At 71.5% G+C, this 57,139-nt stretch carries 49 protein-coding genes (2 of these 49 running past the window's edge); 22 read left to right on the forward strand and 27 right to left on the reverse strand.

Features of this window, described 5'->3' with window-relative positions:
• Window positions 1–1,388 carry the 5' portion of a LamG domain-containing protein gene (locus ACWEOZ_RS16890; RefSeq protein ID WP_451911597.1) on the reverse strand. Its footprint begins 442 nt before the window's first position, so only the first 1,388 of its 1,830 coding nucleotides appear in the window; its start codon is at window positions 1,386–1,388; the stop codon falls past the left edge of the window.
• Between the two features lie 229 nt (window positions 1,389–1,617).
• Between ACWEOZ_RS16890 and ACWEOZ_RS16895 the strand changes: the two genes are divergently transcribed.
• Entirely contained in the window at window positions 1,618–2,625 is a 1,008-nt protein-coding gene (locus tag ACWEOZ_RS16895) for a LacI family DNA-binding transcriptional regulator (RefSeq protein WP_360543478.1), read from the forward strand.
• A 147-nt stretch (window positions 2,626–2,772) separates the two neighbouring features.
• Window positions 2,773–4,503, forward strand: coding sequence for a DUF1996 domain-containing protein (locus ACWEOZ_RS16900; RefSeq protein WP_451911598.1), 1,731 nt, complete (start codon window positions 2,773–2,775; stop codon window positions 4,501–4,503).
• 7 nt (window positions 4,504–4,510) lie between these two features.
• Here the strand turns inward: ACWEOZ_RS16900 and ACWEOZ_RS16905 are convergent, their stop codons facing one another.
• On the reverse strand, window positions 4,511–4,990 hold the full coding sequence (locus ACWEOZ_RS16905) for a MarR family winged helix-turn-helix transcriptional regulator (protein ID WP_451911599.1): 480 nt from the start codon (window positions 4,988–4,990) through the stop codon (window positions 4,511–4,513).
• A gap of 86 nt (window positions 4,991–5,076) precedes the next feature.
• Between ACWEOZ_RS16905 and ACWEOZ_RS16910 the strand changes: the two genes are divergently transcribed.
• The 9 genes from ACWEOZ_RS16910 to ACWEOZ_RS16950 all read left to right on the forward strand — a co-directional run bounded on the left by ACWEOZ_RS16910 (window position 5,077) and on the right by ACWEOZ_RS16950 (window position 16,107).
• Window positions 5,077–5,979 carry an alpha/beta fold hydrolase gene (locus ACWEOZ_RS16910; RefSeq protein WP_451911600.1) on the forward strand — a complete coding sequence of 301 codons (903 nt, stop codon included), beginning with the start codon at window positions 5,077–5,079 and terminating at the stop codon, window positions 5,977–5,979.
• A gap of 23 nt (window positions 5,980–6,002) precedes the next feature.
• Window positions 6,003–7,757 carry an acyl-CoA dehydrogenase gene (locus tag ACWEOZ_RS16915; protein ID WP_451911601.1) on the forward strand — a complete coding sequence of 585 codons (1,755 nt, stop codon included), beginning with the start codon at window positions 6,003–6,005 and terminating at the stop codon, window positions 7,755–7,757.
• Window positions 7,748–8,521 (forward strand): glycerophosphodiester phosphodiesterase, encoded by a 774-nt coding sequence (locus ACWEOZ_RS16920; RefSeq protein WP_451911602.1) that lies wholly within the window; start codon window positions 7,748–7,750, stop codon window positions 8,519–8,521. The genes ACWEOZ_RS16915 and ACWEOZ_RS16920 overlap by 10 nt, the downstream gene beginning before the upstream one ends.
• A gap of 89 nt (window positions 8,522–8,610) precedes the next feature.
• Window positions 8,611–11,154, forward strand: coding sequence for an alpha-L-arabinofuranosidase C-terminal domain-containing protein (locus ACWEOZ_RS16925; RefSeq protein ID WP_451911603.1), 2,544 nt, complete (start codon window positions 8,611–8,613; stop codon window positions 11,152–11,154).
• Complete coding sequence (locus ACWEOZ_RS16930; RefSeq protein ID WP_451911604.1) at window positions 11,151–12,536, forward strand: family 43 glycosylhydrolase; 1,386 nt, start codon at window positions 11,151–11,153, stop codon at window positions 12,534–12,536. The genes ACWEOZ_RS16925 and ACWEOZ_RS16930 overlap by 4 nt, the downstream gene beginning before the upstream one ends.
• A 26-nt stretch (window positions 12,537–12,562) precedes the next feature.
• Window positions 12,563–13,960, forward strand: coding sequence for a dihydrolipoyl dehydrogenase (gene lpdA / locus ACWEOZ_RS16935; RefSeq protein ID WP_451911605.1), 1,398 nt, complete (start codon window positions 12,563–12,565; stop codon window positions 13,958–13,960).
• A 91-nt stretch (window positions 13,961–14,051) separates the two neighbouring features.
• Window positions 14,052–14,708: a PH domain-containing protein gene (locus ACWEOZ_RS16940; protein ID WP_451911606.1), complete on the forward strand. Its 657-nt coding sequence runs from the start codon at window positions 14,052–14,054 to the stop codon at window positions 14,706–14,708.
• Window positions 14,692–15,261, forward strand: coding sequence for a TetR/AcrR family transcriptional regulator (locus tag ACWEOZ_RS16945; RefSeq protein ID WP_451911607.1), 570 nt, complete (start codon window positions 14,692–14,694; stop codon window positions 15,259–15,261). The genes ACWEOZ_RS16940 and ACWEOZ_RS16945 overlap by 17 nt, the downstream gene beginning before the upstream one ends.
• Window positions 15,262–15,276: 15 nt before the next feature.
• Complete coding sequence (locus tag ACWEOZ_RS16950; RefSeq protein ID WP_451911608.1) at window positions 15,277–16,107, forward strand: DUF6807 domain-containing protein; 831 nt, start codon at window positions 15,277–15,279, stop codon at window positions 16,105–16,107.
• Window positions 16,108–16,424: 317 nt separating this feature from the next.
• On the opposite strand, the gene ACWEOZ_RS16955 is transcribed toward ACWEOZ_RS16950, so the two are convergent.
• From ACWEOZ_RS16955 to ACWEOZ_RS16980, 6 genes are all read right to left on the reverse strand, one after another.
• On the reverse strand, window positions 16,425–16,766 hold the full coding sequence (locus ACWEOZ_RS16955; protein ID WP_451911609.1) for a DUF1330 domain-containing protein: 342 nt from the start codon (window positions 16,764–16,766) through the stop codon (window positions 16,425–16,427).
• A gap of 96 nt (window positions 16,767–16,862) precedes the next feature.
• The gene (locus tag ACWEOZ_RS16960) at window positions 16,863–18,014 is read right to left on the reverse strand and encodes a Gfo/Idh/MocA family protein (protein WP_451911610.1); all 1,152 of its coding nucleotides are present in this window, start codon (window positions 18,012–18,014) and stop codon (window positions 16,863–16,865) included.
• Complete coding sequence (locus ACWEOZ_RS16965; RefSeq protein WP_451911611.1) at window positions 18,011–19,501, reverse strand: mannitol dehydrogenase family protein; 1,491 nt, start codon at window positions 19,499–19,501, stop codon at window positions 18,011–18,013. Before ACWEOZ_RS16965 ends, ACWEOZ_RS16960 begins: the two co-directional genes overlap by 4 nt.
• On the reverse strand, window positions 19,492–20,793 hold the full coding sequence (locus tag ACWEOZ_RS16970; RefSeq protein WP_451911612.1) for an enolase C-terminal domain-like protein: 1,302 nt from the start codon (window positions 20,791–20,793) through the stop codon (window positions 19,492–19,494). The genes ACWEOZ_RS16965 and ACWEOZ_RS16970 overlap by 10 nt, the downstream gene beginning before the upstream one ends.
• Entirely contained in the window at window positions 20,790–22,193 is a 1,404-nt protein-coding gene (uxaC, locus tag ACWEOZ_RS16975; RefSeq protein WP_451911613.1) for a glucuronate isomerase, read from the reverse strand. Before uxaC ends, ACWEOZ_RS16970 begins: the two co-directional genes overlap by 4 nt.
• Before the next feature lie 25 nt (window positions 22,194–22,218).
• Complete coding sequence (locus tag ACWEOZ_RS16980; protein WP_451911614.1) at window positions 22,219–23,538, reverse strand: Gfo/Idh/MocA family protein; 1,320 nt, start codon at window positions 23,536–23,538, stop codon at window positions 22,219–22,221.
• Window positions 23,539–23,777: 239 nt separating this feature from the next.
• Here ACWEOZ_RS16980 and ACWEOZ_RS16985 point away from each other — a divergent pair, with 239 nt between their 5' ends.
• The 5 genes from ACWEOZ_RS16985 to ACWEOZ_RS17005 are packed head-to-tail and all read left to right on the forward strand — an operon-like array spanning window position 23,778 to window position 28,579.
• The gene (locus ACWEOZ_RS16985; RefSeq protein ID WP_451911615.1) at window positions 23,778–24,830 is read left to right on the forward strand and encodes a LacI family DNA-binding transcriptional regulator; all 1,053 of its coding nucleotides are present in this window, start codon (window positions 23,778–23,780) and stop codon (window positions 24,828–24,830) included.
• A gap of 5 nt (window positions 24,831–24,835) precedes the next feature.
• Window positions 24,836–26,173, forward strand: coding sequence for an ABC transporter substrate-binding protein (locus ACWEOZ_RS16990; RefSeq protein ID WP_451911616.1), 1,338 nt, complete (start codon window positions 24,836–24,838; stop codon window positions 26,171–26,173).
• A 17-nt stretch (window positions 26,174–26,190) separates the two neighbouring features.
• On the forward strand, window positions 26,191–27,168 hold the full coding sequence (locus tag ACWEOZ_RS16995) for a carbohydrate ABC transporter permease (protein ID WP_451911652.1): 978 nt from the start codon (window positions 26,191–26,193) through the stop codon (window positions 27,166–27,168).
• Window positions 27,168–27,998: a carbohydrate ABC transporter permease gene (locus ACWEOZ_RS17000; protein ID WP_451911617.1), complete on the forward strand. Its 831-nt coding sequence runs from the start codon at window positions 27,168–27,170 to the stop codon at window positions 27,996–27,998. Before ACWEOZ_RS16995 ends, ACWEOZ_RS17000 begins: the two co-directional genes overlap by 1 nt.
• The gene (locus ACWEOZ_RS17005; protein ID WP_451911618.1) at window positions 27,995–28,579 is read left to right on the forward strand and encodes a DUF624 domain-containing protein; all 585 of its coding nucleotides are present in this window, start codon (window positions 27,995–27,997) and stop codon (window positions 28,577–28,579) included. Before ACWEOZ_RS17000 ends, ACWEOZ_RS17005 begins: the two co-directional genes overlap by 4 nt.
• Before the next feature lie 57 nt (window positions 28,580–28,636).
• Here the strand turns inward: ACWEOZ_RS17005 and ACWEOZ_RS17010 are convergent, their stop codons facing one another.
• The 7 genes from ACWEOZ_RS17010 to ACWEOZ_RS17040 all read right to left on the reverse strand — a co-directional run bounded on the left by ACWEOZ_RS17010 (window position 28,637) and on the right by ACWEOZ_RS17040 (window position 37,101).
• Window positions 28,637–29,911, reverse strand: coding sequence for an alpha/beta fold hydrolase (locus ACWEOZ_RS17010; RefSeq protein WP_451911619.1), 1,275 nt, complete (start codon window positions 29,909–29,911; stop codon window positions 28,637–28,639).
• Between the two features lie 77 nt (window positions 29,912–29,988).
• Entirely contained in the window at window positions 29,989–30,639 is a 651-nt protein-coding gene (locus ACWEOZ_RS17015; protein ID WP_451911620.1) for a response regulator, read from the reverse strand.
• An 8-nt stretch (window positions 30,640–30,647) separates the two neighbouring features.
• Window positions 30,648–31,790: a sensor histidine kinase gene (locus ACWEOZ_RS17020; RefSeq protein ID WP_451911621.1), complete on the reverse strand. Its 1,143-nt coding sequence runs from the start codon at window positions 31,788–31,790 to the stop codon at window positions 30,648–30,650.
• Window positions 31,791–31,930: 140 nt separating this feature from the next.
• The gene (locus ACWEOZ_RS17025) at window positions 31,931–32,368 is read right to left on the reverse strand and encodes a CBS domain-containing protein (RefSeq protein ID WP_451911622.1); all 438 of its coding nucleotides are present in this window, start codon (window positions 32,366–32,368) and stop codon (window positions 31,931–31,933) included.
• A 73-nt stretch (window positions 32,369–32,441) separates the two neighbouring features.
• Entirely contained in the window at window positions 32,442–34,220 is a 1,779-nt protein-coding gene (locus tag ACWEOZ_RS17030; protein ID WP_451911623.1) for an FAD-dependent oxidoreductase, read from the reverse strand.
• The gene (locus ACWEOZ_RS17035; protein WP_451911624.1) at window positions 34,217–36,106 is read right to left on the reverse strand and encodes a maleylacetate reductase and hydroxyquinol 1,2-dioxygenase domain-containing protein; all 1,890 of its coding nucleotides are present in this window, start codon (window positions 36,104–36,106) and stop codon (window positions 34,217–34,219) included. The genes ACWEOZ_RS17030 and ACWEOZ_RS17035 overlap by 4 nt, the downstream gene beginning before the upstream one ends.
• Window positions 36,107–36,219: 113 nt before the next feature.
• Window positions 36,220–37,101 (reverse strand): helix-turn-helix domain-containing protein, encoded by an 882-nt coding sequence (locus tag ACWEOZ_RS17040; protein ID WP_451911625.1) that lies wholly within the window; start codon window positions 37,099–37,101, stop codon window positions 36,220–36,222.
• 60 nt (window positions 37,102–37,161) lie between these two features.
• On the opposite strand from ACWEOZ_RS17040, the gene ACWEOZ_RS17045 reads away from it, so the two are divergent.
• Entirely contained in the window at window positions 37,162–39,414 is a 2,253-nt protein-coding gene (locus tag ACWEOZ_RS17045) for a protein kinase domain-containing protein (protein WP_451911626.1), read from the forward strand.
• Between the two features lie 119 nt (window positions 39,415–39,533).
• Complete coding sequence (locus ACWEOZ_RS17050; protein WP_451911627.1) at window positions 39,534–41,183, forward strand: glycoside hydrolase family 27 protein; 1,650 nt, start codon at window positions 39,534–39,536, stop codon at window positions 41,181–41,183.
• Window positions 41,184–41,198: 15 nt separating this feature from the next.
• Here the strand turns inward: ACWEOZ_RS17050 and ACWEOZ_RS17055 are convergent, their stop codons facing one another.
• The 3 genes from ACWEOZ_RS17055 to ACWEOZ_RS17065 form a co-directional block, all read right to left on the reverse strand.
• Window positions 41,199–42,206, reverse strand: a complete 1,008-nt coding sequence (locus ACWEOZ_RS17055; protein WP_451911628.1) for an aldo/keto reductase — start codon at window positions 42,204–42,206, stop codon at window positions 41,199–41,201.
• Window positions 42,207–42,267: 61 nt separating this feature from the next.
• Window positions 42,268–43,326 carry a glycoside hydrolase family 3 N-terminal domain-containing protein gene (locus tag ACWEOZ_RS17060; RefSeq protein ID WP_451911629.1) on the reverse strand — a complete coding sequence of 353 codons (1,059 nt, stop codon included), beginning with the start codon at window positions 43,324–43,326 and terminating at the stop codon, window positions 42,268–42,270.
• A gap of 178 nt (window positions 43,327–43,504) precedes the next feature.
• Window positions 43,505–44,422: a lytic polysaccharide monooxygenase gene (locus tag ACWEOZ_RS17065; RefSeq protein WP_451911630.1), complete on the reverse strand. Its 918-nt coding sequence runs from the start codon at window positions 44,420–44,422 to the stop codon at window positions 43,505–43,507.
• 158 nt (window positions 44,423–44,580) lie between these two features.
• Between ACWEOZ_RS17065 and ACWEOZ_RS17070 the strand changes: the two genes are divergently transcribed.
• Entirely contained in the window at window positions 44,581–44,949 is a 369-nt protein-coding gene (locus ACWEOZ_RS17070; RefSeq protein WP_203771862.1) for an FKBP-type peptidyl-prolyl cis-trans isomerase, read from the forward strand.
• Window positions 44,950–45,069: 120 nt separating this feature from the next.
• Here ACWEOZ_RS17070 and ACWEOZ_RS17075 read toward each other — a convergent pair whose 3' ends face one another.
• The 5 genes from ACWEOZ_RS17075 to ACWEOZ_RS17095 form a co-directional block, all read right to left on the reverse strand.
• Complete coding sequence (locus ACWEOZ_RS17075) at window positions 45,070–45,966, reverse strand: hypothetical protein (RefSeq protein ID WP_451911631.1); 897 nt, start codon at window positions 45,964–45,966, stop codon at window positions 45,070–45,072.
• A gap of 136 nt (window positions 45,967–46,102) precedes the next feature.
• Window positions 46,103–46,972 carry a carbohydrate ABC transporter permease gene (locus ACWEOZ_RS17080; RefSeq protein ID WP_451911632.1) on the reverse strand — a complete coding sequence of 290 codons (870 nt, stop codon included), beginning with the start codon at window positions 46,970–46,972 and terminating at the stop codon, window positions 46,103–46,105.
• Window positions 46,969–47,931, reverse strand: a complete 963-nt coding sequence (locus ACWEOZ_RS17085) for a carbohydrate ABC transporter permease (RefSeq protein WP_451911633.1) — start codon at window positions 47,929–47,931, stop codon at window positions 46,969–46,971. Before ACWEOZ_RS17085 ends, ACWEOZ_RS17080 begins: the two co-directional genes overlap by 4 nt.
• A gap of 14 nt (window positions 47,932–47,945) precedes the next feature.
• Complete coding sequence (locus ACWEOZ_RS17090; protein WP_451911634.1) at window positions 47,946–49,319, reverse strand: ABC transporter substrate-binding protein; 1,374 nt, start codon at window positions 49,317–49,319, stop codon at window positions 47,946–47,948.
• Between the two features lie 143 nt (window positions 49,320–49,462).
• The gene (locus tag ACWEOZ_RS17095) at window positions 49,463–49,711 is read right to left on the reverse strand and encodes an RNA-binding S4 domain-containing protein (protein ID WP_451911635.1); all 249 of its coding nucleotides are present in this window, start codon (window positions 49,709–49,711) and stop codon (window positions 49,463–49,465) included.
• Between the two features lie 38 nt (window positions 49,712–49,749).
• Between ACWEOZ_RS17095 and ACWEOZ_RS17100 the strand changes: the two genes are divergently transcribed.
• Entirely contained in the window at window positions 49,750–50,574 is an 825-nt protein-coding gene (locus ACWEOZ_RS17100; RefSeq protein WP_451911636.1) for a DUF1775 domain-containing protein, read from the forward strand.
• A 298-nt stretch (window positions 50,575–50,872) separates the two neighbouring features.
• Here ACWEOZ_RS17100 and ACWEOZ_RS17105 read toward each other — a convergent pair whose 3' ends face one another.
• Window positions 50,873–51,811: an exopolyphosphatase gene (locus ACWEOZ_RS17105; protein ID WP_451911637.1), complete on the reverse strand. Its 939-nt coding sequence runs from the start codon at window positions 51,809–51,811 to the stop codon at window positions 50,873–50,875.
• 159 nt (window positions 51,812–51,970) lie between these two features.
• Between ACWEOZ_RS17105 and zwf the strand changes: the two genes are divergently transcribed.
• Window positions 51,971–53,467 (forward strand): glucose-6-phosphate dehydrogenase, encoded by a 1,497-nt coding sequence (zwf, locus tag ACWEOZ_RS17110; RefSeq protein WP_451911638.1) that lies wholly within the window; start codon window positions 51,971–51,973, stop codon window positions 53,465–53,467.
• A gap of 4 nt (window positions 53,468–53,471) precedes the next feature.
• Here zwf and ACWEOZ_RS17115 read toward each other — a convergent pair whose 3' ends face one another.
• A complete protein-coding gene (locus ACWEOZ_RS17115) occupies window positions 53,472–53,942 on the reverse strand; it encodes a peroxiredoxin (protein ID WP_451911639.1) in 471 nt (156 codons plus the stop codon).
• Window positions 53,943–54,080: 138 nt separating this feature from the next.
• Here ACWEOZ_RS17115 and ACWEOZ_RS17120 point away from each other — a divergent pair, with 138 nt between their 5' ends.
• Window positions 54,081–54,413: an STAS domain-containing protein gene (locus ACWEOZ_RS17120; RefSeq protein WP_212989343.1), complete on the forward strand. Its 333-nt coding sequence runs from the start codon at window positions 54,081–54,083 to the stop codon at window positions 54,411–54,413.
• A 56-nt stretch (window positions 54,414–54,469) separates the two neighbouring features.
• Here ACWEOZ_RS17120 and ACWEOZ_RS17125 read toward each other — a convergent pair whose 3' ends face one another.
• Window positions 54,470–56,428, reverse strand: coding sequence for a PPC domain-containing protein (locus ACWEOZ_RS17125; RefSeq protein ID WP_451911640.1), 1,959 nt, complete (start codon window positions 56,426–56,428; stop codon window positions 54,470–54,472).
• 178 nt (window positions 56,429–56,606) lie between these two features.
• Window positions 56,607–57,139 carry the 3' portion of an ROK family protein gene (locus ACWEOZ_RS17130; protein ID WP_451911641.1) on the reverse strand. 514 nt of this gene lie beyond the right edge of the window, so only the last 533 of its 1,047 coding nucleotides appear in the window; its start codon lies beyond the right edge, outside the window; the stop codon is at window positions 56,607–56,609.

Consider the following 57,139-nt stretch of genomic DNA (forward strand, 5'->3'; position numbering starts at 1 on the left):
TGCAGCACGACCCGGGGGCACGCGGTGCCCGCGCACTTGGCCGGGAAGGCGATGCCCTGTCCGGCGCCGTGCGGGACGGTCTTGACCTCGCCGCGGTTGACCGCCAGGGCCTTGAGCAGGTGACCGTTGCCGGAGCCGTCGTCGAAGGTGCCGTCGGTGACGGTGGAGTCGAAGTTGTACGACGCCACGTACGGCGACGCCGGCGCGACCGGCACCGCCTCGGGCGAGTTCGGGCCCCCGAAGGCGGCGTACCGCTTCTGCGCGGAGCCGGCCACCGTGGTGAAGTCACCACCGATGCTGAGCAGGCCCAGGGCCGGGTTCGCGGCCAGCGTCCGCACCCCCACCACCCCGTTGGCCTGCGGCGCCCACTCGGTCAGGTTGCCGGCGCCGTCCACGGCGGCGAGCTTGACCCGCGGCACGGAACCGTCGGTGCACACGCCCTTGACGCCGTTGTTGGTCGTCGTGCAGGCCTTGTCGAAGTGCCCGCCGACGTACGTGGTGCCGTCGAGGGTGGCGATCGCCTGCGCGTCGCCGTCGAAGACCCGGGTCCAGCGGGCGGCGCCGCCGAAGGTGTACGCGACCGCCCGGCCGCCCTGGCCCCCGAGCGCGGCGTACACGCCGTCGGCGTCGGCGGTCAGCGCGAAGACCTGCGAGACCGGCTTGGGCAGGAAGCTCTTGTCCAGCGCCGCGGTGGTGCCGTCGACCGCCGTGAGCCGCAGCGTGGAGCTGACACCGTTGGTCTTGTGGAAGCCGCCGCCGAGGTAGACCCGGTTGCCGTAGACGGCCAGGGCGTTCACGGTGCTGTCGGTGGTCGGCGCCCAGCCGTCGAGCGCGCCGGTGGCCAGCGAGAACGCCGCCAGGTTGGTCCGCGGGGAGCCGTCGACGGCGGTGAGCCGGCCGGCCACGTAGAGCCGGCCGTTACCGACCGCGAGGGCGTTGGGCTGGCCCAGCACGGTGTGCTTGAGCGGGGTCGGCTTGCCGGTGCTCGCGTCGACCCCGGCGACGGCGTCGCGGGCCATGCCGGCGACCTTGTCGAAGTCGCCGGCGGCGTAGACGGTGGTGCCGTCGACGGCCAGGGCCCGCACGGTCGCGTCGGCGCCCGGGTTCCAGGCCAGCAGGGCACCGGTCCGCGCGTCGTAGGCGGCGAGCCGTTGCCGCGCCACGGTCTTGCCGGCGACCAGGGCGCCGGTGAAGTTGCCGCCGACGTAGACCACGTCACCGCGGTGGGCCAGCGCGTACACCGGGCCGTTGAACGACGGCGACGGCGTCGGTTTGCCCGATACGACCTCGGCGAAGGCGGCGCCGCCCACGGCGACGACGACGGTGGAGACGCCGACGAGGGCCAGCCGGCGTACTAGGGATTTTCGGCCATTTCGGTTATTACGCACAACGCAAGCTAACGGCGCCCGCGCCCAAAGGACGCGAGCGCCGACCCGGCGAACGACTCAGAAAATCGTCTGAAAGGCCATAAAAGGTACGGAGATCATCCGTTGGGGTGACGACCGGAGGGAGACCGAGGGCGATCGATATCGGCGGAGGTTAATTCGTTTCATGTTTTCCGCCGGGGACTGTGGAATACTTCCGAAAACTGCATCCGAAACTTACGAGGAGACGCCAGTGGCCCGCGTGACCATCGCCGCGATCGCCCGCGAAGCCGGGGTCTCGGTACCCACGGTCTCCCGGGTGCTCAACGGCCGCGCCGACGTGTCGCCGCAGACCCGCGAGACCGTGGAGAACCTGCTCAAGCAGCACGGATACCGGCGGCGGGCCTCCCGCCAGCAGGCCGGCAAGGCGGCTCTGGTCGACCTGGTCTTCAACGACCTGGACAGCCCGTGGGCGGTCGAGCTCATCCGGGGCGTCGAGGACGTCATGCACACCTCCGGGGTCGGCACGGTCGTCTCGGCGGTGCACCGCCGCAGCACCGCGACCCGGCAATGGCTGCAGAACCTCTACGCCCGGGCCTCCGACGGCGTGATTTTCGTTACTTCTGACGTGAGCACGCCGGTCTACGCGGAGCTCCAGCGGCTCAACATCCCGGTCGTGGTGATCGACCCGGCGGGCGGCGCCATGGTCGACGTGCCGACGATCGGCGCGACCAACTGGGCCGGCGGCCTGTCGGCGACCCAGCACCTCGTGCAGCTGGGTCACCGCCGGGTCGGTTTCGTCGCCGGCCCGAAGAACCTGCTGTGCAGCCGGGCCCGGCTGGACGGCTACCGCGCGGGCCTGGAGGCCGCCGGCCTGACCCCGGACGAGGGTCTGATCCGCCAGGGCGACTTCCTCTACGACTCGGGCTTCGCCGGCGGCGCGTCCCTGCTGGCCATGGCCGACCCGCCGACCGCGATCTTCGCCTCCAGCGACACGATGGCGCTGGGCGTGCACGAGGCCGCCCGCCAGCGCGGCCTCCGGGTGCCGGATGACCTGAGCGTGGTGGGCTTCGACGACCTGCCCGAGGCGCGCTGGGCGTCGCCGCCGCTCACCACGGTGCGGCAGCCGCTCGCCGAGATGGGCGGGCTCGCCGCCCGCAGCATCCTGCGGCTGGCCCGCGGCGAGGAGATCCAGGCGCCCCGGATCGAGCTGGCCACCGAGCTCATAGTCCGCGACAGCACCCGCCCGCCCCGCGACTGACACACAGCGCCACCGCCTCGAGACACACGGCGACTGGATCTTACCGACCGGTGACGCCACCTCCGTGAACCGATCGGCGTCGATCCTCCGGGCGTATCCACCGGCGCAGCGGGCCACCCGGCCCGCCGCGTCCGGAGGGAAATCACCATGAGGGTCAGCAGCAGGACCGGTCCGGCACGGCTGGTCGCCGTCGCCGCCACACTGATCGTGACCGCGGGAGCCACGGGCTACTTCGTGACCAGCGGCGGCAAGGGCGAGGCCTCGGCGGAGACCAGCCTCGCCGACTACGTGCCGATCGCCCGGGTGGCGCCGAACGTCGTGACGCCCGAGCCACGGCGGGGGGCCGCCACCGGCACCTTCACCGTGGACTGCGGCACCAACGGCAACGGCAAGTTCAGCCCGGACAACCCGGTGGCCCAGCCGGGCATCAAGAACGGCGCCGAGCACGTGCACGACTTCGTGGGCAACCAGGCGATCACCGCCGACACCCCGGACGAGGCCCTGGCCGCCGCCGGTACGACGTGCCGCAACGGTGACAGGTCCTCGTACTTCTGGCCGGTCGTCCGCATCGACAAGGCGGTCCGGGCCGATACCGCGGCGGCGCTGCCCACCACCGTGCCGACGGTCTCGTGCCCCCAGGTCCGCGACAAGCTTCCCGCCGTCCCGGCCCGCTCCCGGGCGGCGGTCGACCGGCAGCTCGCCAAGCTGGACCGGAGCCTGGCCGCGGCCAACGACCGGATCGCCGCGAGCCGCGGGCAGATCGACGCCGGCTTCAACAACTCGGTCATCGAGCTGCTGCGGGCGGAACGGGCTCGGACGCTCAAGAAGCTCAGCGCTCTGCTGAACGGCCGGTCGGGGCGCCTGGTGTCGCTGGTGGAGTGCGAGGTGAGCTACGACGGCCTGCACGCCGGGCACAGCACCGCGGCCACGCGCAGCGTCGCCAACCCGAACGTGCGGTGCCCGTCGGTGCGCGACAAGCTCCCGGCCGTACCCGATCAGGCTCTCGCGGAGGTCGACCGTAACCTGGCCGAGCTGGACCGGCAGATCGCCCAGGCGAACGAGCGCCTGGTCCAGGCCCCCGGCGACGGTGGCGTGCTGAGCGCTCTGCAGGCCAAGCGCACCGCGACGATCGACCGGATCGTCATCGCCATCAGCCGCCGCGCCGCCCGGCCGGCAGGATTGGACAAGCTCGCCGCCTGCACCGCCGGCAAGGGACAGGACGCCGCGCCCCCGGCCGCGGGCGGCGACAAGCAGCCCCCGGCCGCGGGTGGCGGCAAGCAGCCCCCGGCCGCGGGTGGCGGCAAGGAACTTGCGGCGCCGAGCGGCCCGAACCTGGAACTGCCCGGCAACACCGGCGCCATCGTCCGCCCCGCCGCCGTGCTGATCGAGTATCGCGGCAACGCCACCGGCAAGGTCACCGCGATGCCGCGCTTCCTGCGGGCGCTGACCGGGGACGCCAAGCCCACCAGCCGTGGCCCGGCCAACGCCCGCGCCACCTGGACCTGCTCGGGCGTCACCGACCGGCTGTCGGACAAGTACCCGATCTGCCCGGCCGGCAGCAAGGTGATGCGCGTGCAGGACTTCCCCGGGTGCTGGAACGGCAAGGACATCGACAGCGACAACCACCGCGCCCACCTGGCCTTCGCCGACCGGGCCGGCACCTGCCCGCAGGGCTTCCGGGCGATCCCGCAGCTGCGGATCAGCATCTCCTACGACATCCCGCGCGCCGTGCAGGAGAAGGGCCAGTACGCGCTCGACTCGTTCCCCGAGGAGAACCACAACCCCTTCTCGGACCACAACGACTTCGTCAACGTCAACACCGACCGGCAGATGAGCAAGATCGCCGCCTGCGTCAACAGCGGCAGGCGCTGCGGCTGACCGCGGATCAGCTTTCGCCGGACAGATCCCGCATCAGCCAGCCGGGCGTGTCCAGCCGGACGGTGTTGTCGGCGAGCAAGCGGCCCAAGGTCTCCTCGAGCGCCTTGACGGAGTCCGCCCCCACCTGCCGTTCCCACTGCTCGCGCATCTCGTCGAAGATCGCCTCTCCCTCGCGCAGCATCGCGAGCCCGTGCTCGGTGACCGACAGGCGCATCCGCCGCCGGTCGGCCGGGTCGGGCTCGCGCCGCACGAACTCCCGCTCCTCCAGCCCGGCGATCGTCTTCGCGGCGGACTGCTTGGCGACCGACATCCGCCGGCCGAGTTCGGAGGCGCTGTCCGCGCCGGCCAGGATCGCCCGCAACGCGAAGTCGTGCACCGGCCGGACGTCCCGGTAGCCCCGCGCGGCGAGCTCGGCCGTCGCGCGGTCGGCCAGGTCACGGAATCCGCCGAGCAGGAGCAGGGCGAGGTCGGCTCCGGAGCGGGACATGCGGGCAGCCTATAAGAGCCTTTGACAAAGACAGCCTGGGTGTCTATCTTAATCGACACCCAGGCTGTCTATCTGAGGAGCCACCCGTGCCCGTCGTCACGCCTGCCGGAGCCACCGTCCCCGGCGTCACCCACCATGTCGTAGACGTCAACGGCACCCGGCTGCACTATGTCTCGGCCGGGACCACCGGCTCACCGATCCTGCTCGTGCACGGCTGGCCGGAGACGTGGTGGGCTTTCCACAAGCTGATCCCGCTGCTGGCCACCAGCCACCGGGTCTTCGCGGTCGACCTGCGCGGGTTCGGTGACTCGGGCACCGCCGACGGCGACTACGACGACGCCACCTCGGCCGACGACCTGCACCACCTGACCGGGCAGCTCGGCGTGGGGCCGGTCCACGTCCTGGGCCAGGACATCAGCGGCGGCATCGCGTTCCGCTTCGCCGCCACGCATCCCGGCGAGGTCCTGAGCCTCACCGCGGTCGAGTCCACCCTGGCCGGCTACGGGCTGGAGAGTCTCGCCGACGTCAACCACGGCGGCTCCTGGCACGTCGGCTTCCTCGCCGCCCCGGGCGTCCCGGAGATGCTCCTGCCCGGCCACGAACGGCAGCTGCTGGCCGACTGGGCCTACCCCCTGATGACCGCGGTCGAGGGCGCCGTCACCGAGGCCGACATCGACGAGTTCACCCGCTCGTACGCGCGCCCCGGCGGCTGGCGCGGCACGGCCGGTCTCTACCAGGCCGTCTTCGCCGACGCGGGCCGCACCCGGGCCCTGGCCGAGGCCCACCCGCTGACCGTGCCGGTCCTCACCGTCGACGCGGCCGGCGCACCGGTCACCGAGCAGACCTTCCGCCAGGTGAGCGCGGGCGAGCTCACCGCCGTACGCCTCGAGGGCGTCGGTCATTTCGTGGCGCAGGAAGCCCCCGAAGCGCTCGCCGCCGCCGTGCTGGACTTCGTGGCGCACGTCGACAACGGCCGCCGGGCCGGCTGAACGCCGGACGCTAGGGTGGGCTGATGGCGTCCAGTATCCTCTCGCAGCGCGACCTCGAGTTCCTGCTCTACGAGTGGCTCGACGTGGCCGGGCTGACCTCCCGGCCACGTTTCGCCGAGCACTCCCGCGAGACGTTCGACGCCTTCCTGGAGGTCTCCGCGCAGATCGCCGAGCGTGAGTTCGCCCCCCACAACCGGCGCAACGACGCCGAGGAGCCGCGCTTCGACGGCGAGCGGGTGCACATCATCCCGGAGGTCAAGGCCGCGCTGGCCGCGTTCAACGACTCGGGGCTGCTGGCCGGGTCGATGGACGAGGCGGTCGGCGGCCTGCAGCTGCCGCACGTGGTGGCCCGGGCCTGCTTCGCCTGGTTCCAGGCGGCCAACATCGCCACGTCGGCGTACCCGCTGCTCACCATGGCGAACGCCAACCTGCTGCTCACCCACGCCGCGCCCGAGCACGTCGCCCGGTTCGTGGAGCCCATGCTGGAAGGCCGCTTCACCGGCACGATGTGCCTGTCCGAGCCCCAGGCCGGCTCCACGCTGAGCGACGTCACCACCCGCGCGGTGCCGGCCGGTGACGGGAGCTACCGGGTCACCGGCAGCAAGATGTGGATCTCCGGCGGCGATCACGAGCTGAGCGAGACGATCGTGCACCTGGTGCTGGCCCGGGTCGCCGGGGCGCCGGCCGGAGTGAAGGGCCTGTCGCTGTTCATCGTGGGAAAGCACCTGGTCGGCGACGACGGCCGGGTGGGCGCGCGCAACGGCGTGGAGCTGGCCGGGCTCAACCACAAGATGGGCTTCCGGGGCACGACCAACGCGGTGCTGTCGTTCACCGACAGCGAGGCGTACCTGGTCGGCGAGGAGGGCCGCGGACTGGCCTACATGTTCCAGATGATGAACGAGGCGCGGATCGGCGTGGGCGCCGGCGCGGTGGCGCTGGGCTACACGGGCTATCTGCACGCGCTGGCGTACGCCCGCGAGCGCCTGCAGGGCCGCCCGGTGGCCGGCAAGGATCCTGTCGCCCCGCCGGTGCCGATCATCCGGCACCCGGACGTGCGCCGGATGCTGCTGGCGTCCAAGACCTACGTCGAGGGCGGCCTGGCCCTGGTCCTGTACGCGGCCAAGCTCGTCGACGAGCAGGAGACCGGTGACCCGGCGGCGGCGGCCGAGGCGCAGCTGCTGCTGGACGTGCTGACGCCGATCGTCAAGGCGTGGCCGTCGCAGTGGTGCCTGCTGGCCAACGACCACGCCATCCAGGTGCACGGCGGCTACGGCTACACCCGGGAGTATCCGGTCGAGCAGTTCTACCGCGACAACCGGCTCAACCCGATCCACGAGGGCACCGACGGCATCCAGGGCCTGGACCTGCTGGGCCGCAAGGTGGTCATGCGCGACGGGGCCGGCCTCAAGCTGCTGGCGCGCACGATCCGCGAGGCCGCCGGGCGGGCGCCGGCCGAGCTCGCCGACTATGCCCGCCTGCTGGAGGCCGGGTGTGAGCGGCTGGTCGAGGTCACCGGCAAGCTCTGGTCGGACGGCGACGCGGAACGCGCCCTGGCCAACTCCACCGCCTACCTGAACGCCGCCGGTCATCTCGTCATCGCGTGGATGTGGCTGGAGCAGGCGAGCGCCGCGACCGGCCGGGAGGGCGCGTTCTACGACGGCAAGCGCCTCGCCGCCCGCTACTTCTTCACTCACGAGCTGCCCCGCACCACGGCCTGGTTCGAGCTGCTGGAGAGCGGCGACACACTGCTGGCCGAGCTGGACGACGCGTGTCTGTAGGGGCCCGCCTGCCCTTCCTGGACTCCCCCGCCCCGCTGGCGTTCGCCCATCGCGGCGGGGCCGCCGCCGGCGACGAGAACACGGCGGAGGCGTTCGCCCGCGCGGTCGCCCTGGGCTTCCGGTACGTCGAGACCGACGTGCACGCCACGGCGGACGGCGTGCCGGTGGTCTTCCACGACGCTTCGCTGGACCGGCTCACCGGCACCGCGGGCCGGGTGGCCGACCTGCGCTGGGCCGACCTGGCGACGCTGCGGGTCGGCGGGGCGGGTGTGGTGCCCCGCCTCGACGAGGTGCTGGCCGCCTGGCCGGGGATCCGGTTCAACATCGACGTCAAGGCCGATACCGCGACCGCGCCGACGGTCGACGTGATCCGGCGCGGCGACGCCACCGACCAGGTGCTGCTCGCCTCGTTCAGCGACGCGCGGCTGGCCCGGGTGCGGGCGCTGGCCGGCCCGCGGGTGGCGACCTCGCTGGGCCGGGGCGAGGTGGCGCGGCTGCGGCTCTCGTCCTGGGTGGGCACGCCGCTGCGGCTGCCGGCCTCGGCGGTCGCGGCCCAGGTCCCCACCCGCCACGGCCGGGTGCCCATCGTGGACCGGCGGTTCATCGCCCGGGCCCACCGGCTGGGCCTGCAGGTGCACGTCTGGACGATCGACGATCCGGCCGAGATGGGCCGGCTGCTCGACCTGGGCGTGGACGGCATCATGACCGACCGCCCCGAGGTGCTGCGCGAGGTCTGGACGACTCGCGGACTCCCGCTCTCATAACACCAAGTTCGGTTACAAGGGCATTGACGATGTGTTATGCGTCGATGATAATCGGCCTGCGTTGTTAACGTTCACATAGGAGGACGCAGATGTCCCCGTACCGTGCGCTCCTCGGTCTCGCGACCGTGACGGTGCTGCTCACCACCGTCGGCGGCGCGGCGCCGGGCCTGGCCCAGGCCCCGGCGGTCCCGCCCGACTACACGATCACCGTCGACCGGACCGCCACCGGACCGGAGATCGCCGACTCCATGTACGGCGTCTTCTTCGAGGACATCAACTTCGCGGCGGACGGCGGCCTCTACGCCGAGTTGGTCCGCAACCGCTCCTTCGAGTTCCTCCCGGCCGACAACGCCGCCTACACCGGGCTGACCGCCTGGACGCCCGGCGCGGAGGCCGGCGGCGCGGGCACGGCGACCACCGCCGACGACGCGGCCCGGCTCAACGAACGCAACCGCACCTACCTCAAGCTGGCGCTGACCAACCCGGCCGGCGGGCGCTACGGCGTCACCAACTCCGGCTACAACACCGGTTTCGCGGTGACCCGCGGGGCCACGTACGACTTCTCGGTGTGGGCCCGCAGCGACTCCCCCGCCGGCACGCCGCTGACGGTGACCCTGCGCGACACCGCCGGCCGGCCACTGGCCGCGCCGGTCTCGCTCACCGTCCGCGGCGACGCGTGGACGCGCTACCCGGCCACCGTCCGGGCGACCCGCACCACCGACGCCGGCCGGTTGGCCGTGCTGGCCGGCGGCACCGGCACCCTGCGCCTGGACATGGTCTCGCTGTTCCCCCGCGACACCTACAAGGCCCGCCCCAACGGCCTGCGCAAGGACCTCGCCGACAAGATCGCCGCGCTGCGTCCCGGCTTCGTGCGCTTCCCCGGCGGCTGCCTGGTCAACACCGGCAGCATGGCCGGCTACGACGCGGCGGCGAACTACCCGCGGGCGCGCTCGTACCAGTGGAAGGACACCGTCGGGCCGGTGGAGACGCGGGCCACCAACGCCAACTTCTGGGGTTACAACCAGTCCTACGGGCTGGGCTACTACGAGTACTTCCAGTTCTCCGAGGACATCGGGGCGATGCCGCTGCCGGTGCTGCCGGCGCTGGTCACCGGCTGCGGGCAGAACCGGGCGACCGACGACCCGGCGCTGCTGCAACGCCACATCCAGGACGCCCTGGACCTGATCGAGTTCGCCAACGGCCCGGCCAGCTCGAAATGGGGCGCGCTACGCGCGCGGATGGGCCACCCGAAGCCGTTCGGCCTGACCCACGTGGCCGTGGGCAACGAGGAGAACCTGCCGGACGAGTACTTCGCCAATTTCCTGAAGTTCCGCGAAGCCATCGCCGCGAAGTACCCGCAGATCGTCGTGGTGAGCAACTCCGGGCCGGACGACCAGGGCGCGACCTTCGACAACCTGTGGGCCAAGAACAAGGCCGCCGGGACAGCCATGGTCGACGAGCACTACTACAACAGCCCGGCCTGGTTCCTGGGCAACAACAAGCGCTACGACTCGTACGACCGCAACGGCCCGAAGGTCTTCCTCGGCGAGTACGCGTCGCTGGACAACAAGCTGTTCAACTCGCTGGCCGAGGCGTCGTACATGACCGGACTGGAACGCAACGCCGACGTGGTCAAGCTGGCCTCGTACGCGCCGCTGCTGGCCAACATCGACCACGTGCAGTGGAAGCCGGACATGATCTGGTTCGACAACGACGAGTCCTGGGGCTCGACCAGCTACCAGATGCAGAAACTGTTCATGAACAACGTGGGTGACCGCGTGGTGCCCAGCCGGTCGACGGGCAAGGTGGTGCAGCCCAGGCCCATCACCGGGGCCGTCGGCCTCTCCACCTGGGCCACCGCCGCCACCTACGACGACGTCAAGGTGACCGCCCCGGACGGCGCGGCGCTGTTCAGCGACGACTTCTCCGGCGGCGCCGGGCAGTGGACGCCGGTGGAGCCGCGCGGCTCCTGGTCGGTCGTCGACGGCGCCTACCGCCAGACCGACACAGCCGCGCAGGACACCCTGGTCAAGGCGGGCAACATCACCGCCACCGACTACGACCTGACGCTGAAGGCCACCAAGCAGGCCGGCGCCGAGGGCTTCCTGGTCGCGTTCGGAGTGCAGCCCTCCGGCGAGCTCTACTGGTGGAACCTGGGCGGCTGGAACAACACCCAGGGCGCGGTCCAGAAGGGCGCCGGCGGGTCCAAGGAGATCGTGCTGGCCAAGCCCAACTCGATCACCACCGGGACCACGTACGACATCCGCATCGAGGTCCGCGGCACCCACGTCACGCTCTTTCTCGACGGGACAGAGTGGGGCAGCTTCACCGACGACCAGGTGACCGAGCCGTTCGCCCAGGTGGTCACCCGCGACGACGCCACCGGCGAGCTCATCGTCAAGGTCGTCAACGCGCAGGACACCCCGGCGGTCACCACGGTGGACCTGGGCGGACGCAAGGTCGCCGGGAAGGCCCGGATGACCGTGATCAGCGGCGACCCGCAGGAGCAGAACACCCGCTCGGCCGAGCCGATCCTGCCGGTCACCACGACCGTCGGCGGCATCTCGTCGACGTTCACCCGTACCTTCGCCCCGAACTCCGTGACCTTCCTGCGCATCCGGGAGTCCTCGTGAACACCGTCAGCCGCCGTACCGTCCTGCTCGGCAGCGTGGGACTCGCCGCCTTCCCGGCGCAGGCCCGCAAGGCCCGCACCGACGCCCAGATCTACGGGGTGACCACCACCGACCCGCTCATCGAGCAGCGCGCCGACCCGTTCATCACCCCGCGCCACCGCGGCCGGTACTACTTCACCGGCTCGGTGCCGGAGTACGACCGGGTCGTGGTGCGTGGCGCGACCACCATCGCCGGGCTGGCCACCGCCACCGAGACGGTGGTCTGGCGGCGCCCGGCGACCGGGAAGATGGGCGGCCACATCTGGGCACCGGAGCTGCACCGCATCGACGGCAAGTGGTACATCTACTTCGCCGCCGGCGACTCCGACGACGTCTTCCGGATCCGGATGTACGTGCTCGAGTCGGCACTGGCCGACCCGACCGACCCGGCCGGCTGGCAGCTGCGCGGCCAGATCGCCACCGAGTGGGACAGCTTCTCGCTGGACGCCACCACGTTCGCCCACCGCGGCCGCCGCTACCTGGTGTGGGCGCAGAGCGAGCCGGAGATCGCGGTCAACACCAGCCTCTACATCGCCGAGATGAGCTCGCCCTGGGCGCTGAGGACCAAGCCGACCCGGATCGCCACCCCGACGAAGAGCTGGGAGATCCAGGGCTTCAAGGTCAACGAGGGCCCGGCGGTGCTGATCCGCAACGGCCGGGTCTTCATGACCTTCTCGGCCAGCGCCACCGACGCCCGCTACTGCATGGGCCTGCTCACCGCGGACGCCCGCGCCGACCTGCTGGCCCGATCGTCGTGGACCAAGAGCCCGGACCCGGTCTTCGTGACCCGGCCCGAGACCGACCGGTACGGCCCCGGGCACAACAGCTTCACGGTGGCCGAGGACGGCGTCACGGACGTGCTGGTCTACCACGCCCGCGACTACCGGGACATCACCGGCGACCCGCTCTACGACCCCAACCGGCACACCCGGGTCCAGCGCCTGTACTGGCACCCGGACGGCACGCCGCTGTTCGGCGTACCGGTCGGTGCCGGCGGCCCGATCGTGCGGCTCTCCCCCGCCGACGCCCCGAAGCGCTTCGTCCAGCACGCCGACACCGCGCTGCTGGTCCGCCCGCCGGACCACGTCCTGGCCGACACGCAGTTCCGCTTCGTGCCCGCGGCCGGCGGCGCCGAGGTGATCCAGTCGGTCGACTTCCCCGACCGGCACGTGCGCGTCGCCGGCAGCGAGGTCCGGCTCGAGGCGGGCGCGCCGACCGCGTTCCGCCGGATCCGGCAGGGCAGCGGCGTACGGCTCCAGCTCGCCGACGACCCCACCCGCTACCTGCGGCACCGCAACGGCGTGGTGGTGACGGGCGACGCGTCCGTCTTCCTGCTCAGCTGAGCCCGCCCTGCGGGATACTTGGACCCATGAGTGAGCACTACGACCTGATCGTCCTCGGCGCGGGTCCCGGCGGCTACGTCGCCGCGATCCGCGCCGCCCAGCTCGGCCTGCGGACCGCGGTGGTGGAGGAGAAGTACTGGGGCGGCGTCTGCCTCAACGTCGGCTGCATCCCGTCGAAGGCGCTGCTGCGCAACGCCGAGCTGGCGCACATCTTCCACACCCAGGCCAAGACCTTCGGCATGAGCGGGGACGTGAGCTTCGACTTCGGCGCGGCCTTCGACCGCAGCCGCACGGTCGCCGACGGCCGGGTCAAGGGCGTGCACTACCTGATGAAGAAGAACAAGATCACGGAGTACGACGGCCGGGGCGTGTTCCGCGACGCCAACTCCGTCGACGTGACGCTGAGCTCCGGCGGCACCGAGACGCTGACCTTCGACAACGCGATCATCGCCACCGGCTCCACGGTGCGCCTGCTGCCCGGCGTCGAGCTGAGCGACAACGTGGTGACGTACGAGACCCAGATCATGGACCGCGACCTGCCGTCCTCGATCGTCATCGTCGGGGCCGGCGCGATCGGCATGGAGTTCGGCTACGTCCTGAAGAACTACGGCGTGGACGTCACCATCATCGAGTACCTCGACCGGGCCCTGCCCAACGAGGACGCCGACGTCTCCAAGGAGATCGCCAAGCAGTACCGCAAGCTCGGCATCCCGATCCTGACCTCGGCCAAGGTCGAGACGGTCACCGACAAGGGCTCCTCGGTCGTGGTCACCTACACCGCCAAGGGCAAGCAGGAGACCGTCGAGGCCGACCGGGTGATGATGTCGGTCGGCTTCGCCCCCCGCGTCGAGGGCTACGGCCTGGAGAACACCGGGGTCAAGCTCACCGACCGCGGCGCGATCGAGATCGACGACCACATGCGGACCAACATTCCCCACCTGTACGCGATCGGCGACGTCACCGCGAAGCTCCAGCTCGCCCACGTCGCCGAGGCCCAGGGCGTGGTGGCCGCCGAGACGATCGCCGGGGCGGAGACGATGACGCTGGGCGACTACCGGATGATGCCGCGGGCCACGTTCTGCCAGCCGCAGGTGGCCAGCTTCGGCCTGACCGAGCAGCAGGCCCGCGACGAGGGCTACGACGTGAAGGTGTCGACGTTCCCGTTCACCGCGAACGGCAAGGCGCACGGCCTGGCCGAGCCGACCGGCTTCGTCAAGCTGATCGCCGACGCCAAGTACAACGAGCTGCTGGGCGGGCACCTGATCGGCCCGGACGTCTCGGAGCTGCTGCCGGAGCTGACGCTGGCCCAGAAGTGGGACCTGACGGCGAACGAGCTGGCCCGCAACGTGCACACCCACCCGACGCTGAGCGAGGCCCTGCAGGAGGCGTTCCACGGCCTGACCGGCCACATGATCAACCTCTGATCCGCGACGAGGCCGGTCCCTGCCCTGGGGCCGGCCTCTTCCCGGATCTTTTTATATTGCAGTTGTATTGTCAAACCGGTAACCTGGCGCCATGCAGGTTCCCCCGCTCCTCCGCCGGGCCGCCACCACCGAGGCGGCGATGTGGCGCAGCATGTATCTCTGGGCCCGCCGCAAGCCGGTGACCCCGGCCCCGGGCGATCAGGCGTTCAGCTACCTGGGCGTGGTCACCCCGATCCTCGGCGTCTTCATCGGCCTCTCGGTGGTCGAGATCCCGATCCTCGACCTGATCATCCGCAAGGTGGTGCCCTGGGAGCCGGCCCGCTGGATCATGCTGGCGCTCAGCCTCTGGGGTCTGCTGTGGATGATCGGCCTGTTCGCCAGTCTGAAGATCAATCCGCACGTCGTGGGCCCCGCCGGGATCCGGGTGCGGATGGGCGCCGCCCACGAGGTCACCGTGCCGTGGGCCGACGTCGACACGGTCAGCAAGGCCTACCGCACGTTGCCGTCGAGCAAGTCGGTGCAGGTCGAGACGCACGGCGACCGCACGGTGCTCAACCTGCCGACCGGCAGCCAGACCGCCGTCGACATCAGGCTGCGCCACCCGGTGAGCTACTCCCTGCCCAAGGGCCCGTCCGCGCCCGCCGACGAGCTCCGGATCTACGTCGACGACCCCGACGGCTTCGTACGGGCCTGCCGGCCGGCGACCGGCGCCGGGCATGCGACCATGCGCCATGCCCAAGAAGGTTGATCCGGAGGAACGGCGCCGGCTGATCGCCGACGCCCTGATGCGCGTGGCCGCGGAGCAGGGCCTCGAATCGGTGAGCCTGCGCCACGTGGCCGCCCGGGCCGGCGTCTCGGCCGGGATGGTGCAGCACTACTTCAGCAGCCGCGACGAGATGATGACGTTCGCTCTGTCGGTCGTCCGCGAGCGCAGCCAGCGCAAGGTCACCGAGGCGCTGGCCGGGCTGGGCGCCGACCCGCCACCACGGCTGCTGCTGCGCACGATGATCGAGGCACTGCTGCCGCTGGACGACGAGAGCCGCGACAACGGGCGGGTGGCGCTGGCCTTCCTGGCGTACACGGCGGTCCGACCGGCCGCGGCGGCCGAGCTGCACGACGACACCGCCCGGATGGTCGACTTCGTGGCGAGCATGCTGAAGGTCCCGGACCCGGTCGGCGCCGCGGCGAGCCTGCTGGCCCTGATGGAGGGGCTGGGCATCTACCTGCTCGGCGGCCAGTACACGGCCCAGCGGGCGCTGCAGGCCCTCGACGCCCACCTGGACCTGCTGTTCCCGGCCTGAGGTAACGTCCGGGGCATGCGCCTGGCAGTGGGAGACGTCGATGTCGCCGAGTACGTGACGGAGCCGGCGGTCGACCCGCTGAACGGCCCGCGGCCGTACCTGCACCCGGTGCGCACGCTGGCCGGCGTGCCGGTGACAGATGTCCTGCCGGAGGACCACCAGTGGCACCTGGGCGTCTCGGTCGCGATGCAGGACGTCAACGGCGTCAACCTGTGGGGCGGCCGCACCTACGTGCGCGACCAGGGCTACACCTGGCTCGACGACCACGGCCGGATCATCCACGCCCAGTGGCTGGCGCAGTCGGCCGGCGGCTTCAACGAACGGCTGCTCTGGCTCGGCACCCAGGACGAGACCCTGCTGACCGAAACCCGCACGGTGGCGGCCCGGGCGGTCCCGCTGGGCTGGGAGCTCTCCTTCGCGTACGAGCTGAGCGCGACCCAGCAGGTCACCCTGGGCAGCCCGGCCACCAACGGCCGCCCCGGAGGAGCCGGCTACGGCGGCTTCTTCTGGCGGGCCGCCCCCGGTCCGACCACCGCCTTCACGGCGTCCCGCGACGGCGAGGAGTCGGTCAACGGCAGCGACGAGCCGTGGGTGGCGATCACCGGCCCGGGGCCGTACACGCTGGTCTTGCGCGGCCTCCGCGGCGACGACCGCTGGTTCGTCCGCACCGGAGCCGGCGGCTACAACGGCGTCTGCGCCGCCCTGGCCTTCGACAAGACGGTCACCGTGACGCCCGGCGCTCCGGTGGAACGGGACCTGACCGTGCTGGTGGCCGACGGTGCCCTGACCCGAGAGCAGATCGTGGAGGCGTTCAACTCCGTGGGGCCGGCCCCTGAGATCGCCTGAGCCGAGGCGGCGGTGACCGGACCGGTCCGGCGGGTGCTGGTCGTCGGTGGCCCGGGCAGCGGGAAGACCACCCTCGGCCGTGAGCTCGCGGCCGTGCTGGGGGTGCCGCACCAGGACTGGACCGGCTGGCCCACGACCCTCCGGCCTCCGCCCCCGGGCACCCTTCAGGCTCTGGCGGCGCGCGGTGGCCTTCCTGGCTCCGGTGGCCGGCAAGGTGATCCGCGGGGCGGCGGTCAGCGCCGGCGACGTGCTGACCCGCGCTCAGTCGTCGGACGGGTCCCGGCGACAGCCGTAGCGCGCCGGGACCGTGGCACAGCTCAGGGCGCGGTCGCGCGCAGCCTCGCCGCGGTGGTGCGGGCGTCGTAGTCCGGGCCCACACCGTCCACGAGGATCACGTCGCCCGGGATGGTGCCGGTCCGCAGCGGCAGAATGCGCCGGTACGCCGGCGAGTCGTACCAGGCGCGCGCCTCCGCCCGGTCGGGGAACTCGAGGAGCACGACCGTGCCCGGCCACTGTCCCTCCACGACCTCCACCTCCGCGCCGTGCACGAGGAAGCGGCCGCCGTACGGGTCCATGGTCTCCTGAATGGTCTCGATGTACTGCAGGATCTCCTCGTTGACGTCGGCCGGGCGCAGGTGCGCGATTGCGTAGGCGGTCATCGCCGGTCCTTCCCGCTGGGATGGTTGCCGGTCCAGCGTGCCGGGTACGCCGCCGCCCGGCGATTACCTCGCGGGTAACGGCGGCCATGACCCGGCTCAGCCCACCGGCACATCCACCGCGTACGCCGGCACCGCCCAGGCCACCCCCGACTCCGACGGCAGCTTCACCGTCTCCGCCGCCTCCCGCAGCACCGCGTTGATCCCCCGGATCACCTGCACCCGTTCCGGCCCGGCGCCCACTGCCTCCACGAACGGGTCGCCGATCAACGCCGGCGCGGCCGCCCCCGGCCCGGTCAAAGCCTGCACCACCGCGGTGAACGCCGCCGTCCGTTCCAGCGGTGCGACCAGCGCGACTCCGGTCCGGTCCCGCCGGTGCGCCACCAGGTTCTCCAGCAGGTCGATCCGGCCGGCCGGCGCGGTGATGCCCGGCAGGTCCAGGCGGTCGGTCGGGTACTCGAGGGTGGAGCGGCCCGCCGATCCCGTCACGATCACGTCGCCGGCGATGAAGTCCTCCCCCGCCAGCGTCACCGCCGCCATCAGGCGCAGCCCGCCGTCGAAGGTGATCCGGGCGAACGCCGTGTCGTCGACCTCGATGTCGCGGGTGCGGTAGCGCTCGGCCTCCAGCAGCACCGGCTCCCCCGCGCCGGCCGCGGCCGCCACCGCGAGGCTCTGCATGACCGCGTGGGCCAGCGGGTTGACCAGCGCGCCGTCGAGCACCGGCCGGCCGTCGACGACCCGGCGGCCGGACCACGGCGCGCGGGCGTAGTAGGCGTCGTCGCGCCGCCATGACGCGACCGTGGCCACGCTCTCGACGGCGCCGAGCCGGCCCGCGTGCACCGCGTCGAACAGGGTCTGGGCGGCCAGCGAGCCGAGCGCCTGGAAGCCGATCTGACACGAGCGGCCCGAGGACAGCACCGCCGCCTGCAGGGTCGCGTGCGCCTCGACCGTCGGCACCGGCGGTTTCTCCAGCAGCAGGTCGCAGCCCGCGGCCAGGGCGTCGAGCGCGATCGGCAGGTGGGTGTGCGGCGGCGTGCAGATCACCACCAGGTCGGGGGTCGCGGCCGCGAGCAGCTCGCGGTGGTCGGTGAAGACGGCCACGCCGGCCGGGACCGGCGGGTCCGGGTCTATCGGCTGTACGTCGGCCAGCGCCACCAACCGCACCGACCCCGTCCGCTCCAGTTCGGCGATCCGCCGCCGGTGCGACCGCCCGTGCCCGTTCGCACCGATCAACGCCACTGTCGCCGTCATGCCGCACCTGCCAAAGTCGCCTCGACACCGTATCTGTCCAGCGCGGTCAGCCACTCGACGACCAGCGCCCGTACCGTCGCGTCGGTGGCCAACTCGGCCGGGAACACCGTGTCCAGCCCGAACAGCGCCTCCGCCACGCCCGCGGGGGTGGATCGCGCGGCGGCCAGCCGTTCGCGGATCCGGTCGGCCAGCGGGTCGTCGAGCGGGAGCGCCTGCCCGTCGTCCGCGGTCCCCTGCACGTAGCGCATCCACGCCGCGACGACCAGGGCCGCCCAGCGGGGTGTTGCGCCGGCCGCGCGCCGGTCGGCGATCGTGTGCAGCACGCGCTGCGGCAGCTTCTGCGTGCCGTCCATCGCCACCTGCCGGGTGCGGTGCGCGATGGCCGGGTCGGCGAACCGGTCCAGCACCGAGTCGCCGTACCCGACGACCGAGACGCCGGGCGGCGGCTCGAGGCTGCCGGCCACGTCGTCGGCGACGAAGCGGGTCATCGCCGCCCGCATCCCGGGGATCTCCAGCGCGGCCGCGATGGTCTCGCGCCCGGCCAGCGCCCCGAGGTACGCGACAGCCGAGTGCACCCCGTTGAGCGTACGCAGCTTGAGCCGTTCCCACGGTCCGGCATCGTCGGTCAGCACCGCACCGGCGAGCTCCCAGGCGGGCCGCCCACCGGGGAAACAGTCCTCGATCACCCACTGCCGGTACGGCTCCCCGTGCACCGCCGCCAGGTCCCGCGCACCGAGCGCGGTCGCCGCCAGCTCCAGCGTCGCCGGCGTACTGGCGGGCACGATCCGGTCCACCATGGACCCGGGGAACGTCACGCTCGCGCCCAGCCACTCATCGAAGCCGGTCGGGTCCCCCGCCACGAGCGCCCGGGCCTGGTCCACCAGGCTCCGCACCCGGCGCCCGTTCGCGGGCAGGTTGTCGCAGCTGAGCACCGCGATCGGACCGGCGTCGGCGCGGCAGCGGGCCAGCAGGCCGCGCAGCAGCAGCCCGGGGATCGTCACCGGCGCCCGGCCGGTGCTCAGGTCGGCCCGCAGGTCCGCGTCGATCGTGAGCCGGCCGGTCGACGGGTCGAGCCGGTAGCCCTTCTCGGTGATGGTCAGCGTCACCACCCGTACCGCCGGATCGGCCAGCAGGGCGACCACCGCGCCGGGATCCGCCGCGGCGTGCCGGACCCCGGCCAGGGAACCGACCACGCGGGTGCCGGCGCTCGCACCGGACATCGTGGTCACGCTGAAGAGCCGGTCCTGGGCCCAGAGGTCGGCGACGACCTGGGCGGAGCGCGGCGCCACGCCGATGATGCCCCAGTCCCCGCCGGCCGCGGCGATCGCCTCCTCGGTGTAGACCGCCTGGTGGGCCCGGTGGAAGGCGCCGAGGCCGAGGTGCACGAGGCCGGCCGGGACGTCACCGGGGCGCACCAGCGGACGGCACTGCGCCGGCAGCCGGCTCAGGGCGGCCAGGCTGAGCAGCGGCGTGGTGGTCACCGCCATGCCGGTCCGTCGGGGAAGGAGAATTCCGCGATCGAGGCGGGACGCATGGTGGCGCTGTAACCGGGCTGGTCCGGCAGCAGGTAGCGGCCTTCGCGGGTGCGTACCGGATCCTCGAAGTGCTCGTGCAGGTGGTCCACGTACTCGATCATGCGGCCTTCCAGGGCCGTGCCCACCCGCAGGTAGTCGAAGATCGCCACGTGCTGGACCAGCTCGCACAGCCCGACCCCGCCCGCGTGCGGGCAGACCGGGACGCCGAACTTGGCCGCCAGCAGCAGTTCGGCCAGCACCTCGTTGACGCCGGCGACCCGGCACGCGTCGACCTGCATGACGCCGATCGCCTGGGCCTGCAGCAGCTGCTTGAAGATCACCCGGTTGGCGGCGACCTCGCCGGTCGCCACCCGGCAGGCGCCGCCGGTGAGCTCGTCGACGGCGTGCCGGATCCGGGCGTGGCCGAGGACGTCGTCGGCGTGCGTCGGCTCCTCGATCCAGTACGGGCCGAACGCGGCGAGCCGGGTCATCGCGGCGATCGCCTCGTCCACGTCCCACACCTGGTTGGCGTCCATCATCAGCAGCGCGTCCGGGCCGATCTCCGCGCGGATGATGCCCGCCCGCCGCACGTCGTCGTCGAGGTCACCGCCGACCTTCATCTTCATGGCCCGCCAGCCCTGGTCGTACGCCGTCCGGGCCAGCGCCCGCACCTTGTCGTCCGGATAACCCAGCCAGCCCACCGACGTCGTGTACGACGGGAAGCCGTCGCGGGCCACGTCGGCGAGGCGCTCGGCCAGGCCGACCCGGCCCTTGTCGAGGATCGCCGCCGCCTCGGCCGGGGTCAGCGCGTCGCTGATGTGGTGGAAGTCGACGCAGGCGACCAGCTCCTCGGTGGACATCTCGGCGAGCAGCTGCCACAGCGGCGCCCCGGCGGACTTGGCCCGCAGGTCCCACACCGCGTTGACCAGCGCCCCGGTGGCCAGCTGGATGACGCCCTTCTCCGGGCCGAGCCAGCGCAGCTGCGGGTCCGCGGTCAGTGTCCGGACGAACGCGGCCGGCCCGGCGGCCAGCTCGCTCAGCGTCCGCCCGACCACGTGGTGGCTGAGCGCCCGGACCGCCGCGCAGGTGAGTTCGTTGCCGCGGCCGTTGGTGAAGGTGAAGCCGGCGCCGACGTGCGGCCCGTCGGTGCGCAGCTCCACGTACGTGGCCGAGTAGTCGCCGCGGTTGATGGCGTCGGAGCCGTCGCCGGTCCGCGACGTCGGGAACCGGACGTCGTGCACCTCGACCTCGACGACCCGGGTCACAGCCGGAACACCTTCTTGGGCAGGTGGTAGGCGAGGTCGGCGATGGTCTCGGCGGCCTCGTCCAGCGGCAGCCGCTCCTCGGCGACCAGCCGGGCCAGGTACGCCGCGTCGGCCCGCCGGGCGACCTCGTGCCGGACCGGGATCGAGCAGAAGGCCCGGGTGTCGTCGGTGAAGCCGGCGGTGTTGTAGAAGCCGGCGGTCTCGGTGACCGCGTCCCGGAACCGGCGCAGCCCGTCCGGCGAGTCGAGGAACCACCAGGGTGCGCCCAGGTAGAGCGCGGCGTACCCACCGGCGAGCGGGGCCAGCTCCCGGGTGAAGGTGTCCTCGTCCAGGGTGAAGAGCACCACCCGCAGCCGCGGGTCGTTGCCGTACGCGTCGAGCAGCGGCGTCAGGGCGTGCACGAAGTCCGTGGCCTGGGGGATGTCGCCGCCGACGTCGCGGCCGTGCCCGGTGTGCAGGCTCTTGTTGTGGTTGCGGACGGCCCCGGGGTGCAGCTGCATGACCAGCCCGTCCTCGATCGACATCCGGGCGAACTCGACCAGCATGTGCGCGCGGAACTCCTCGGCGTCGGCCGCCGAGGCGCGCCCGCGCAGACCACGTTCGTACAGGCGGGCGGCTTCGGCGGCGGGCAGGTGCACCGTACGGGCGGTGGGGTGCCCGTGGTCGGAGGAGGTCGCTCCGGCAGCCTTGAACGCCTGCCGCCGGGACCACAGCGCGGCCAGGTAGCCGCGGTAGGTCGCGGTGTCCTCGCCGGTCAGCTCGCCCAGCCGGGCGATCCGTCCGGCCCAGCCCTCGAACTCCATGTCCACCACGTCGTCGGGGCGGAACGTGGTGATCACGCGGCCGCCGGGGCCGCCCCAGCCGTCGGCTTCGAGCTTGGCGTGCCGGGTCAGCTCGTCCAGCGGCGACTCCGTGGTGGCCAGCACCTCGATGCCGAACTTCTCGAACAGCGCACGGGGCCGGAAGGCGGGCTCGGCGAGCTTGGCGGCGATCTCGTCGTAGATCGCGTCGCCGGTGGCCGGGCCGAACCGGGTCGTCACCTCGAAGACCGAGGCGAACGTGCGTTCCAGCCAGAGCCGCGACGGCGTGCCGCGGAACAGGTGCCAGTTGTCCGCGAGCAGCCGCCAGATCGCGCGGGGGTCGGTCTCGACCGGGTCACCGGTACGGCTGGGCACGCCGAGTCGCGCGAGCGGGATGCCCTGGCTGAGCAGCATCCGGGTGATGTAGTGGTCCGGGACGATGATCAGCCGGGCCGGGTCGGGGAACGGTTCGTCCTCGGCGAGCAGGCCGGGATCGACGTGGCCGTGCGGCGAGATCAGCGGGAGGTCGGCCACGAGCGTGTAGAGCTCGCGGGCGATGTCGCGCTCGCGGGGTTCGGCCGCGAACATCAGGTCTGACATGGACACCTCGTCGAGAAGGAACGGGTCAGGGCAGGTCGAGCAGGTCGGCCACGCGGACCGGGGCCCCGGTCTCGATGGAGCGGTTGGCGGCCAGACCGGTGAGCAGGGCGAGCGCGCCGTCGCGGGCGGTGGCGGAACGCTCGAGCGGGTCCTTGGCCGCGCCGAAGAGCACGTCGGTCATCCGCGAGTCGGCGCCGCCGTGCCCGGACCGTGAGTACCCCGCCGGCAACGGCAGCTCACGCGGCGGCGCCCAGAACGGCCGCAGGGTCAGCGTGGCCCGGCCCTGTTCCTCGGCCTCGGTCACGCCGTGGATCGCGGCCCCCTTGACCTCGCCCGCGCCGGCTGCGCTGACGTGGTCGCTCTCCACCACCTCCAGCTCCAGACGGCCCCGGCTGCCGTTGACCATCACCCGGTAGCCCTCCCAGGGCGCGTACGCGGTCAGGTGGTAGGTCATCGTGGCGCCGGTGCCGTAGCGCACCAGCACCGCCATGTCGTCCTCGATCGTCACGCCGGGCGCGAAGACGTTCTGGTCGCGCCGGTAGCCGTCGTCGGCCTCGGCGTCGAGGTAGAGCTCGCGCAGCCGCGGGTTGTCCCGCAGGCGCAGGGCGAACGGATCACCCTCGGCCGCGGGGGCGTCGTGGGCGCGCTCGTAGTCACGGGCGTAGCCGTGGCGCTGCCCGGCCTCGCCGTAGAAGAAGAGCCGGCCATCGGCGTACACCTGCGCCGGCTCGGCGCCGAGCCACCAGTTGACCAGGTCGAAGTGGTGGCCGGATTTGTGCACGAGCAGGCCGCCGGAGTTGGCTTTGTCGCGGTGCCAGCGGCGGAAGTAGTCGGCGCCGTGCCGCACGTCGAGCAGCCATTCGAAGTGCACGGACCCGATCTCGCCGATCTCGCCGGCGGCCAGGACCTCGCGGACGGCCTCGTGCAGCGGGTTGAAGCGGTAGTTGAACGCGACCTGGACCCGCTTGCCGGTGCGCTCGACCGCGTCCAGGATGCGCCGGCAGCCCTCGGCGTCGACCGTCATCGGCTTCTCGGTGATGACGTCGCAGCCGGCCTCCAGCGCAGCCACCACGTAGTCGGCGTGCGTCCGGTCCACGCTGGTGACCAGCACCTCGTCGACCCGTTCGGCGGCCAGCATGGTGGTGAACTCCGCCGCCGGGTACGTGGGCACCGCCGGCCCGCCCAGCCCGGTCAGCCAGCGGTTGTGCGCCGCCATCCGGCTCGGGTTGACGTCGGCCAGGGCGACCAGTTCGGCCGTGCCGGCGTGGTCGACGGCCAGGGCCCGCAGGAACATCTCGGCCCGGGCCCCGGTACCGACCAGTGCGTAGCGCCGTCGTGCGTCCACCGCGTCTCCTCACTGCAAACGTTTGCAGCAGAACTAAACACGTCGATCGCTCCCCGTCAAGAATTCAGGGTGGCTACGTCCGCTTTTATGGTAATTAGCGGCCATGACGTGCGCGGGTAATGCGGACAGCCGTCATGAACCTGCAACAAAAGGCCGTTGACACAGCTACAACCGTTTGCATTAATTGGCCCCCAGAGTGACCCCGACCACAGGGCACCTCCATCGAAGGAAGGGCCGGCGTGCCAGCCACGATTCGCGACGTCGCACGGGAGTCCGGAGTCCACATCTCCACGGTCTCCCGCACGTTCTCGGCGCCGCACCTGGTCAACCCGGACACCCGTACCCGCGTGCTGGCCTGTGCCGAGCAGCTCGGCTACCGGCCCAACCGCGCCGCCCGGGCCCTGATCACGGGGCGCACCTACAACGTCGGCCTGATCGTGGCCGACATCGCCAACCCGTTCTTCCCGCCGCTCATCAAGGCGGCCGAGAGCCAGGCCCGGCAGCGCGACTACCACATCTTCGTGGCCGACTCCAACGAGGACGCCGCGGTCGAGGAGGACCTGGTCCGCGCCCTGGCCAAGCAGGTCGACGGCATCCTGCTGTGCAGCCCGCGGATGAGCAACAGCCTGATCGAGCTGCTCAGCCGCGAGGTGCCGCTGGTCGTGATCAACCGGCAGATCACCGGCCTGCCCACCGTCGTGATGGACGTGGCCCAGGGCGCCGGGCTCGCCGTCGACCACCTGGCCGGCCTCGGCCACCGCCGGATCGGCCTGATCGCCGGGCCCCGCGGCTCCTGGACCAGCAAGGAGATCCGGCGCTCGGCCGCGCTGGCCGCCCGCACCGGGGACGCCGAGCTGACCGTCATCGGCCCCAACCCACCCACCGAGCACGGCGGCGCCGCCGTCGCCGAGCAGGTCCTGCGCAGCGGGGTCAGCGCCGTGCTCGCCTACAACGACCTCATGGCCATCGGCCTCATCGAGGGCCTGCACGCCCAGGGCGCGCGGGTCCCGGCGGACATCAGCGTCGTCGGCATCGACGACATCGCGCTGAGCCGCCTCATCCATCCCAAGCTGACCACGGTGGCCACACCTGCCGCCGCCGCGGGAAGAGCGGCCGTCGACATGCTCCTCGCGCACGGAGACGACCGTCGTACCACTGCCCATGCGAGCCTTCAGACCGAGTTGGTCATCCGCGACTCGACGGGACCGGGCCCGGATCCGCACAGCCATGCGGATCCGGGCAACGCGGCTGCCGCCGCCCCCGAAGCTGTCGCCTCCTACGCCAAGGAGTGAGCACCATGTACCCGGACAAAGCCCCGCCGACGGACGTGCGAACCACGCGCCGCCACGGTACCGCGACCCGACGGCGGCTTCTCGCCGCGGCCCTGGTCATACCCCTGGCTCTCGGTGCCGCCGCCTGCGGCGGCGACGACGAGTCCAGCGACCCCAACAAGCCCGTCGAGCTGTCCTTCTTCTGGTGGGGCGCGGAGAACCGCGCCACGCTGACCGAGAAGGCGCTCAACCTCTACACCCAGAAACACCCGAACGTGACCTTCAAGAAGACCTGGCAGGCCAACCAGGGCTACTTCGACAAGCTGGCCACGCTCACCGCCGGCGGCAACGCCCCCGACGTGTTCCAGATCGACGACAACTACATCGCCGAGTACGCCGGCCGCAACGTCACCCTCGACCTGACGCCGTACTCGGGCGACGGGCGCCTCGACCTGTCGAAGTTCCCGCCCGGCCTGAAGGACTACGGCGTCGTCGACGGCAAGCTCGCCGGCGTCGCCTTCGGCGAGAACACCCAGGGCCTGGTCTTCAACAAGACCCTGCTGGACAAGTTCAAGCTCCCCGCCCCCACCACGGGGATGAGCTGGGAGGACCACATCGCCTGGGCGGAGAACGTCTCCAAGGTCGCCAAGGTGCCCGGGACCCAGGACGCCAGCGCCGTCTACCAGGCATTCTGGGTCTGGCTCCGGCAGCAGGGCAAGGACCTGTACAAGGGCAAGGAGCTGGGCTTCACCGAGCAGGACGTCACCGCCTGGTTCGACCTCTGGAAGGGTGCCCGGGACCGCGGCGCCACCCCCACCCCGGACGTCATCCACGAGGGCAACGCCACCGACATCAGCAAGCAGCTGGTGGTCACCGGCAAGGCCGCGACCTCGTGGGTCTGGGCCAACCAGATGCCCGAGCTGAAGAAGAACACCAAGGACGAGCTCGGCGTGGTGGCGTACCCCGGCGACCAGAAGGCCCAGTGGGCGCGCGCGTCGATGTACTTCTCGGTGTTCCGCGGCAGCCCGCACAAGGAGCAGGCCGTGGACGTGCTGAACTTCCTGGCCAACGACCCGGAGGCCGGCAAGATCCTGGGCACCGACCGGGGCCTGCCGTCCAACCTCGAGGTGCGTCAGGTGGTGGCCGACAGCGTCACCGACCCGAGCATGAAGCAGACCATCGCGGTGCAGACCGAGCTGGGCAAGACCTTCAGCTCGGCGCCGTCCGTACCGCTCAAGGGGCACAGCAAGGTGCGCAGTGAGCTGATCCGGATCGCCGAGGAGGTCCAGTACGGCCGCCAGACCCCGGCCCAGGGTGGCACCGCGTTCATCGCCGCTGCCAAGGCCGCGATCGGTCAGGGCTGACGATCGTCGTGACTACGGTGCGAACGGCCCAGAGCCGGATCGACCCCGCCGGCCCGGACCCTGCTGGTCAGCAGGGCCCGGGCCACCGGCGCGGGAAGCGGCACTCCGAGAACCTGCCCGGATACCTGTTCCTGTCCCCGTGGCTGATCGGGCTGCTCGCGATCACGGCTGTCCCGATGCTGCTCTCGCTCTACCTCAGCTTCACCGACTACGACGTGCTCACGCCGCTGTCGGAGGCGAACTGGGTGGGCTGGGACAACTACCGGCAGATGTTCACGTCGGACCCGACCTACTGGCACGCGGTCCAGGTGACCCTGACGTTCGCGCTGGTCGCGGTGCCGCTCAAGCTGGCGGCCGCGCTCGGCGTGGCCCTGCTGCTGAACAGGGCCATGCGCGGCATCGGCGTGTTCCGCGGCCTGTTCTACCTGCCGTCGCTGCTGGGCGGCAGTGTGGCGCTGGCCATCGTGTGGGTCAGCATGTTCAACCGCGACGGCGCGTTCAACTCGTTCCTCGGCCTGTTCGGCATCGAGGGCGCGCCCTGGGTCAACGACCCGCGGTGGGCCCTGCAGACCCTGATGCTGCTGGCCATCTGGCAGTTCGGCGCGCCGATGGTGATCTTCCTGGCCGGGCTCAAGCAGGTGCCGACGGAGCTGTACGAGGCCGCCTCGGTCGACGGTGCGGGGCGGTGGCGGCAGTTCCGCAACGTCACGCTGCCGATGCTGTCCCCGGTGATCTTCTTCAACCTGGTGCTGGAGACGATCAACGGCTTCCAGGGCTTCACGTCCGCCTTCGTGCTCAGCAACGGCACCGGCGGGCCGGTCGACTCCACCCTGATGTACACGCTGAACCTCTACATCAAGGGCTTCGTCGAGCTGGACATGGGCTACGCCTCGGCGATGGCCTGGGTCTTCCTGCTCGCGATCGGCCTGATCACGGTGGTGCTGTTCCGCACCGGCCGGTTCTGGGTCCACTACTCCGACGCCGAGGAGCACTGATGCGCGGCCGGCTGCGCCTGCTCGTCCTGATCCTGATCCTGCTGGTCGTGCTCTACCCGCTGATCTGGATGGTGGGGACGTCCTTCAAGTCGCCCGAGGAGATCGCCAGCAACATCGGGCTGCTGCCGGAGAGCTTCACGCCGGGCAACTTCAGCTCCGGCTGGCAGAAGTTCGACGTCAACTTCGGCCGGTTCTTCCTCAACAGCGCGATGGTCTCCGGGCTGACCGTGCTGGGCAACACCGTGTCCTGCCTGTTGGCCGCGTACGCCTTCGGCCGGCTGCGGTTCCGGCTGCGCAAGTTCTGGTTCTCGATCATGATCGCGACCCTGCTGCTGCCCGGGCACGTGCTGATCATCCCGCAGTACATCCTGTTCCGGAACCTCGGCTGGGTCGGCGGCGAGTGGCCGTACCTGCCGCTGCTGGTACCGCAGTTCCTGGCCACCGAGGCGTTCTTCGTGTTCCTGATGGTGCAGTTCATGCGGGGCATCCCGCGCGAGCTGGACGAGGCCGCGAAGATCGACGGGGCGTCGCCGTACTCGATCTTCCAGCACGTCATCCTGCCGCTGAGCCGGCCGGCCCTGGTGACCACGGCGATCTTCTCGTTCATCTGGACCTGGAACGACTTCTTCCGGCAGCTCGTGTTCCTGTCGGAACTGCAGGACTACACGGCGCCGGTGGCGCTGACGCTGTTCATCGACTCGACGAGCGAGAGCTCGGTGGGTCCGATGTTCGCGATGTCCCTGCTGTCGCTGGTCCCGGTGTTCCTGTTCTTCGTGGCGTTCCAGCGCATGCTCGTCGAGGGCATCAACACCAGCGGGCTCAAGGGATGAGACGCGACTGGCGCGAGACCGTCCGGATCGCCACCGACCTGGCCCTGCTGGGCTTCCTGGTCACCCTCGCGGCGCTGCCGCTGGTCACGGCGGGCGCCGCGCTGGCGGCCGGCAGCGCGGCGGTGCACCACCACCTGGAGCAGGACCGGTGGCCGACCGTCCGCGCGAGCTGGGCGACGTTCCGGCGCGCGCTGGCGCCCGGCCTGGTCGCCGGCCTGGCCACCGCGACGGCCGCGCTGCTGGTGGTCATCGACGTGCTGGCCGTACGCAACGGCACCGTCCCGGGCGGCGCACCGCTGGTGGCGGTCACGGTCGCTCTCGCCGCGGCGGGTGCCGGCTACGGCGCGCTGGTGATCGTGGCCGTGGGCGCCGACCCGGAGCACAGCTGGCGGGCGGCCCTGGCCTCACTGCCCGGTCACGGCCGGGCGGCCGCGGCGGCGGGCGGAGTCGTCGTGCTGGCCGCGGTGCTCGCGGTCCTGGTGCACCCGGCGCTGGTGCCGGTGCTGACGGGGTACGCGCTCTTCGCGCTCCACGTCGTGACCCGGCGGATCTCCCCCGCGCGGCCATTGAACGCAGTGTGAGCCGTTCCGGCCCGGGGGCGTCCGTGTCCCCGGGCCGCCCGGTCAGATGTCCCGGCCTCATCTCCAGGGCGTGTCGCTGCCGGTGTACGGCTCGGCCGGCAAGGCTCCTCCGGTCAGGAAGGCGACCGCGGCTGTGCCGGTCTCGGCCGGCCGGTCGGCGAGAACGGAATGTCCGGCGCCGTCGACGGTCAGCATCGTCGCTCGGGGGAACGTGTCACGGTATTCGCGGGTCACCTCCCAGCGGAGGTAGTCGCACTGAGCCCGCAGCACCAGCACGGGGGTGACGTTGTGGCGTAAAGCCGGCCGGGGGTCGGCGGCCTGCGACGCTGAGGCCGAAGTGGCGATGTTGACCCAGAGGGCGTACCCGGCGGTGGCGTCGACCGGCCGTTCCACCGCGGCGACAGCAGGGCAGCCGGAGCTCATGTTCAGGCTGCGGACGAACTGCTGATAGAGCCCGTCGGCCGTGTGGTCGGACATCAGGGTCCGGGCCGCCGTCAATCCGCCCACCTGGCCCAGGAAGTACGTCGCCCCGAAACGGGTGTGCGCGGTCAGTTGACGGCTCTGGTCGGTCCAGCCGTCCGGAGTCAGGCTGCTGTCGCTGAACGAGTCACTCGACATGGCCGCGGGACTCGCCACGACCACCTTCTCGACAGTGTCCGGGTGCGCGGCGAGGTAGTGCGCGACGAGCTGCCCACCCCACGATGAGCCGATCAACACCACCTTCGGGGCGCCCAGCTGCTGCCGGATGGCGTCGAGGTCGGCGACATGCCGGGCCACGGTGTAGTCCCTCGGATCGAGCCGGCTGGATCGACCGGCACCGGCCTGCTGGTAGTTGTAGACGGCGAATCCGGCACCGGCGAGGCGCTCGGCGAACTCGTCACCGTTGCCGGCCGGGGCGCCCGGGCCACCGTGGACGAGCAGCACCGGCTCGGGGTGCGTCACGGTGTGGGCGGTACGGACGTAGGCGATCCGGGAACCGGTCGGCAGGTCCCAGTACCGTACGGCGGGCGAGCCGGGCGACGGCGTGTAGGTGACCGGCGCCCCGAACCAGGCCCAGGACACTCCGGCCGCCAGCAGGAGCGAAGTCGCGAGGCAGACACCTGCGGTCAGCCCGCTCCGGCTGCCTCGGAGCCGTACCGACAACCGGGCCAGGACGGTCGCGCCCATGATCGCGACGAGGGTGGCAACGGCGTAGGACAACAGCGCGTTCCCGGTCGTCTGGGCGGTGACGAGCAGGGCGACGAAGAAGAGCAGGACGGCGGTGACCACCGCGGTGATCGCGACGAACCAGCCGAAGGCGGTACGGAACCGGATTCTCGTTACTCGGATCATGGTTCGACGCTATGGACCAGGAAGGGTCCTCCCATCCACCCTCGGTGCCCTCCGGCCGTGGTACCGCGGTACCCCTCTCAGACCAGGCCGTGGCGGTGGGCCCAGATGACGGCGTGTACCCGGTCGCGGGCGCCGAGCTTGGCCAGGACCCGGCCGACGTGGGTCTTCACCGTCGACTCGGAGAGAAACAGCTCCCCGGCGATCTCGGTGTTCGACAGGCCGCGGGCGATGGCCACGAGGACCTCGCGTTCCCGGGTGGTCAGCTCCTCCAGGAGGCGTTCCCGTTCCGGCGGGGCGGCCGGACCGGCCCGGTAGTGGTCCAGCAGCGTGCGGGTGATGCGGGGCGAGACGACCGCCTCGCCGGCCGCCACCGTGCGGACCGCCGCGACCAGGTCGGCCGAACGCGCGTCCTTGAGCAGGAACCCGCTCGCGCCGGCGCGCAAGCCGTTGAAGGCGTACTCGTCGAGGTCGAACGTCGTCAGGATGAGCACCCGGGTCTGCGGGCAGTGCGCCACGATCTCCCGGGTCGCCTCGATGCCGTCGAGCACCGGCATCCGCACGTCCATCAGCACCACGTCCGGCCGGTGCAGGCGGGCGAGCTGGATGCCCGCGCGACCGTCGTCGGCCTCCCCCACGATCCGCAGGCCGGGTTGCCGGCCCAGCACCATGGCCATGCCCTCGCGCACCAGCGCCTGGTCGTCCACGAGCAGCACGGTCGTCTCCGCCATCGGTTCCCTCACTCCATGAGTGGCAGGGTCACACGGACGGCCCAGCCGTGTCCCGGCCGCGGACCGGCTTCGACCGTACCGCCGTAGAGCGCGAGCCTCTCCTTCAGCGCGACCAGTCCCTGCCGGGTGCCCACCGACGGTGCGGGTCCGGCGCCGCGCCCGTCGTCGACGACCTCGACGACGATGGGGTCGGCCCGGTAGTCCACCTCGACCAGGACCTGTCGCGCGTCCACGGCGTAGCGCAGCGCATTGGTCAGGGACTCCTGGACGGTACGGAACACGGCGATGCGCAAGCTCCGGGACGTCGGTTCCGCGCCTCGCCGGCGAAGCTGGACCGGCAGCCCGGCAGCACGGAAGGTGCCGACCAGGGTGTCCAGGTCCTGAGTGGCCGGCTCGTCCTCGCCGCCGTCGCGAAGCACGCCGAGCAGCCGGCGCATGTCGGTCATGGCCTCCCGGCCGATGCCGCCGATCCGCTCCGCGGCCGCACGGGCGCGGTCCGGCTCGGTGTCCCCCACGGCGGCGGCACCATCGGCCAGACGCACCATCACGGTCAGGCTGTGGGCCACGATGTCGTGCAGATCATGGGCGATCCTCGTGCGTTCGCGCACCGCCGCCAACTGCCCCTCCTGTTCCCGCTCCCGCGCGAGCTGGACCGTGCGGTCGAGCAACGCCCGCAGGTACCGGCGCCGGATCCGGACGTTGGCGCCGGAGAACACGGCGATCACCGCGATCACCGCGTAGAGGATGCCCTTCGTTCGCCAGTCGGCCGGGCCGGCCGGCGCCGTCAGCGCGACCACGGCCAGCGCCGAGCCGAGGGCCGCCTGGCCCGTGGAGCGGTGGGCGGCGAGTGCGTACAGCGCGCAGGCGAGCGCCACACCGATGAAATGCTCGGTCATCAGAGCGCCACCGGCGGCGACCGCCGCCACCGGCCACCACGGCCGCGTACGGCGGACCAGCATCGTGCCCGCCACGATCAGGCTGACGGCTCCCCACGCCGGGCCGACCGGTTGCGGTATCCGGAGCCCCGTGCCGTTGTCGAAACTCCACAGCAGGCAGAGCAGGGCGACCAGCGAGTCCACCACCCGCGGATGGCGGACCAGGAATGCGCGCACCGCACCTGCCGGGTTCGGCAGGCGCGGCGGCTCAGCCACGGCACCCACGGTCATGCATCGTCGTGCGCCCGGGCCGCCATGGCTTCGACGGTACGGAGGCAGGCCGATCCCGGCATCCACCCACGGTGCCATCGCGCCGTGGCACCGGGGTACCACGGCGATCGGTGCCCCGTCACGATCTAGGAGCGTTCCCCGGTGATGTAGCCGGCCAGGGAGGAGCGCTCGGTCTCGAGCTCGCCGATCCGCTCCTTGACCACGTCGCCGATGCTCACGATGCCGTGCAGCACCCCGTCGACGACGACCGGCACGTGCCGGAACCGCCGCTCGGTCATCAACCGCTCCACGTCCTCGAGCGGCGCATCCGGCTCGACCGTGTGCACCTCGGCGGTGTGGATGGCGGTGACCGGCTCGCTCAGCACCGCGGCACCGCGCGCGGCCAGGGCCCGCACGATGTCACGCTCACTGACGATCCCGTCGACCCTGGTTCCGTCGGCGGACACCACGATGGCGCCGATCCGGTGCTCGGCCAGCACCTTCAGCAGAGCGTCGACGCGCGTCTCCGGAGACACCGTGACGACCTGCCCGCCCTTGACACGAAGAACGTCATTGATCCGCATGTTCCCTCCCCAGGCCTGGTCCTTCCACCCTAGGGGTCGCGGGGCTCTTCCGGCCGTTGCGAGGGTGTCCGATTTATGGCGCTGATGGGCCGGGAACAGCCTGGTCGCGGGCCAGCACCCGGCGCAGCGCCGCTTCGAGCACCTCGGCCGGATCGCCGGGCAGGCCGGGGCTGCGGAACGCGACGTAGTTGTCCGGGCGCAAGAGCACACAGCCGGTGTCGCCGACCTCGCGCAGGCGGGCCCAGTCGCCGTACAGGTCCTCGTAGTCGGCCCCCGGGCCGATCGTCGCCGCGGTCAGCGGGAGGCCCAGCGTGGTGGCGAGTGACGCCGCCGCCGCCACCCACGGCTCGCCGCCGATCCCGGTCAGCAGCGTGAACCGGCCGTGGCCGCCCACGTCGAGGGTGGAGATCCGCTCGGCGCCGTGGCCCAGCCAGGCGTGCGGCACCTTGGCGCCGGGCCAGGTCGTCGGGTGGTGGAACAGTTCCTCGTCGCGGGGGTTGGCCGGCGCCTGCGTACCGTCGGGCACGACCGCCGCCGAGCGGTAGCGCTGGTCCAGCTCGACGCCGTGGGTGTTGAACTCGTAGTCCTTGAAGGCGATGGCCTCGCGCAGCAGCTGGCGCTGTTTCTCCGAGGCGTCGCCGGGCAGCTTGCGGGCGTCCATGTTCGCCCGCATCTGGTCCGGGTCCTCGGTCGAGAGCAGGCCCAGCGCCTGGAAGATGCGGCCGGTCTCACCGATGCTGCGGTTGGCCCGTTCCACGATCTGCGCGCCGACCGGCGCCCGCTCGGCGCTGTAGGACTCCAGCAGCCCCGGCCCGGCCGCCCCGGACAGCACCAGCTTCAGCTTCCAGGCCAGGTTGTACGAGTCCTGGATCGAGGTGTTGGAGCCCAGCCCGTTCGACGGCGGGTGCCGGTGCACCGCGTCGCCGGCGCAGAACACGCGGCCCTGCTGGTAGCGCTCGGCGTACAGGTGGTTGACCGTCCAGGCCGACGACGACTTGATGGTGACCGGCACGGTGTCGTCGCCGATGAGCTGGTGGGCGATCTGCCGGGCGTAGGCGTCGGTGAGGTCCGGCGGCTCACCGTCGATGTCGTAGCCCCAGACGATCAGCCACTCGTGCCACGGCCGGACGCAGCGCACCAGTCCCATGCCGATGCCGCCGACGTCGGCGCCGGTCTGCAGCACCCAGTAGAGGGTGCTGGGCCGGTGCGCGACGAAGCGGGTCAGGTCGGCCTCGAAGACGATGTTGATGCTGCCGGCGACGCCCATCCGGCCGACCATCGGCAGGCCGATGTCCTCGGCGACCCTGCTGCGCCCGCCGTCGGCGCCGATCAGGTACTTCGCGCGGATCCGGTACTCGTCGCCGCGCAGCCGGTCGCGCACGGTCGCGGTGACGCCGTCGTCGTCCTGGGTCAGCGACAGGTATTCGGTGTCGTAGCGCAGGTGGGTGCCGCGGGCGGTGGCGGCGCCGGCCAGCACCGGCTCCATCAGGTGCTGCGGCATGTCGCACATCGCCGTGGGCGAGGCCAGGTCGTGGTCGGCCTGCCGGGACGGATGGGTGTACCAGGTGTGCAGCCGGCCCAGCTCCTCGCCGTTGAGCGCGGACACGAACGGCGTCTGGCCCATCAGGTGCTGCGGCGTGGCCAGGGCGACCACCTGCTCCTCGAGGCCGGCGTCGCGCAGCACCTCCATCGTGCGCTGGTTGGTGATGTGCGCCCGGGGCGTGTCGGCCAGCCGGCTGTACTTGGTGACCATGATGTTCGGCACGCCGTACGTGCTGAGCAGCATCGCCGCCGCACTGCCGGCCGGTCCGCTGCCGACGATGAGCACGTCGGTCTCGACCACGTCTGTCACGGCTTCTCCTCGGCGATCCGGAAGGTGTACGACACCTGGTGCCATTCCTCGACCGCGCGACCGTCCGGCGGAGGGCCGGCGCCGGGCGTGAAGTCGACGATCAGCTCGTCCTTGACCCCGAACACGGTGTCGGAGTCCAGGTAGGCGCCGCCGGCCACGAACAGCTGGGTGACCAGGCGGCGGTAGCCCGGCGCGCTGATCATGAAGTGCAGGTGCGGCGCGCGGTACTGGTGGCGGCCGGTCGCCGCCAGCATCTGCCCGACCGGGCCGTCGTCCGGGATCGGGTACTCCGACGGCAGGATCGACCAGAAGCGCACCCGGCCGTCGTCGTCGCTGGTGAACCGGGCCCGCAGCACCGGCCCGGCCTGCTCGGGGAGCTGCACGTCGTAGAAGCCGTCGTCGTTGGACTGCCAGACGTCGACCACCGCCCCGGCCACCGGCTCACCCTCGACGTCGGCGATCAGCACGTCGGCCCACAGCGGCGTGCCGGGCAGGCCGGCGGCGATGTCCGCGCCGAGCGGCTCCGGCGGCGGCCCGGGCACGTAGAACGGCCCGAGCACGGCCGACGGGGTGGTCTGCGGGGTCCGGGAGTTGCTCAGCAGATCGACCATGCTCGACACGCCCAGGGTGTCGGAGAGCAGCACGAACTCCTGGCGGGTCGGCGAGCACAACTGGCCGGTGCGGGTGAGGAAGTCGACGGCGTACTCCCACTCCCGCTGGGTGAGATCGTTGCGGTTGGTGTAGTCGTGCAGGGCCCGGACCAGGTCGGTGATCAGGCTGCGGACCCGCGGATCGGGCGCGCCGGCGAAACTGGCCAGGACCTGGCCGGTCAGGGCGCTGAAGTCCGGCACGGCGGCGGGTCCGGGCGGGCGGGTGCCCTCGTACGCGGCCCCGAGCAGTGCACGGACCCCGTCGGCGTCCACCCGTCGCGCCGCCTCGTCCAGGTCACCGGCGGCCATGCCCAGCTCCCGCAGTGAGGTGGGGCCGCCCCACGAGGTGATCAGGTCGTACAGGCCGGAGGGGGCGTCGCGGACCTTGAGCGCCTCGGCCACCACCCGCATCGCCTCCGGCGCGGCCGCCGCCTGGTGGGCCATGACCTGCGGCAACATGACTGTGTGGGTGGGCGCGTGCGGCAGCCCGTACGAGCCGCCCAGCAGGTGGCAGAGCTTGTGGTGCAGCCCCATCCGTACCGTGCCCAGGCAGATCCCGGCCAGCCAGGCCCCGGTGAGGGCGTCCGAGCGGGCCTCGAGATCACCGGGATCGGTGACGATGCCGGGCAGCGCCCCGGCCAGCAGGGTGATCGCCCGCCGGGCCAGCGCGCCGGTCGCCGGGTTCGCGTCCGGCGAGTAGAGCGCCTCCACCGCGTGCGCCATCGCGTTGACCCCGCTGGTGACCGAGAGCGGCACCGGCAGGCCCAGGGTCAGCTGTACGTCGTACAGGACCGTCTCGGGGAGGATCTCCGGCGCTGAGCGGGTCGTCTTGCCGGTCTCGTCGGTCTCGCCGAGCACCGGGGTGACCTCGGAGCCGGCGTACGTGCTCGGCACGGCGATCTGCGGCAGCCCGGTGCGCACCGACAGCGCCTTGCCCAGCCCGGTGGCCGAGCCGCCGCCGACCGAGACGAGGCAGTCCGCGTCGAGGCCGCGGACCAGCTCCAGCGCCTCCCGGGTGACGTCGACCGGGGTGTGCATCGCGGCGCCGGCGAAGTGCCCGGCCAGCAGCGGACCGAGGCTCGTGGCTGCCCGCGCGGCGGCGTCGGCCGTGCCCGCGCCGGAGACCACCAGCACCCGGCTGCGGCCGAGGCGGCGCACCTCCTCCGGCAGCTGGTCCAGCACCCCGGGCCCGAACACGACCCGGGCCGGGCCGGACGTGTACGCGAAGGACGTCATGGTGCGAACCTCCCACGGTTGCGCCGCCGTTTCCTGCACAGAACCATCGCATGGCTGCACGAAACGACGGCTCGTTCAGGTCACGAACGTGCTGGGTTCCGCCGCGGGTCGGCTCAGCCGTCGCGGCGTACCGCTGCGGGGGTGGTCTGCAGATGCCGGCGCATCACCCGGGTGAGATGTTCCTGGTGGGTGAAGCCGCAGCGGTCCGCGACCGCGGCGATCGGCATGGTGCCGGTGCGCAGCAGCCGGCACGCGGTGTCGAGCCGCAGGCGCAGCAGATACTGGTGCGGGGCCTGGCCGACGCGGGCCTTGAACTGCCGGGAGAAGTGGCTGACGCTCAGCCCGGCCGCCGCGGCCATGTCGGCCAGCGGCACCGGCTCGCCGAGCCGTTCCGTGAGCAGCTCGCGCACCCGGGCCAGCTGCCGCTCGCTGAGCCCGGCCGGCCGGCGCCGCTCGTCCGGTCCGGCCGGCGGCCGCCGGGTGCCGTGCCGGCGGGCCAGCTGCGCGGCCAGCAGACCGGCGACCTGATCCACATAGGTACGGGCGGACGGCTCCCACTGCCGCAACACCGAGTCCAGCGCCAGCACCAGCTGCTCCAGCAGCGGATCGGCCACGCCCAGCTCCTCGGCCAGCGTGACCGGCGGCCCGTCCTGCCCCTGCTGCAACGAATCGTCGTCGAGGTACACGTGCACCGTGTCGAGCGGTCCGCCCAGCTCCACGGTCAGGTCCTTGCCGGCCGGGTGCACGAAGAAGCCACCCGGGGCGACCGTGCGCGCGCTGGTCAGGCCGAGGTGCCCGCGGCGGACGGTGACCGGCCCGTTGAGGTGCAGGATGACGAGGTGGCTGCGGGCGGCGTCGAAGGCGGCCCGGTACGGCTGCTCGCGCTGGGTGGACACGTAGAGGCCGGACCAGCCCAGACCCGCACTGGTCCGGTCGGGCCGGATCCACGGCTGGCGCAGGATCCCGTTGGTGTCGAGCAGCGACAGCTCGTCCATGCCGCATCCTAACCCCGCGCGGCAGGAGTGGCCGGTGCCGTCATCGGGTATGGCGGTGTCATGACAGTGGGCCCGGTCGTCGTCGCCAGTCGTTACCGGCTGGGTGAGACGCTCGGCGTCGGCGGCATGGGCCGGGTCTTCCTGGCCCGCGACGAGGTGCTCGACCGGGACGTCGCGATCAAGGAGATCGTGCCGCCGGAGGACATCGCTGAGGCCGACCGTGACGCCGTGCAGCAGCGCACGCTGCGCGAGGCCCGGGCGGCGGCCCGGATCAGCCACCCCAACGCGGCCCAGGTGTACGACGTCATCGCGGCGGACGGCGCCACCTGGATCGTGATGGAGTACGTGAAGTCGCGCTCGCTGAAAGAGGTCATCGACCAGGAGGGCCCGCTCGAGCCGCGCCGGGTCGCCGAGATCGGCCTGGCCGTGCTGAACGCCCTCGACGCCTCGCACCGGGCCGGCGTCCGGCACCGCGACGTCAAGCCGGCCAACGTGCTGCTGGGCGACGACGGCCGGGTGGTGCTCACCGACTTCGGCATCGCCACGATCGAGGGCGACGGCATCGTGACCAGCTCGAACATGGTGCTGGGCTCCCCGCAGTACATGTCGCCCGAGCGGGTCCGCGACGGCACCACGCTGCCCGCCTCCGACCTGTGGTCCCTGGGCGCGACGCTGTACACGGCGGTGGAGGGCCACTCGCCGTACGAGCGGGGGTCGGTGTTCGAGACGCTGACCGCGGTCGCCTCCGACGAGCCGGCCCCGGCCGGGCATGCCGGGGTGCTGGCGCCGGTCCTCGAAGGGCTGCTGCGCAAGGACCCGGCCGCCCGGATCGACCTGGAAGAGGCCCGGGAGCTGCTGGAAGAGGTCGCGAGCGGCGAAACGGCGGCTCCTCCGCGCCCGCGATGGCCGTGGAGCGGCTGGCGTGACCGCGACCGGAACACGCCGGCCCGGGTAACGGCCGCGCCTGCGTCGCCCGCCCCAGCTCCGGCGGCGGAACCGGACGCGAAACCGGCACCCACCGCGACACCAGACTCGCCACCCGCACCCAGCGCGACACCCGCGCCTGCGGCGACACGCGACGCGCCGCCGGCATCCACAGCGACACCCCACGCGGAACCCGCACCCACCGCGACACGCGACGCGGCGCCCACGGCGGCACCGGACGCGCAACCCACACAAGCCTCAGCGGCAGCCCCGGCGCTGGCCCCGGCGTCGGGCGTGCCCCGGCAACGGGTTCCCGAGGCCGAGACCATCACCGAGACCGGGGTTGCGGCCGCGCCCCTCACCCAGGCCGAGCCCGCCACCAAGGCCGAGCCCGCCGCCGAGGCCGCGCCTATCACTGAGGCCGGGCCAATCGCTGAGGCCGCGCCAATCACCGAAGCCGAGCCCGCCGCCGAGGCCGCGCCTATCACTGAGGCCAGGCCGACCACCGAAGCCGAGCCGATCCCCGAGGCCGAGCCCGCCGCCAAGGCCGCCCCTATCACTGAGGCCAGGCCGACCACCGAAGCCGAGCCGGAGGCAGAGACCGCTCCCCCACGCGGCACCGCGCCGGTACCCGCCCCCAGAACCTCTGCCCCGCGGCGACGGTCCCTCCTGGCCGCGGGAGTAGCCGCCGTGGTCCTGGCCGGCGCGGGCACCACCTGGTGGTCCCTGCACGACGACAGCGACGGGACCCCCCGAACATCCCCCACCGTCGCGCCGACAGCATCCGCCCAGGCCACGACCGTTCCGGGCTCGACCGGTCCCGGCTCGACCGGACAGGGCACCGCATCGGCGAACCCTGCCGGCGTACCGGCCGGGTCAGCCCCCGCCCCGAGCGCCACCCCGGCCAGCAGCGCGCCCACCGGCCGGGCCGGGAACCCGGTGGCCCGCCCGCCGCTGCCCGACGGCTGGCGTGACTACCGGGACCCCACCGGTTTCCGGCTTTACGTCCCCGAGGGCTGGTCGAGGTCGAAGGAGGGCTCGATCGTCTACTTCCGCGACGGCAAGGGCCACGTGCTCGGCATCGACCAGACCAACAGCCCCCAGTGGAACCCGGTGGCCGACTGGAAGGGCAAGGCCAAGTACCGGGTGTCCATCGGTGACTTCCCGGGCTACAAGGAGATCAAGATCGTCCCGGTGAAGTACTGGCTGAAGGCCGCCGACTGGGAGTTCACCTTCAACGGCAGCAACCGCCGCCATGTCAACAACCGCGGCCTCATCACGTCGAAGAAGCAGGCGTACGGCATCTGGTGGGAGACCAGCGACTCCCGCTGGAAGGCCGACCGCGACGACCTGCAGCTGATCTTCGACAGCTTCCGGCCCAAGACATAGGGCCTGGGGCCGGCGACACGGGTCCTTGCACGTCGCCCCGACGCGCACTATGTTAACGGTCACATCAATTCTATCGGCGTTTGTCGATTGATGCGGTCACCGGCACCGAGGGGATTCGTATGCGGAACTCGAGCGGTACGGCCAAGCGGCTCCTCGGTGCCTTGCTGATCTCGGCGCTGGTGGCCGCGGCCTTGGTGACCAGCGGGGAACCCGCGGCGGCCGCGCCGAACGATGTGGTCGCCACGCCCCCGATGGGCTGGGCGTCCTGGAACACGTTCGCCGCGAAGATCGACTACAACGTGATCAAGAGCCAGGTCGACGCCATCGTCTCCACCGGGCTCAAGGACGCCGGTTACCAGTACGTCAACATCGACGAGGGCTGGTGGCAGGGCACCCGGGACTCCGCCGGCACCATCACCGTGGACACCGCGGAGTGGCCCGGCGGCATGGCAGCCATCGCCGCCTACATCCACAGCAAGGGCCTCAAGGCCGGCATCTACACCGACGCCGGCCGCGACGGATGCGGCTACTACTACCCGACCGGACGCCCGGCCGCGCCCGGCTCGGGCAGTGAAGGCCACTACGACCAGGATTTCCTGCAGTTCTCCCGGTGGGGCTTCGACTTCGTCAAGGTGGACTGGTGCGGCGGCAACGCCGAGGGGCTCAACCCGCAGACCGCCTACACGCAGATCAGCGACTCCATCGCCCGCGCCACGGCGCAGACCGGCCGGCCCATGGCGTTCTCGATCTGCAGCTGGGGAAACGGCAGCCCGTGGAACTGGGCCCCCGGCATATCGACGATGTGGCGCACCAGCCAGGACATCATCTACTACGGCGAGAAGGCGTCGATGGACCGGGTGCTGGCCAACTTCGACTCCGCCCAGCACCCCACCGCCCAGCGGCCCGGCCACTACAACGACCCCGACATGCTCGTCGTCGGCATGCCGGACTTCACCGCGGCGCAGAACCGCAGCCATCTGGGCCTGTGGGCGATCTCCGGGGCACCCCTGCTGGCCGGTAACAACATCGCCACCATGGACGCGGAGACCCGCGCCATCCTGACCAACCGGGAAGTCATCGCGATCGACCAGGATCCGCTCGGCCGGCAGGGCACGAAGGTCGCGGAGGACACCACCGGGCTGCAGGTCTACAGCAAACCCCTCACCGGTACGGGAAAACGGGCGGTCCTGCTGCTCAACCGCACCGGGGCCACCGCCTCCATCACGGCCCGCTGGTCGGCGCTGGGGCTGACCGGCCCGGCATCCGTGCGCGACCCGTGGACGGCCACCGACCGCGGGTCCTTCGCCACCGGCTACACCGCCAGCGTGCCGGCCAAGCAGTCCGTGCTGCTCACCGTCACCGGCACGGAGGGACCGAGCGCCGCCACCACGACGATCGTGGGGCGGCAGTCCGGCCGGTGCCTGGACATCAACAACTCCAGCACCACGAACGGCACCCAGGCGCAGCTGTGGGACTGCAACGCCCAGAGCAACCAGTCCTGGACCCGCACCTCCGCCGGTCAGCTCACCATCTACGGCACCAAGTGCCTGGACGCATACAACGGCGGCACCACCAACGGCACGCGGGCGGTCATCTGGGACTGCAACGGCCAGAGCAACCAGCGGTGGAACGTCAACGGCGACGGCACGATCACCAGCGCCGCGTCCGGTCTGTGCCTGGACGCGTCCAACGCGGCCACCGCCAACGCAACCAAGATCGTGCTGTGGACGTGCGGGTCGGGCCTCAACCAGAGGTGGAACCTGAGCTGAGCGGCGCTGTCCGTCCTAGCCCGCGGCGTTCAGCCGGCGCAGCTGGTCCTCGCCCAGTTTCACGTCCAGGGCCGGCAGCGCCGCCTCGAACTGCTCCGGCGTGCGCGGCCCGACCAGCGGGATCGTCCGCGGTGCGGGCTGCTGCATCAGCCACGCCAGGACCAGCTGGTTCGGCGTGACGCCCACCTCGGCGGCCACCTCGGTCAGCACGGCGAGCCGCGCGTCGGTGTCCGGTCCGGCGTACGCCTCCATGGCCCAGTGCCCGGCCCGCTTGGCCGGGTCGTCATAGATCCCCTTGAGGATCGGCGAGTACGCCACCAGCGTCAGGTCCTCATGTGTGTCGAGGTAGTCCAGCTGCTCGGCCCCGACGATGGACGCGCTGTCGTTACCGGGCCGGGGCCGCAGGTACGAGTGCTGCTGTTGCAGGGCCACCGGGGCCGGCCAGCCGTACCGGTCGCACAGCTGCCGGATCCGCTCCAGCCGCCAGGTCCGCACGTTCGACCAGCCCAGGTACCGGATCTTCCCGGCCTGCACCAGGCCGGCCAGGGCCTCCAGGGTCTCCTCCAGCGGGGTGGCCCGGTCGTCGACGTGCACGTAGTAGAGGTCGACGTGGTCGGTGCCGAGCCGCCGCAGGCTGCCGTCGAGGGCGTGCCGCAGCGTGTCACCGCCCGCGCCGGCGAAGGTACGCCGGGCCAGGTCCCAGTTCGCCGTGCCGTCGGCGTCCCACAGGTGCGGCGAGTACTCCGGCAGCGCACTGCCCTTGGTCGCGAGGAACACCTGGTCGCGCCGCCCGCCCCGGCGCAGCCAGCGGCCGAGCAGCTCCTCGCTCTCCCCGCCCCGGCTGTCCCGCCTCGCCCACCACTCGTAGCAGTCCGCGGTGTCGATGAACGATCCGCCGGCCTCGAGATAGCGGTCCAGGATGTGCACCGAGTCCCGCTCGTCCGTGGCGTTGCCCATCTGCATGGCCCCGAGCGCGATCCGGCTGACCTGCTGCCCGGTGGTGCCCAGTTCGATCGTCTGCATGCCGACGACGCTACGACCTGGAGCGCGCTCCAGGTCAACATCGCTGTGCACAGTGGATCGTTCAGCAGGTCAGCTGGCCGGCGCGGTCCTTGGCCTGCAGGACGTGCCGGGCCGCGTCGGTGAGCCGGGTGGCGAAGGCCGGCGACGTGCGGGCCTCCGCGATCAGTGACGACGCCATCGATGCCGCGTCCTGCGGCCGGATCGTCAGCGCCAGGTCGCCGCCCGCCGCCACGAACCGCACCGCGCGTTCGCCGGCGGGCAGCGACGACGCCGAGTCGGCCGCGCCCAGGTCGTCCGACATCACCAGCCCGGTGTAGCCGAGCCGCTCGCGCAGCAGGCCGGTGACGATCGGCTTGGAGTACGCCGCGATGGACGAGCCGTCGATCTTCGGGTACGTCGCGGACGAGATCATCACCCCGGCCGACCCGGCCTTGATCCCGGCCACGAACGGCTTCAGGTACGGGTCGTCGGCCGTGGTCGTGTCGTCGACGACCCGGACAGCGGTGTCGGTGTTGGCGCGGACCCGGCCCAGCCCGGGGAAGTGCTTGAGGATGGTCAGCACCTCGGCGCCCTGCGAGGCCGACACCACCGTGGCGATGTCCGCCGCGACCTTGTCCGGGTCGGAGCCGTACTGGCGGTGGAAGCCCCCGATGGGCGGGTTGCCCTCCCCCAGTCCGGCCGGGACCGTGTCCGCGACGGGCGCCAGGTTGACCGTCACGCCGATCCCGGCGAGGCGCTGGGCGGTGTCGCGTACGGTGCCGCGCAGCTTCGCCGCAGGGCCGGCGCCGAGCCGCTGGGCCGAGGGGATCAGCGGGAAGTCGCGGCCCTTGAGGGTCTGCACGCTGCCGCCCTCCTGGTCCAGCGCGACCAGCAGCGGTGTCCCGGCCCGGTGTTGCAGGGCGGCGATGTCGGCGCGCAGGCCCGCGGCGGGCCGGGAGCTGCGCCCGGCCAGGAAGACCCCGCCGAGGTCGTGCCGGGCGACCACGTCGCCGAGCTCACGCGGGTTGCTCACCGGGGTGCCGATCATGAGCACCTGGCCGGCGCGCGCGGCCGGGGACAGCCCGGCCAGGATCGTGTCGACGCAGCTTTGCGGACTCGGGTTCGGCGACGCGCTGGGCACGGGCGCGGCGCTGAGGGAGGCCGGAGGCGGAGACGGACTGGACGACAAGGCGCGCGGCGCGGGAGTGTCCGCGCACCCCGTGATCACGGTCAGCAGGACAATTCCGGCACTCAGCCACCGCACTCTGCTCGTCATCGCCGCCCACGGTATCGAACGCGGGACCGGGGCGTGCGGAGCGCTACCGCCGGCGGAGCCGCTGGAAGCCGACGGCCGCCAGCACACCCGCGATCACGATCAGGGCCGCGATGATGATCTGGTGCCCCAGGGCCACCCGGTCCAGCGTGTCCTGCGACTGGGCCGCCGGGCGCAGCCAGGTCTCGTCGCTCTGCTGCGGCACCCCCGCGGCGGCCGGGCCGGCGGCCTCCTGGGGTGAGGCCACCACGCCGGGCTCGGCCGAGCGGGACGGTTTGGGCTTCGGCGCCGCCGCGGCCTTGCTCGGCTTGGTCGCGGCGACCACTGCCGGGGCCTTGAGCTGCAGATCCGAGCACGAGTAGTAGGTGTCCGGGGTGCTGGAGGTCTGCCAGACCGTGTAGAGCACGTGCCGTCCCGTACGGCCGGCGGGCAGCTCGGCGCTCATCCGGTAGGCACCGGAGCGCAGCGGCGGGTCCTGCACGGTCAGGATCGGCTTGCTGCCCAGGTCGTCCCAGCCCAGCGGCTGCTTCGGGTCGTAGCCCTGCTTGGTCAGGTAGACCCGGAACGTGCCCTGGTGCGGGATGGTGGCCCGGTACTTGATGGTAAGCGTGCTGCCTGCGGCCAGCTTCGTCGTCGGCCAGTCTGTGCGGGGCAGGTCCAGACCCCGGAATTCCGGCAGGTCACCGCTGCACAGGTTGCCGTCCGGGATGAACTGTTTGTCCTTGCCGTTCACGTTGGGCACCCGCACGTTGTCGAAGCTGCCGAAGGACCGCCCGTTCGCCGCGAGCGCCGCCTTGCACGCCGCCGAGCCCGCCTGCTCGCCACCGCCGGCGCACGCCGCGGTACGGCTGAGCGGCTGGGTCGGCGCGCCGTGCGCGAGCGCGGGCGCCGCCGGGAGCAGTGTCGTGGCCGCGGCGATCCCACCGGCCACGATCAGCGCAGCGGTACGGCGTACGACGGTCATGCCTTCTCCTCGTGCTCGCAGGGTACGGCGGCGGACCGGCCTCCCGGCGAACAGTACGGAGATCAGCGCTCAGTCGTTCACCACCGTGGGTGGCGCTGCCCGGAAAAACATCCCGCTGTGGTTGCATGGCCATGCAGTCACACAACACAGGAGGACACATGGAGAAGCCCGACGTCGGCCCCATCTCGGGTGAGCCGCCGGCCGAGCTGGTCGTGGAGGATCTGGTCGTCGGTGACGGCGACGAGGCCAAGCCGGGTCACCAGGTCACCGTCCACTACGTGGGCGTCGCGTTCTCCTCGGGCAAGGAGTTCGACGCGTCGTACAACCGGGGCGAGGCGTTCGACTTCGGCCTGGGCGCCGGTCAGGTCATCGGCGGATGGGACCAGGGGGTGGTCGGCATGCGTGTCGGCGGCCGCCGCAAGCTGACCATCCCCCCGCACCTCGGCTACGGCGCCCGCGGCGCCGGTGGCGTGATCAAGCCGAACGAGACCCTCATCTTCGTGGTGGATCTGCTCGGGGTGCAGTAAGCCAGGGCCGGCAGGCCGCGCGGGCCGGGACGGGCGTCGCCTGTCCCGGCCTGCTGCTGTCCGCTTCCCGGGAGTCGGGCCGCCGGCCCGGCCACGAGTCGAACGGCTCGCCGATCGGGGTCATCGGGCCGCCTTGAGGTCGGCACAACCGGTCTCGTCCGGCAGCAGCGGGCGCAGCAGCACCGACCAGCTGTTGTTCGCCCAGACCCAGGGGGTGGTCGCGGTGGCGTCCTTGGCCGCGGCCAGCACGGCGTCGCGCTGCTCTCCGGTGGCGGTCACACAGCTGAGCTTCAGATCAGGGTTCAGCGGCTCGCCCGGCAGCGCGGGGCCGGGCCACTCCACCGTCCGGGGGCGTCCGGGCTGGTCCGCGGGCTCCACGTACGGCTGCACGATGCCGGCGATGATCTCCGGCCGGTACTGCTGGGGCTCGCTGGTCATCAGCTTGGTGGTCAGGTCGCCGAGCTCGTCGACGAACGTACGCAGCTTCGTCCGGGCCTGCTGCTGGGCCTTGGTGAGCTGCGGGTCGTCGGGCCGGGCCTCGCGCAGCGCCACCGCGCCGACCGTCCGCTTCCCGGCCGGGGTCACGACGGTGACCTCGGTGGTCGGCGCGTCGGCGACCCCGGGCTGGCCGAAGTCGGTGCCGGGCTTGACGCCGGCCGCGACGGCCTTGTCGAGCAGCTGTTGCAGGGTGGCCGGGGAGATCGTGCCCCACTGGAGGTTGGGCAGGGCCGGGCCGGGGAAGGCCAGGGTGACCGGGCCGTTGAAGATCACCCGGCCGTCGGCGTACACGCTGGTCTCGGGGAGCCGGCCGACGATCGCGCTCGGGGGCACGAAGCCACCGGCGGAGGAGACCCGCAGGACCAGCGTGTCCCCGTCGCCACCGGTGGTGGGGGCCGAGGAGCTGTCCGGCGACGGGCCGGTGCCCGGGGCACCGGCGGCGGTCGGCTGAGCACAGGCGCTGAGCAGGAACAAGGTCACGGCGGCAGCGGCCGTCCACGAGCCGCGAAGTCTGGTCATAGGCGGTCAGACGTACCCCGTGGCGCCCCGGTTCCTACCCCTTTCGGGGAAAAAAAATCGGTCCCGGGACGCAGTGACCGGCCCCGGGGGGCGGGGCCGGTCACCTCTATCGGGGCGGAGTGTGGATCAGGGGCGGCTACTTGACCGAGCCCAGGGACAGGCCCTGCACGAGCTTGTCCTGGGCCGCGAAGCCGGCCACGAGCACAGGCAGCGACACCACGAAGGCGGCCGCGCACAGCTGGGCCAGGAACAAGCCCTGGCTGGTGACGAAGCTGGTCAGGAAGACCGGGGAGGTCTCCGCCACGGTCGCCGTCAGCACCCGGGCGAAGAGCAGCTCGTTCCAGCTGAAGATGAAGCAGATCAGCGCGGTCGCGGCGATGCCGGGCATGACCACGGGCGCGATGACCGAGCGCAGCGTCTTGGCCAGGCTGGCGCCGTCCATCGAGGCGGCCTCGAGCATCTCCACCGGCACCTCGGACAGGAACGAGCGCATCATCCAGACCGCGATGGGCAGGTTCATCGAGGTGTAGAAGACGATCAGCAGCCAGATGTTGTCCAGCAGGCCGGTGTTCTGCGCGAACAGGTACAGCGGCAGCAGGCCGGCGACGACGGGCAGCATCTTGGTCGACAGGAAGAAGAACAGGACGTCGGTCCACTTCTTGACCGGCTTGATCGACAACGCGTACGCGGCCGGGAACGACAGCAGCAGCACCAGCAGGGTCGAGATCACGCTGGCGGTCAGCGAGTTCAGCAGCGGCGGCCACGGGCTCGCACCGCCGGAGAAGAACTCGTGGTAGCCCTCCAGGGTCAGCGGGGCGGCCACGGACGGCGGGTTGGTGGCGGCGTCGGCCTCGCTGTGGAAGGAGGTCAGCACCATCCAGACGACCGGCAGCACGAACAGCAGGCCGACCACCCAGGCGAGCAGCGACAGCCACGGCCCGCCGCGGTCCTTCTTCTTCGGTACGGCCTGGTGGCTGGGCGCGGTGCGGGTCACGGTGGTGGTCATCGGCCCGGGTCCTCCTTGAACAGCGACGAGACCGTCCGCAGGGCGAACGTCGCGATGATGATCGTGCCGATCACGACCACGACGGCGGCGGCGGACGCGCGGCCGTAGTCGTGGGCCTGGTAGAAGATCTGATAGATCGTGTACGGCAGGTTCGCCGTACCGAGGCCGCCGGACGTGATGGTGAAGACCGCGTCGAAGTTCTGCACGATGTAGATGGAGCCGAGCAGCGCGCCGAGCTCGAGGTACTGACGCAGGTGCGGCAGCGTCATGCTGCGGAAGATCTGCCAGGTGTTGGCACCGTCGATGCGGGCCGCCTCGATGACGTCGAGCGGGCGTCCCTGCAGGCCGGCCAGCAGGATCAGCATCATGAACGGCGTCCACTGCCAGACCAGGGCGAAGATCACCGACCACAGCGGCATGTTGCTGATCCAGTCGGGCTGCGGCGGGTTGCCGGAGCCGAACAGCCCCCAGACCCAGGTCAGTGCGCCGTTGAAGAGGCCGTACTCGGGGTTGTAGAGCGCGTGCTTCCAGAGCAGGGCGGCGGCGACGGGCACCACCAGGAACGGGGCGATCATCATCGTCCGGACCGCGCCCCGGCCCCGGAACTTGCGGTCCAGCAGCAACGCGATGCCGAGCCCGAGGACCAGGCTGATCAGGACCACGCCGACGGTCAGCAGGATCGTCGTCCAGACCGCGTCGCGCATGTTGACGTCGGTGAAGACCCGCCGGAAGTTGTCGAAGCCGGCGAACCCGCGCTCGTCGGGGTAGTAGGCGTTCCAGTCCATGAACGAGATGACCAGTGTCGCCACGAACGGCAGCTGGGTCACCACGATCATGAAGATGAGGGCGGGCAGCAGCGGCGCCCGCCGGGCCCAGCCGGCGGCCCGGCGCGCCGCACCGGGCGGCGTGGGCGTCAGACCGGTCGTGCCGGATCCCGTCTTCTCGGCCACGGATGTCATCGCTGTCGCCCCCTTCAGCCGTTCTCGCGCGATCGGTACCGTTCCGCGACGTCGTCGGCGAGCCGCTGGCCCCGTTTCAGCGCCTCGTCGACGGTCATCTGCCCGGCGATCGCGGAGCTGACGTACTGCGAGACCTGGGTACCGAGGTCGGTGAACTCCGGGATGTCGACGAACTGGATGCCGAGCGCCGGGCGCGGCTGCACGCCGGGATTGCGCGGGTCCGCGCTGGAGATCGCCTGCTCGGTCGGCTCGGCGAACGCCGACGCCTCCTTGAGGTAGTCCGGGTTGGAGTAGGTCGAGGCGCGCTTGCCGGCCGGCACCTTGGACCAGCCCAGCTGTCCGCCGACGAGCTCCTCGTACTGCTTGCTGGAGGCCCAGGAGATGAACTTCCAGGCGTTGTCCTTCTTCTCGCTCGCCTGCTGGATGCTCCACGACCACGCGTACAGCCAGCCCGAGCTCGGCGTCTTGACGACCGGCGCGGCGACGTACCCGATCTTGCCCTTGACCGGGGAGTCCGCCGCCTCCAGCGAGCCCGCCGCGCTGGTCGCGTCGTACCACATCGCGGCGTTGCCCTGCACCAGGTTGTTCAGGCACTCGGTGAAGCCGGCCTGCGGGGCGCCGACCTCGCCGTGCGCCTTTACCAGGTCCACGTAGAACTGCGTGGCCTGCTTGAACTCGGGCGCGTCGACCCGGGCGTTCCAGTCCTGGTCGAACCAGGTGCCGCCGAACGTGTTCACCACCGTGGTCAGCGGCGCGAAGACCTGGCCCCAGCCCGGCTGGCCGCGCAGGCAGATGCCGGCCATCCCGGGCTGCTTGCCGTCGACCTGCGCGGCGATGTCCGCCACCTGCTGCCACGTCGGCTTGGCGGGCATCTGGATGCCCTGCGCGTCCAGCACGTCCTTGCGGTACATCAGGAACGAGGACTCGCCGTAGAACGGCTCGCCGTAGAGCTTGCCGTCGTCGGCGGTCAGCGACTTGGTCATCGGCGGCAGGATGTCCGCCTGGTTGAACGCACTGTCCGCCGCGACGTAGTCGTCCAGCGGGGCGATCCACTCGCTCTTGGCGTAGATCGGGATCTCGAAGTTGCTCAGCGAGGCCACGTCGTACTGCCCGGCCTGACTGGAGAACTCCTGGCTGATCTTGTCCCGGACGTCGTTCTCCGGCAGCACCGTGAAGTTGACGCTGATGCCGGTCTGCCGGGTGAAATTGGCCTCGGTGAGCCGCTGCAGGTCGATCATCTGCGGGTTGTTCACCATCAGCACGTCGATGCTGTTCGCCCCGCCGGACCCGGCGCTGTCACCACCCCAACCGGCACATCCCGTGAGCGACACGGCCAGCAGGGCTGCGGCGGCCCCCGAGAGAACCGCGCGGACATGTGCACGAGACATGGAGCCTCCCCGGCGAGGCGGATCGGACTCCGGCATCTGTGACGCCGGTAACACCGGACTCAGTAGATGCCTGTGATCGACAGGATGTCAACCACTGGTCACACAGTGCTGCATATATGAGTATCGAAGTTGCCCGGAGGCCCTCAGGCGACCCGCGCCGACCGTCCCTGCACGACCACCACGTCCCCCGGATGCAACTGCCGCCCACGCCGGGTGTCGACCTCCCCGTTTACCGTCACGTCCCCCGACGCGATCAGGATCTTCGCCTCCCCGCCGGTGTCGATGAGGTCGGCCAGTTTGAGGAATTGTCCGAGTCTGATCATGTCGCTGTCGATGGCCACGTCACGCATGACGACCATCATGCCGAACTCGCCGAAAAGAATGTCCGGCACGGTTGAACCATTGACGCGCCCCAGCCGAACTACCCCTCGTGAGGAACCTCGAGAAGCACCGCCGGGCGGGCGTACTGACCGCCGCCGTCGCCGCGGGTGTGCTCGGCGCGGCATCCCCCGCCGCCGCGGACGTCACGGTCAGCCCGCCCAGCGCACCGCAGGGCAGCGGCACCAATGTGACGTTCAAGGTGACGAACACCGCCCGGAGCCCGATCACCAAGGTCAAGCTGATGCTGCCGGCCGAACTGCCGGTCGCCGAGGCCTACCCGCTGTCGGTGGACGACTGGGCGCCGCTGATCACGACCAAGTCGCTGGCCACCCCGATGGACGGCATCCACGGCGAAGCGATCTCCTCCACCGCCGCGGACATCACCTGGACCGCGATGCCCGGCAAGGCGCTCGCCCCCGGCAAGTCGGCCGACCTGCCGGTCGCGATGGGCCCGATGCCGGCCTCCGCCCAGATGAGCTTCACCCTGCAGGCGACCTACGCCGACCCGGCCAAGGGCGCTCCCCTGCCGCCGGCCGTGCTGTCCCTCACCCCGGCGGCGCCCGGCCAGCAAGCGGCGCCCCACTCCGGAGGACACAACGGTACGGGCACCAGCGACACCGGTGACGCCGACGCGGCCACCTTCGCCGCCCTGATCGACGCCAACGACGGCCCGGGCTTCTGGACCATCGCCGGCTGGGTCGTCGCCGCACTGGCCGCGGCCGCCGGAGCCGTCGCGGTGCTGCGCTCCCGCCGCCGCCCGGCCGAAGCCGCCGCCGAAGAGCCCGAAGCCGAGCCGGACGACAAGGAACTCGTCAGCGCGGCCAAGACACCACGGGTCACGTCCTGGAGCTACAAGGACGGCCCGACCGGATGACAGACGTCCCGCGCAGGTGGGCGCGGGTGTGTCGTGCTGATGCGCGTGGGGCGCGGAACACGACCGGCGGGTGGGGTCCAGGGCAAGACCCACGACCTGCAACGTGGCGGGGCGGGAAGGTTCGGCTTCCCGCCCCGCTCTCTGTTGAATGGCTCTGTTTGATGGCCTCGCCTTCGGCTCGGCGGGATTTGCGCCCACGAGGTCTGTGTCGAGGTCACCGAAAATGACCACGGCAGAGGGCGCCTAGTCATTTTCGGCGCCCTCGACACAGACGGCGCAAATCCGACTCTGGTCGCGGTTAAACCGAGACCGGGCGCGGGGTTCTCAAGGCTTGGATGATTTCGGTCAGTACTCGTTCTGAGTCTTCGTGGGGGATCTGGCAGGTTCCGGCGGCTTGGTGGCCGCCGCCGCCGTAGCGGAGCATCACCTCGCCGATGTCGACGGGTGAGGTGCGGTCGAGGATTGATTTGCCGCAGGCGAAGACCGTGTTGAGCTTCTGGCGGCCCCAGATGATGTGGATCGACACCCGGGCCTCGGGGTAGAGGGCGTAGACCATGAAGCGGTTGCCCGCGTGGATCGTCTCCTCCTCGCGCAGGTCGACCACCACCACGTCGCCGTCGACGTGGCTGACCCGGCGCAGCTGCTCCACGAACATCGCCGAGCAGTCGCGGAAGAGCTCGGCGCGCTCGCGGACGTCCGGCAGCTCGAGGATCTCGTCGACCGTCTGCAACTGCAGGCAGGCGTCGATCAGCAACATCATCAGCTGGTAGTTCGAGATCCGGAACTCCCGGAAGCGGCCCAGCCCGGTGCGGCTGTCCATCAGGAAGTTGAGCAGCGTCCAGCCCTGCGGGTCGAGGATGTCGTGCAGCGCGTAATCGGCCGAATCCGCCTGGTCCACGGCGCGCATCAGCTCGTCGGAGATCTCCGGGAAGCGTTCCGCGCCGCCGAAGTATTCGTAGATCACCCGGGCGGCCGACGGCGCGTCCGGGTCGATGACGTGGTTCGAACGCTCACCCTTGTTACGCAGCGTCTCCGAATGATGGTGGTCGAACACCATGTGAGCGCCCGGAGCGAACGGCAGGTTGGTCAGGATGTCACGCTCAGTGATGTCGACCACGCCGTCCTGCACGTCCTTCGGATGCACGAAGGTGATCTCGTCGATCATGTCGAGCACACGCAGCAGGACGGCGCAGACCAACCCGTCGAAGTCGCTGCGGGTCACGAGCCGGTACTTCACGAGCAATCTCCCTCTGCCGATTGGCACCTTACTCTCCAGTTTGCCACTTTTGCGGCTATGGGCCTGGTCGCATCGGCGTACCGGTTTGATCCGGTGGGAGCCCGCGCTGCGTAAAGTTCACACGGAAGCTCACGTACGCGGTCGGAGGAAGACCTGACGATGGACACCGTTCCCCAGCTCGCACAGGACCGCAACGCCCCGCCCGCCACGCTGGTGATCTTCGGCGCGTCCGGCGACCTCACCCGGCGCAAGCTGCTGCCGGCCGTGGAGAGCCTGGCCCGGCACAACCGGCTGCCCGGCGAGTTCGCCCTCGTCGGCGTCGCCCGCACGGCGATGGAGGACCAGCAGTTCGCCGAGAGCGCGCTCGGCGGCCGCAGCCTCGCCGACAAGCCGCAGCTGCAGGGCGGCGGCATCCGCTACGTCTCCGGCGGCTACGACAACCCCGAGACCTACAAGCGGCTGGCCGAGGTGCTCGACGAGCTCGACGCCACCCGCGGCACCGCGGGCAACCGGATCTTCTACCTCTCGACGCCCGCCGAGGCGTTCCAGCCGGTGATCAACGGCCTGGCCGGCGCGGGGCTCAACCACGCCCGCGAGGGCTCGTTCGCCCGGCTCGTCATCGAGAAGCCGTACGGCAACGACCTGCGCACCGCGCACGAGCTCGACGGCATCGTGCACGCCGCGTTCGACGAGCCGCAGGTCTTCCGCATCGACCACTACCTGGGCAAGGACACCGTCCAGAACGTGCTCGCGCTGCGCTTCGCCAACGCGATCTTCCAGCCCATCTGGAACCGCTCGTGGGTCGACCACGTGCAGATCACCGTGGCCGAGACCCTCGGTGTCGGCACCCGCGGCGGCTTCTACGAGCACGCCGGCGCGATGCGCGACATCGTGCAGAACCACGTGCTCCAGGTCCTGGCCCTGGCCCTGATGGAGCCGCCCGCCTCGTTCGACGCCGAGGGGCTGCGCAACGAGAAGGTCAAGCTGCTGCAGGCGATCCGGCTGCCCACCGACCGCGACATCGCCGACCTGGCGGTCCGCGGCCAGTACACCCGCGGCGGCACCCGGGACGACCTGATGGCCGGTTACCGCGACGAGGTCGGCGTCGACCCGCTGTCGCGCACGGAGACGTACGCGGCCATGCGGCTCAACGTCGACAACTGGCGCTGGGCCGGGGTGCCGTTCTATGTGCGTACCGGTAAGCGGCTGCCCGCCCGGGTGACCGAGGTCGCCCTGCAGTTCCAGCGGCCGCCGCACCTGCCGATCCCGACCAACCAGCTCACCGAGCTGGACGCGGACGCGCTGATCCTGCGGATCCAGCCCAACGAGGGCATCTCGCTGCGCTTCGGCGCCAAGGTGCCCGGCCACTCGTTCCGGGTGCGCACGGCCAGCATGGACTTCTCGTACGAGCAGACGTTCCGCGAGGAGTCGCCGGAGGCCTACGAGCGGTTGCTGCTCGACGCCCTGCTCGGCGACCCCACGCTGTTCATCCGCACCGACGAGGTCGAGCAGTGCTGGCGGATCGTCGACCCGATCATCGAGCACTGGAAGAACGACATGTCGCCGATCCCGACCTACGAGGCCGCCTCGTGGGGCCCGACGGACGCCGACCGCCTGATCGGCCGCAGCGGCCGCAAGTGGCGCAACGCGGTCTGAGGAGTTACCGCGCCGATCGGGCCTTGACCACGTCGAGGGCCCGGTCGGCGTGCTCGTTCATGTCGCGTTCGCTGTGGATGACGTCGAGCACCGTACGGTCGGTGTCGATCACGAAGGTCACCCGCTTGACGCTCAGCGGGCCGAGCGGCAGCCGGCGCTTGATCCCGTACGCCTCGGCCGCGGTGTTCTCCGGGTCGGAGAGCAGCGGGTAGTCGAAGCCGTGCAGTTCGGCGAACTGACGCTGCTTGTCCACTTTGTCCCGGCTGATGCCGACCCGCTGCGCGCCGGCCGCGGCATATTCCGCGCCCAGGTCCCGGAAGTTGCAGGCCTCGGCCGTGCAGCCGCTGGTCATCGCGGCCGGATAGAAGAACAGCACGACCGGGCCGTCGGCGAGCAACGTGCTCAGCCGCCGCGGGGTGCCGTGCTGGTCCGGTAGTTCGAAGTCGGGGGCGACGTCACCCTTGTCGATGCTCACGTGATCAACGTACTCCGGGCTGAGTCTGCCGCCGAGCGCGTCCTCGCCTAGGGTGGAGACACCCACCTGTCCTGTCCGCCACGACCCCTGACTGACCTGACTGACCCCTGCCCGCCCCTGGACGAAAGCGACACCGCCATGCAGGTCTCGGTCGCGCACCACCCGCCCAACACGGCCGTTCTGACATTGCGCGGCTCCCTGGACATCGACACCGCGCCCTCGCTGAAGGCCAACCTCAGCCGCCTCGTGGAACGTCCCAGCCCGCGCATCATCGTCGACCTGTCGGGACTCGACTTCTGCGATTCCATGGGCGTCGGCGTCCTGGTGACGGCGCACGGCCGCGCGATGGAACGCGGTGGCTGGGTCCGGCTCGCGGCCCCCTCCGGTTTCCTGCGCCGCCTGCTCGACACCCTCGGCCTGATCGACTACCTGTCGCTGCACGCCGACGTCGAGACCGCCATGAAGGACTGACCGGACGGCGAGAGGGGCGCCCCGGAGTCCCGGAGCGCCCCTGCCGTGTCCGAGCGTCAGCTGGTCAGGCCGAAGACGATCCGGCCCAGCGTGTCCTCCGTGCCGACGAAACCTTCCGCCGGGCTGAACTGGCTGTCGCCGAAGTCGACGTCCGTGTCGTCAGCCGTACCGCCGACGCCGTCCGGGCCGACGCCGAAGAGCACGTCGAAGTTGGCGCCGCCCGAGTCCATCAGGTTGGGCGTCTCGTCGGCGTTGTCGGTGTGCCAGTCACCGAAGAAGTGACCCGCCTCGTGCGCGGTCACGTTGCCCACCGCCCGGCCGACGAAGGCCACCCGGTCGCTGGCCGGGGTCAGGTACGTGTTCAGCGAGGCCGGCCCCCCGGCCGGGTCACTGAGCACGTCCTGCAGCACCAGGGCGGTCTCCTCGGTCTCGAAGTTGCCCGGGTCGATGCTCTGCGCGATGCCGATGGTCTCGACCCCGGACTCGTCGATCGTGCCGCCGACCACGATGCGGCTCACGTTCGCCTGGCCCCACGGGTCCGCGTGGTCCTTGCTGTTGAGGATCTTCAACCGGAACTTGCTGTTGAGACCGCTGGCGATCAGGTCCTGCTTGATGTTCTCGGTGACGCTCGCGACCACCGCGTCGATCACCTCGTCCTCCTGCACGCGCGGGATGCCCCACTTGGCGAGGAACGCGGAGAACGGGCTGAGCGTCACGTTCCCGGTGCCGCCGAAGACCCCGGTGTTGACCCGGGCCCCGTCGAAGTCCAGGAACAGCGTCTGCACGGGCTTGGCCCCCTGCAGCACCGGCCGGTACGCCTCGACGGTGATGTCGTAGCTGCCGGAGCCGCGGGCCACGCCCACGTAGTGCCAGCCGGCCTTGGTCGCCACGTAGTCGGTGGCCGCGTTGCCCCCGCCGGGCAGCGGCGAGGACGGCGGGTAGATGTAGGTGGCGTCCTGGTCCGACCCGTGCACCTCGCGCGGGTTGGTGTCGTAGACCGTCAGGTACGCCGGCGCGCCCTTGGCCGAGGCGCCGAGCACGTCCCCGGCCCTGAGCTTGATCGCGAAGAAGTCCTGGTCGTCCGAGGCCGCCGAGATGGTGACGGTGTACGGGCCCTCGCTGGCCCCGCCGTCCCCGCTGGCCGGATCGAACGGATCGGCCGGCAACCCGCTGTACGCCGCGACGACCGCGTAGTACGTGCCCGAGGCCGGCACCTTGTACTGCAGCAGGCTGTCGAAGGAGCCGGCCGCGTCGTCGTTGCTGGCCACGATCGTGCCGTCCGGCGTGTAGAGCGCGACCAGCGTGTCCAGCGCGCCCGTCGGGGTGGCCGTCTGCACGGTCACCACCTGCCCGGCGGTGGCCTGCAGCGAGTAGAAGTCGAAGTCGTTGGTGCCCGTACCGGCGGAGCCGTGCGGCCCGTCGCCGATGGCGGCGGTGGTGACGATCGCCCGGCGGGCGGGGCCGATGCCGGTGGCCCCGGCGAGCGGGATCGAGCCGTCGTCCTCCGGGGTGGCGGCCCGGGCGGCGGGGGTGACGCTCTCGGGAGTGAGCGCGCCCAGGATGCGGATGGCCGGGTTCTGCCCGCTGCCGGTGCCGAAGTTCTTGATCAGCTGGGCCGAGGCGGGGTCCTCGTTGGAGCCGCGGGTGCCCGCCGGCTCGTCCTCGTCGACGACCACCGCGGCCGCGGCCGCCTTGGCCGCAGCCGACGACGGGGCCGCGGCGAGGGCCTTGAGCCGGGCGGCGGCCTTGGCCGACGCCTGCTTCTTCATGTAGGCGGCCCAGCCGCTGTAGTCGGCCTTGGCCGGGTCGGGCAGGATCGCCAGGTACGGGTTGACCCCGGCGGGCTTGGCGCCGGGTTTGGGCTTGGTGGCGACCGGCAGCCCGGCGGCGACAGCAGCCTGGTCGGCCGGGCTCAGCCCCGGATCGGATTGGAGTGGAGCGGCCGGCGTCGCGCCCGGAGTGAGCGCGACGATTCCGAGCACGAGTGCTCCGACGGTCGCGATGCTTCGTCGCATCAGTGATCCCCCTTCGATGCCTCCGGGGCCCCCGCCACGGACGGCACTCAGGACGCTACCGAGCGAGTCGATCAATATCTAGGGGTGTCGATGCATCGTCACAGGTGTTAGGAGTGCCCGGGAATCACTCGGGGGACGCGCGGTCATGCCTGCCCCACCACAGTGGACAAACGCGCGGTCAGCCGTCGGTGCGTACGGTCTCCAGCGCGGCGACGGCCGCTCCCCGGGCCCCGGCCATGTCGAGGTCGGGCACCAGGGCGAAGGTCGCCGCGGCCTGCTGCTCGGCCCGCAGCTGGGTGTGCTCGCGGACCGTGTTGAGGAACCACTGGCGGAAGTGCGGCGCCGCCTCGACCACGCCGCCACCCAGGAAGTACGCGGCCGGATCGGTGAAGTTGGCCGCGATCGTGAACAGCTTGCCGATCGCCTTGGCCTGCTGCTCGAAGACCGCCAGGGCCAGCGGGTCCTCCTTCTCGCCGTACCCGCGCAGCAGCTTGGCCGCCCGGCCGATCGGCTCCCCGGCCAGCGCATGGTCCGGGAACCGCCGCAGCCAGTACGGCAGCAGGTTCTTGGCGATGCCGGTCAGCGACGCGATGCTCTCCACGTCGCCGGTGAAGCCGCAGTTGCACTCCGGCACCGGCTGGTCCTCCTCCAGCACACCGTGCAGCGGGATCTGCACGTGGCCCAGCTCGCCCGCCATGCCGGCCGCACCGC

It is taken from the genome of Actinoplanes sp. NPDC004185, from assembly GCF_053603475.1.

Coding starts and splice junctions, on each gene's coding strand:
- ACWEOZ_RS16900 (WP_451911598.1), top strand. CDS start 2,773: ATGAGGGTCAGCAGCAGGACCGGTCCGGCACGGCTGGTCGCCGTCGCC.
- ACWEOZ_RS16905 (WP_451911599.1), bottom strand. CDS start 4,990: ATGTCCCGCTCCGGAGCCGACCTCGCCCTGCTCCTGCTCGGCGGATTC.
- ACWEOZ_RS16915 (WP_451911601.1), top strand. CDS start 6,003: ATGGCGTCCAGTATCCTCTCGCAGCGCGACCTCGAGTTCCTGCTCTAC.
- ACWEOZ_RS16925 (WP_451911603.1), top strand. CDS start 8,611: ATGTCCCCGTACCGTGCGCTCCTCGGTCTCGCGACCGTGACGGTGCTG.
- lpdA (WP_451911605.1), top strand. CDS start 12,563: ATGAGTGAGCACTACGACCTGATCGTCCTCGGCGCGGGTCCCGGCGGC.
- ACWEOZ_RS16940 (WP_451911606.1), top strand. CDS start 14,052: ATGCAGGTTCCCCCGCTCCTCCGCCGGGCCGCCACCACCGAGGCGGCG.
- ACWEOZ_RS16945 (WP_451911607.1), top strand. CDS start 14,692: ATGCCCAAGAAGGTTGATCCGGAGGAACGGCGCCGGCTGATCGCCGAC.
- ACWEOZ_RS16950 (WP_451911608.1), top strand. CDS start 15,277: ATGCGCCTGGCAGTGGGAGACGTCGATGTCGCCGAGTACGTGACGGAG.
- ACWEOZ_RS16955 (WP_451911609.1), bottom strand. CDS start 16,766: ATGACCGCCTACGCAATCGCGCACCTGCGCCCGGCCGACGTCAACGAG.
- ACWEOZ_RS16960 (WP_451911610.1), bottom strand. CDS start 18,014: ATGACGGCGACAGTGGCGTTGATCGGTGCGAACGGGCACGGGCGGTCG.
- ACWEOZ_RS16965 (WP_451911611.1), bottom strand. CDS start 19,501: ATGGCGGTGACCACCACGCCGCTGCTCAGCCTGGCCGCCCTGAGCCGG.
- uxaC (WP_451911613.1), bottom strand. CDS start 22,193: ATGTCAGACCTGATGTTCGCGGCCGAACCCCGCGAGCGCGACATCGCC.
- ACWEOZ_RS16990 (WP_451911616.1), top strand. CDS start 24,836: ATGTACCCGGACAAAGCCCCGCCGACGGACGTGCGAACCACGCGCCGC.
- ACWEOZ_RS17000 (WP_451911617.1), top strand. CDS start 27,168: ATGCGCGGCCGGCTGCGCCTGCTCGTCCTGATCCTGATCCTGCTGGTC.
- ACWEOZ_RS17005 (WP_451911618.1), top strand. CDS start 27,995: ATGAGACGCGACTGGCGCGAGACCGTCCGGATCGCCACCGACCTGGCC.
- ACWEOZ_RS17010 (WP_451911619.1), bottom strand. CDS start 29,911: ATGATCCGAGTAACGAGAATCCGGTTCCGTACCGCCTTCGGCTGGTTC.
- ACWEOZ_RS17015 (WP_451911620.1), bottom strand. CDS start 30,639: ATGGCGGAGACGACCGTGCTGCTCGTGGACGACCAGGCGCTGGTGCGC.
- ACWEOZ_RS17025 (WP_451911622.1), bottom strand. CDS start 32,368: ATGCGGATCAATGACGTTCTTCGTGTCAAGGGCGGGCAGGTCGTCACG.
- ACWEOZ_RS17035 (WP_451911624.1), bottom strand. CDS start 36,106: ATGACGTCCTTCGCGTACACGTCCGGCCCGGCCCGGGTCGTGTTCGGG.
- ACWEOZ_RS17040 (WP_451911625.1), bottom strand. CDS start 37,101: ATGGACGAGCTGTCGCTGCTCGACACCAACGGGATCCTGCGCCAGCCG.
- ACWEOZ_RS17045 (WP_451911626.1), top strand. CDS start 37,162: ATGACAGTGGGCCCGGTCGTCGTCGCCAGTCGTTACCGGCTGGGTGAG.
- ACWEOZ_RS17050 (WP_451911627.1), top strand. CDS start 39,534: ATGCGGAACTCGAGCGGTACGGCCAAGCGGCTCCTCGGTGCCTTGCTG.
- ACWEOZ_RS17055 (WP_451911628.1), bottom strand. CDS start 42,206: ATGCAGACGATCGAACTGGGCACCACCGGGCAGCAGGTCAGCCGGATC.
- ACWEOZ_RS17065 (WP_451911630.1), bottom strand. CDS start 44,422: ATGACCGTCGTACGCCGTACCGCTGCGCTGATCGTGGCCGGTGGGATC.
- ACWEOZ_RS17070 (WP_203771862.1), top strand. CDS start 44,581: ATGGAGAAGCCCGACGTCGGCCCCATCTCGGGTGAGCCGCCGGCCGAG.
- ACWEOZ_RS17075 (WP_451911631.1), bottom strand. CDS start 45,966: ATGACCAGACTTCGCGGCTCGTGGACGGCCGCTGCCGCCGTGACCTTG.
- ACWEOZ_RS17080 (WP_451911632.1), bottom strand. CDS start 46,972: ATGACCACCACCGTGACCCGCACCGCGCCCAGCCACCAGGCCGTACCG.
- ACWEOZ_RS17085 (WP_451911633.1), bottom strand. CDS start 47,931: ATGACATCCGTGGCCGAGAAGACGGGATCCGGCACGACCGGTCTGACG.
- ACWEOZ_RS17090 (WP_451911634.1), bottom strand. CDS start 49,319: ATGTCTCGTGCACATGTCCGCGCGGTTCTCTCGGGGGCCGCCGCAGCC.
- zwf (WP_451911638.1), top strand. CDS start 51,971: ATGGACACCGTTCCCCAGCTCGCACAGGACCGCAACGCCCCGCCCGCC.
- ACWEOZ_RS17120 (WP_212989343.1), top strand. CDS start 54,081: ATGCAGGTCTCGGTCGCGCACCACCCGCCCAACACGGCCGTTCTGACA.
- ACWEOZ_RS17125 (WP_451911640.1), bottom strand. CDS start 56,428: ATGCGACGAAGCATCGCGACCGTCGGAGCACTCGTGCTCGGAATCGTC.